This window comes from Streptomyces sp. NPDC058674, assembly GCF_042716505.1.
GTDB lineage: Bacteria > Actinomycetota > Actinomycetes > Streptomycetales > Streptomycetaceae > Streptomyces.
Window position 1 is genome coordinate 111,743 of the sequence record NZ_JBHXSC010000006.1, and the last position, 56,343, is coordinate 168,085.

At 73.3% G+C, this 56,343-nt stretch carries 49 protein-coding genes (2 of these 49 only partly in view); 21 read left to right on the forward strand and 28 right to left on the reverse strand.

Annotated elements, in window-relative coordinates:
• From ACFWU6_RS05400 to pssA, 8 genes are all read left to right on the forward strand, one after another.
• Positions 1–796 carry the 3' portion of a TetR family transcriptional regulator gene (locus tag ACFWU6_RS05400; RefSeq protein WP_383811921.1) on the forward strand. Its footprint begins 14 nt before the window's first position, so the window shows 796 of its 810 coding nt (coding positions 15–810); its start codon lies off the left edge, out of view; its stop codon occupies positions 794–796.
• A gap of 459 nt (positions 797–1,255) precedes the next feature.
• On the forward strand, positions 1,256–2,593 hold the full coding sequence (gene ccrA / locus ACFWU6_RS05405; protein ID WP_383812920.1) for a crotonyl-CoA carboxylase/reductase: 1,338 nt from the start codon (positions 1,256–1,258) through the stop codon (positions 2,591–2,593).
• 28 nt (positions 2,594–2,621) lie between these two features.
• A complete protein-coding gene (locus tag ACFWU6_RS05410; protein WP_383978650.1) occupies positions 2,622–4,691 on the forward strand; it encodes a protein meaA in 2,070 nt (689 codons plus the stop codon).
• A complete protein-coding gene (locus ACFWU6_RS05415; protein ID WP_383812917.1) occupies positions 4,688–5,662 on the forward strand; it encodes an HpcH/HpaI aldolase/citrate lyase family protein in 975 nt (324 codons plus the stop codon). Before ACFWU6_RS05410 ends, ACFWU6_RS05415 begins: the two co-directional genes overlap by 4 nt.
• 4 nt (positions 5,663–5,666) lie before the next feature.
• A complete protein-coding gene (locus tag ACFWU6_RS05420; protein WP_030010163.1) occupies positions 5,667–6,179 on the forward strand; it encodes a MaoC family dehydratase in 513 nt (170 codons plus the stop codon).
• 2 nt (positions 6,180–6,181) lie between these two features.
• Positions 6,182–7,387 carry an acyl-CoA dehydrogenase family protein gene (locus ACFWU6_RS05425; RefSeq protein WP_383812915.1) on the forward strand — a complete coding sequence of 402 codons (1,206 nt, stop codon included), beginning with the start codon at positions 6,182–6,184 and terminating at the stop codon, positions 7,385–7,387.
• Between the two features lie 186 nt (positions 7,388–7,573).
• On the forward strand, positions 7,574–8,230 hold the full coding sequence (locus ACFWU6_RS05430; protein WP_383812913.1) for a phosphatidylserine decarboxylase: 657 nt from the start codon (positions 7,574–7,576) through the stop codon (positions 8,228–8,230).
• Positions 8,217–9,074, forward strand: a complete 858-nt coding sequence (pssA, locus tag ACFWU6_RS05435) for a CDP-diacylglycerol--serine O-phosphatidyltransferase (protein WP_383812911.1) — start codon at positions 8,217–8,219, stop codon at positions 9,072–9,074. The genes ACFWU6_RS05430 and pssA overlap by 14 nt, the downstream gene beginning before the upstream one ends.
• A gap of 103 nt (positions 9,075–9,177) precedes the next feature.
• Here pssA and ACFWU6_RS05440 read toward each other — a convergent pair whose 3' ends face one another.
• The 5 genes from ACFWU6_RS05440 to ACFWU6_RS05460 all read right to left on the reverse strand — a co-directional run bounded on the left by ACFWU6_RS05440 (position 9,178) and on the right by ACFWU6_RS05460 (position 14,212).
• Complete coding sequence (locus ACFWU6_RS05440; protein WP_383803190.1) at positions 9,178–10,395, reverse strand: ABC transporter substrate-binding protein; 1,218 nt, start codon at positions 10,393–10,395, stop codon at positions 9,178–9,180.
• A gap of 65 nt (positions 10,396–10,460) precedes the next feature.
• A complete protein-coding gene (locus ACFWU6_RS05445) occupies positions 10,461–11,504 on the reverse strand; it encodes a branched-chain amino acid ABC transporter permease (RefSeq protein WP_383978728.1) in 1,044 nt (347 codons plus the stop codon).
• A gap of 229 nt (positions 11,505–11,733) precedes the next feature.
• The gene (locus tag ACFWU6_RS05450) at positions 11,734–12,624 is read right to left on the reverse strand and encodes a branched-chain amino acid ABC transporter permease (RefSeq protein ID WP_383803088.1); all 891 of its coding nucleotides are present in this window, start codon (positions 12,622–12,624) and stop codon (positions 11,734–11,736) included.
• Entirely contained in the window at positions 12,621–13,436 is an 816-nt protein-coding gene (locus ACFWU6_RS05455; RefSeq protein ID WP_383978653.1) for an ABC transporter ATP-binding protein, read from the reverse strand. The genes ACFWU6_RS05450 and ACFWU6_RS05455 overlap by 4 nt, the downstream gene beginning before the upstream one ends.
• Positions 13,424–14,212, reverse strand: coding sequence for an ABC transporter ATP-binding protein (locus ACFWU6_RS05460; RefSeq protein ID WP_383803092.1), 789 nt, complete (start codon positions 14,210–14,212; stop codon positions 13,424–13,426). The genes ACFWU6_RS05455 and ACFWU6_RS05460 overlap by 13 nt, the downstream gene beginning before the upstream one ends.
• Before the next feature lie 184 nt (positions 14,213–14,396).
• On the opposite strand from ACFWU6_RS05460, the gene ACFWU6_RS05465 reads away from it, so the two are divergent.
• Genes ACFWU6_RS05465 through ACFWU6_RS05475 form a run of 3 tightly spaced genes read left to right on the forward strand, consistent with a single transcriptional unit; the run spans position 14,397 to position 17,686 of the window.
• Positions 14,397–15,611, forward strand: a complete 1,215-nt coding sequence (locus tag ACFWU6_RS05465) for a PucR family transcriptional regulator (protein ID WP_383978656.1) — start codon at positions 14,397–14,399, stop codon at positions 15,609–15,611.
• Positions 15,612–15,660: 49 nt separating this feature from the next.
• Positions 15,661–17,145, forward strand: coding sequence for an AlkA N-terminal domain-containing protein (locus ACFWU6_RS05470; RefSeq protein ID WP_383978659.1), 1,485 nt, complete (start codon positions 15,661–15,663; stop codon positions 17,143–17,145).
• A 16-nt stretch (positions 17,146–17,161) separates the two neighbouring features.
• A complete protein-coding gene (locus tag ACFWU6_RS05475) occupies positions 17,162–17,686 on the forward strand; it encodes a methylated-DNA--[protein]-cysteine S-methyltransferase (protein WP_383803098.1) in 525 nt (174 codons plus the stop codon).
• A gap of 23 nt (positions 17,687–17,709) precedes the next feature.
• On the opposite strand, the gene ACFWU6_RS05480 is transcribed toward ACFWU6_RS05475, so the two are convergent.
• Entirely contained in the window at positions 17,710–18,138 is a 429-nt protein-coding gene (locus tag ACFWU6_RS05480) for a hypothetical protein (RefSeq protein WP_383803100.1), read from the reverse strand.
• Between the two features lie 55 nt (positions 18,139–18,193).
• Entirely contained in the window at positions 18,194–18,694 is a 501-nt protein-coding gene (locus tag ACFWU6_RS05485) for an NUDIX domain-containing protein (protein WP_383978661.1), read from the reverse strand.
• Positions 18,695–19,040: 346 nt separating this feature from the next.
• On the opposite strand from ACFWU6_RS05485, the gene ACFWU6_RS05490 reads away from it, so the two are divergent.
• On the forward strand, positions 19,041–20,189 hold the full coding sequence (locus tag ACFWU6_RS05490; RefSeq protein WP_383978664.1) for a glycerate kinase: 1,149 nt from the start codon (positions 19,041–19,043) through the stop codon (positions 20,187–20,189).
• A gap of 148 nt (positions 20,190–20,337) precedes the next feature.
• On the opposite strand, the gene ACFWU6_RS05495 is transcribed toward ACFWU6_RS05490, so the two are convergent.
• Positions 20,338–20,943 carry a cysteine hydrolase family protein gene (locus ACFWU6_RS05495; RefSeq protein ID WP_383978667.1) on the reverse strand — a complete coding sequence of 202 codons (606 nt, stop codon included), beginning with the start codon at positions 20,941–20,943 and terminating at the stop codon, positions 20,338–20,340.
• A 98-nt stretch (positions 20,944–21,041) separates the two neighbouring features.
• Here ACFWU6_RS05495 and ACFWU6_RS05500 point away from each other — a divergent pair, with 98 nt between their 5' ends.
• Together ACFWU6_RS05500 and ACFWU6_RS05505 are read left to right on the forward strand one after the other, a co-directional pair.
• Entirely contained in the window at positions 21,042–22,025 is a 984-nt protein-coding gene (locus tag ACFWU6_RS05500) for a GlxA family transcriptional regulator (protein WP_383978670.1), read from the forward strand.
• Positions 22,026–22,034: 9 nt separating this feature from the next.
• On the forward strand, positions 22,035–24,884 hold the full coding sequence (locus ACFWU6_RS05505) for a SpoIIE family protein phosphatase (RefSeq protein ID WP_383803109.1): 2,850 nt from the start codon (positions 22,035–22,037) through the stop codon (positions 24,882–24,884).
• 115 nt (positions 24,885–24,999) lie between these two features.
• Here the strand turns inward: ACFWU6_RS05505 and ACFWU6_RS05510 are convergent, their stop codons facing one another.
• From ACFWU6_RS05510 to ACFWU6_RS05525, 4 genes are all read right to left on the reverse strand, one after another.
• The gene (locus ACFWU6_RS05510; RefSeq protein WP_383978673.1) at positions 25,000–27,066 is read right to left on the reverse strand and encodes a SpoIIE family protein phosphatase; all 2,067 of its coding nucleotides are present in this window, start codon (positions 27,064–27,066) and stop codon (positions 25,000–25,002) included.
• Positions 27,067–27,202: 136 nt separating this feature from the next.
• Positions 27,203–28,621 (reverse strand): phytoene desaturase family protein, encoded by a 1,419-nt coding sequence (locus tag ACFWU6_RS05515; protein ID WP_383803112.1) that lies wholly within the window; start codon positions 28,619–28,621, stop codon positions 27,203–27,205.
• A gap of 68 nt (positions 28,622–28,689) precedes the next feature.
• The gene (locus ACFWU6_RS05520; RefSeq protein ID WP_383978677.1) at positions 28,690–29,514 is read right to left on the reverse strand and encodes an inositol monophosphatase family protein; all 825 of its coding nucleotides are present in this window, start codon (positions 29,512–29,514) and stop codon (positions 28,690–28,692) included.
• Between the two features lie 186 nt (positions 29,515–29,700).
• Complete coding sequence (locus ACFWU6_RS05525) at positions 29,701–30,381, reverse strand: helix-turn-helix domain-containing protein (RefSeq protein WP_383978680.1); 681 nt, start codon at positions 30,379–30,381, stop codon at positions 29,701–29,703.
• A gap of 272 nt (positions 30,382–30,653) precedes the next feature.
• Here ACFWU6_RS05525 and ACFWU6_RS05530 point away from each other — a divergent pair, with 272 nt between their 5' ends.
• The 3 genes from ACFWU6_RS05530 (at position 30,654) to ACFWU6_RS05540 (ending at position 34,349) form a co-directional block, all read left to right on the forward strand.
• The gene (locus tag ACFWU6_RS05530; RefSeq protein WP_383978683.1) at positions 30,654–33,017 is read left to right on the forward strand and encodes a phosphoketolase; all 2,364 of its coding nucleotides are present in this window, start codon (positions 30,654–30,656) and stop codon (positions 33,015–33,017) included.
• A 114-nt stretch (positions 33,018–33,131) separates the two neighbouring features.
• Entirely contained in the window at positions 33,132–33,617 is a 486-nt protein-coding gene (locus ACFWU6_RS05535; protein ID WP_383803118.1) for a Crp/Fnr family transcriptional regulator, read from the forward strand.
• Positions 33,618–33,659: 42 nt separating this feature from the next.
• Entirely contained in the window at positions 33,660–34,349 is a 690-nt protein-coding gene (locus tag ACFWU6_RS05540) for a response regulator (RefSeq protein WP_383803120.1), read from the forward strand.
• Positions 34,350–34,357: 8 nt separating this feature from the next.
• Here ACFWU6_RS05540 and ACFWU6_RS05545 read toward each other — a convergent pair whose 3' ends face one another.
• Positions 34,358–36,073, reverse strand: a complete 1,716-nt coding sequence (locus ACFWU6_RS05545) for a GAF domain-containing sensor histidine kinase (RefSeq protein ID WP_383978686.1) — start codon at positions 36,071–36,073, stop codon at positions 34,358–34,360.
• Positions 36,074–36,296: 223 nt separating this feature from the next.
• On the opposite strand from ACFWU6_RS05545, the gene ACFWU6_RS05550 reads away from it, so the two are divergent.
• Positions 36,297–36,920: a CBS domain-containing protein gene (locus tag ACFWU6_RS05550; protein ID WP_383803124.1), complete on the forward strand. Its 624-nt coding sequence runs from the start codon at positions 36,297–36,299 to the stop codon at positions 36,918–36,920.
• A 249-nt stretch (positions 36,921–37,169) separates the two neighbouring features.
• Here ACFWU6_RS05550 and ACFWU6_RS05555 read toward each other — a convergent pair whose 3' ends face one another.
• Both ACFWU6_RS05555 and ACFWU6_RS05560 read right to left on the reverse strand, forming a co-directional pair.
• The gene (locus ACFWU6_RS05555; RefSeq protein ID WP_383803127.1) at positions 37,170–38,375 is read right to left on the reverse strand and encodes an esterase/lipase family protein; all 1,206 of its coding nucleotides are present in this window, start codon (positions 38,373–38,375) and stop codon (positions 37,170–37,172) included.
• Positions 38,376–38,597: 222 nt separating this feature from the next.
• Positions 38,598–39,479, reverse strand: coding sequence for a DUF4394 domain-containing protein (locus tag ACFWU6_RS05560; protein ID WP_383978688.1), 882 nt, complete (start codon positions 39,477–39,479; stop codon positions 38,598–38,600).
• A 262-nt stretch (positions 39,480–39,741) separates the two neighbouring features.
• Here ACFWU6_RS05560 and ACFWU6_RS05565 point away from each other — a divergent pair, with 262 nt between their 5' ends.
• A complete protein-coding gene (locus ACFWU6_RS05565) occupies positions 39,742–39,873 on the forward strand; it encodes a hypothetical protein (protein ID WP_383803131.1) in 132 nt (43 codons plus the stop codon).
• Positions 39,874–40,023: 150 nt separating this feature from the next.
• Here ACFWU6_RS05565 and ACFWU6_RS05570 read toward each other — a convergent pair whose 3' ends face one another.
• From ACFWU6_RS05570 to ACFWU6_RS05600, 7 genes are all read right to left on the reverse strand, one after another.
• Complete coding sequence (locus ACFWU6_RS05570; protein WP_383803133.1) at positions 40,024–41,025, reverse strand: TIGR03842 family LLM class F420-dependent oxidoreductase; 1,002 nt, start codon at positions 41,023–41,025, stop codon at positions 40,024–40,026.
• Positions 41,026–41,038: 13 nt separating this feature from the next.
• Entirely contained in the window at positions 41,039–42,439 is a 1,401-nt protein-coding gene (hydA, locus tag ACFWU6_RS05575; RefSeq protein ID WP_383803135.1) for a dihydropyrimidinase, read from the reverse strand.
• Between the two features lie 10 nt (positions 42,440–42,449).
• Positions 42,450–43,745, reverse strand: a complete 1,296-nt coding sequence (locus ACFWU6_RS05580; RefSeq protein ID WP_383803137.1) for an aspartate aminotransferase family protein — start codon at positions 43,743–43,745, stop codon at positions 42,450–42,452.
• Complete coding sequence (locus ACFWU6_RS05585; protein WP_383803139.1) at positions 43,742–44,584, reverse strand: nitrilase-related carbon-nitrogen hydrolase; 843 nt, start codon at positions 44,582–44,584, stop codon at positions 43,742–43,744. Before ACFWU6_RS05585 ends, ACFWU6_RS05580 begins: the two co-directional genes overlap by 4 nt.
• A gap of 203 nt (positions 44,585–44,787) precedes the next feature.
• Positions 44,788–46,830 carry a hypothetical protein gene (locus ACFWU6_RS05590; RefSeq protein ID WP_383978691.1) on the reverse strand — a complete coding sequence of 681 codons (2,043 nt, stop codon included), beginning with the start codon at positions 46,828–46,830 and terminating at the stop codon, positions 44,788–44,790.
• Between the two features lie 99 nt (positions 46,831–46,929).
• Entirely contained in the window at positions 46,930–47,310 is a 381-nt protein-coding gene (locus tag ACFWU6_RS05595; protein ID WP_383803143.1) for a PPOX class F420-dependent oxidoreductase, read from the reverse strand.
• 65 nt (positions 47,311–47,375) lie between these two features.
• On the reverse strand, positions 47,376–47,636 hold the full coding sequence (locus tag ACFWU6_RS05600) for a helix-turn-helix domain-containing protein (protein ID WP_383803144.1): 261 nt from the start codon (positions 47,634–47,636) through the stop codon (positions 47,376–47,378).
• 64 nt (positions 47,637–47,700) lie between these two features.
• Between ACFWU6_RS05600 and map the strand changes: the two genes are divergently transcribed.
• Entirely contained in the window at positions 47,701–48,468 is a 768-nt protein-coding gene (map, locus tag ACFWU6_RS05605; protein ID WP_383978694.1) for a type I methionyl aminopeptidase, read from the forward strand.
• 145 nt (positions 48,469–48,613) lie between these two features.
• On the opposite strand, the gene ggt is transcribed toward map, so the two are convergent.
• On the reverse strand, positions 48,614–50,419 hold the full coding sequence (gene ggt, locus ACFWU6_RS05610; RefSeq protein WP_383978697.1) for a gamma-glutamyltransferase: 1,806 nt from the start codon (positions 50,417–50,419) through the stop codon (positions 48,614–48,616).
• A gap of 111 nt (positions 50,420–50,530) precedes the next feature.
• Between ggt and ACFWU6_RS05615 the strand changes: the two genes are divergently transcribed.
• The gene (locus ACFWU6_RS05615) at positions 50,531–51,256 is read left to right on the forward strand and encodes a hypothetical protein (RefSeq protein WP_383978700.1); all 726 of its coding nucleotides are present in this window, start codon (positions 50,531–50,533) and stop codon (positions 51,254–51,256) included.
• Here ACFWU6_RS05615 and ACFWU6_RS05620 read toward each other — a convergent pair.
• The 5 genes in view from ACFWU6_RS05620 to murJ are tightly spaced (at most 53 nt apart) and all read right to left on the reverse strand, a layout consistent with a single transcriptional unit that may run on beyond the window.
• A complete protein-coding gene (locus ACFWU6_RS05620) occupies positions 51,216–52,559 on the reverse strand; it encodes a cytochrome P450 (protein WP_383978703.1) in 1,344 nt (447 codons plus the stop codon). The two genes, ACFWU6_RS05615 and ACFWU6_RS05620, sit on opposite strands and share 41 nt — an antisense overlap.
• 53 nt (positions 52,560–52,612) lie before the next feature.
• Entirely contained in the window at positions 52,613–53,128 is a 516-nt protein-coding gene (locus ACFWU6_RS05625) for a hypothetical protein (RefSeq protein ID WP_383803152.1), read from the reverse strand.
• The gene (locus tag ACFWU6_RS05630; protein WP_383803196.1) at positions 53,125–54,531 is read right to left on the reverse strand and encodes an ATP-binding protein; all 1,407 of its coding nucleotides are present in this window, start codon (positions 54,529–54,531) and stop codon (positions 53,125–53,127) included. The genes ACFWU6_RS05625 and ACFWU6_RS05630 overlap by 4 nt, the downstream gene beginning before the upstream one ends.
• Before the next feature lie 35 nt (positions 54,532–54,566).
• The gene (locus ACFWU6_RS05635) at positions 54,567–55,265 is read right to left on the reverse strand and encodes a response regulator (protein WP_383803154.1); all 699 of its coding nucleotides are present in this window, start codon (positions 55,263–55,265) and stop codon (positions 54,567–54,569) included.
• Positions 55,266–55,287: 22 nt separating this feature from the next.
• Positions 55,288–56,343, reverse strand: partial view of a murein biosynthesis integral membrane protein MurJ gene (murJ, locus tag ACFWU6_RS05640; RefSeq protein WP_383803157.1) — the 3' portion only. Its footprint extends 594 nt past the window's final position; 1,056 of the gene's 1,650 nt are visible here — the last part of the coding sequence; its start codon lies beyond the right edge, outside the window; its stop codon occupies positions 55,288–55,290.

Here is a 56,343-nt window from a genome sequence, read left to right on the forward strand (position 1 = left end):
CAAGACCTCGCCCCGCGCCTCCGCCTCCGACGCCCCGGAGAGCCCGGCCGGCACCAAGGCGGCCGCCCAGCGGCTCAAGATGCGGCGCGAGCTGGCGGCGGCGGCCATGGAGCTGTTCGCGACCAAGGGGTACGAGGCGACCACGGTCGACGAGATCGCCGCGACCGCGGGCGTGGCACGGCGGACCTTCTTCCGGCACTTCCGGTCCAAGGAAGAGGCGATCTTCCCGGACCACGACGACACCCTGACCCGCGCCGAGGCCGTCCTCGACGTGGCCCCGGCGCACGAGCACCCGCTCGACACGGTGTGCCGCGGGATCAAGGAGGTCATGAAGATGTACGCCGCCTCGCCCGCGGTGTCGGTGGAGCGCTACCGGCTGACCCGGGAGGTGCCGGCGCTGCGCGAGCGGGAGATCGCGTCGGTGGCCCGGTACGAGCGGCTGTTCACGCGCTACCTGCTCGCCCACTTCGACGAGCACGAGCAGCACGACGGCAATGACGACCCGCTGCTCGCCGAGGTGGCCGCCTCGGCGGTCGTGACCGCCCACAACCACGTGCTGCGCCGCTGGCTGCGGGCGGGCGGCCAGGGGGACGTGGAGGCGCAGCTGGACCACGCCTTCTCGATCGTGCGCAGGACCTTCGGGTCGGGCATCGGCGCGGGCCGGACGCTGACGACGGCCCCGGCGGCGCCGGCGGCGGTCCGTACGCAGGGCGAGGTGCTGGTGGCGGTGGCCCGGACGGACGCCCCGCTGGACGAGGTCATGCGGACCATCGAAGAGGCACTGCGCGGCACGTAGCCGCGCACCGCGCGGCAGGCAGCCGGGCGGAGCAGGACACGGAACGACACACGAAGCGACACGCGTCACAGAGGGCCGCCCCCGCACCGGGGGCGGCCCTCTGCGTTTGTCCGGCTTGCCCCTACTCGCCGGTAACTCTGATCGATCATCGCTCATGTGCGCAGGTCAATCGGCAAATGAGAGAAAGTTTTGGCACGCGGTGCCTTGCTGAGTGACACCGGGTGCCATACGTTGAATCTCGTCCGGATGTCCCCGCGGCCCACGCCCACTCGGCACGGAACGCGCCCCGGATGCCTGCGTCACCAGGCACCGCACGCCTCACCACGGGCGTCGCCCGCACGACCGCTCAGCCGGAACCGACGGCACACAGCACCACGCACCACCCACCCACACGCTCTCACGCACGCGACGCGTATCCCCCAGCGCACCCTCAACAGCGCTCATGCCGGAGGCTCTACCGTGAAGGACATCCTGGACGCGATCCAGTCGCAGGCCGCTACGGCCGCCGACTTCGCGGCCCTGCCGCTCCCCGACTCCTACCGCGCGGTCACCGTGCACAAGGACGAGCAGGAGATGTTCGCAGGGCTCACCACCCGCGAGAAGGACCCGCGCAAGTCCCTGCACCTCGATCAGGTGCCGGTGCCGGAACTCGGCCCCGGCGAGGCCCTGGTGGCCGTCATGGCCTCCTCGGTCAACTACAACTCCGTCTGGACCTCGATCTTCGAGCCGGTGTCCACCTTCGGCTTCCTGGAGCGCTACGGCCGCCTGTCGGAGCTCAGCAAGCGCCACGACCTGCCCTACCACGTCATCGGCTCCGACCTCGCGGGCGTCGTCCTGCGCACCGGGCCCGGCGTGAACGCCTGGCAGCCGGGCGACGAGGTCGTCGCGCACTGCCTCTCGGTCGAGCTGGAGTCCTCCGACGGCCACAACGACACGATGCTCGACCCCGAGCAGCGCATCTGGGGCTTCGAGACCAACTTCGGCGGACTGGCGGAGATCGCCCTCGTCAAGTCCAACCAGCTGATGCCCAAGCCCGGCCACCTCAGCTGGGAGGAGGCCGCCTCCCCCGGCCTGGTGAACTCCACCGCCTACCGCCAGCTGGTCTCCCGCAACGGCGCCGGCATGAAGCAGGGCGACAACGTCCTGATCTGGGGCGCGAGCGGCGGCCTCGGCTCCTACGCCACCCAGTTCGCACTGGCCGGCGGCGCCAACCCGATCTGTGTCGTCTCCAGCGACCAGAAGGCCGACATCTGCCGGGCGATGGGCGCGACCGCGATCATCGACCGCAACGCCGAGGGCTACAAGTTCTGGAAGGACGAGCACACCCAGGACCCCAAGGAGTGGAAGCGCTTCGGCAAGCGCATCCGCGAACTGACCGGCGGCGAGGACATCGACATCGTCTTCGAGCACCCCGGCCGCGAGACCTTCGGCGCGAGCGTCTACGTCACCCGCAAGGGCGGCACGATCACCACGTGCGCCTCGACCTCGGGCTACATGCACGAGTACGACAACCGCTACCTGTGGATGTCCCTCAAGCGGATCATCGGCTCGCACTTCGCGAACTACCGCGAGGCGTGGGAGGCCAACCGCCTGATCGCCAAGGGCAAGATCCACCCCACCCTCTCGAAGGTCTACTCCCTGGAGGAGACCGGCCAGGCCGCCTACGACGTCCACCGCAACCTCCACCAGGGCAAGGTCGGCGTCCTCGCGCTGGCCCCCGAGGAGGGCCTGGGCGTGCGCGACCACGAGATGCGGGCGACGCACCTCGACGCCATCAACCGCTTCCGCAACGTCTGAGACGTCCGAGGCCAAGGGACAGCCTGAGATGACAGAGCGCCAGAAGGACCGTCCGTGGCTCATGCGGACGTACGCCGGCCACTCCACGGCCGAGGCGTCCAACGAGCTGTACCGCCGCAACCTCGCCAAGGGCCAGACCGGCCTGTCGGTCGCGTTCGACCTGCCGACCCAGACCGGCTACGACCCCGACCACGTCCTCGCCCGCGGCGAGGTGGGCCGGGTCGGGGTCCCGGTCTCCCATCTGGGCGACATGCGGCGGCTGTTCCAGGACATCCCCCTGGAGCAGATGAACACCTCGATGACGATCAACGCCACCGCCATGTGGCTGCTGGCGCTCTACCAGGTGGCCGCCGAGGAGCAGGGGGCGGACATCTCCCAGCTCCAGGGCACCACCCAGAACGACATCGTCAAGGAGTACCTCTCGCGCGGGACTCACGTCTTCCCGCCCGGGCCGTCCCTCCGCCTGACGACCGACATGATCGCGTACACGGTCAACCACATCCCGAAGTGGAACCCGATCAACATCTGCAGCTACCACCTGCAGGAGGCGGGGGCCACCCCGGTCCAGGAGATCTCGTACGCGATGTCCACGGCCATCGCCGTGCTGGACTCGGTCCGCGACTCGGGGCAGGTGCCCAAGGAGCGGTTCGGCGAGGTCGTCGCGCGGATCTCCTTCTTCGTGAACGCGGGCGTCCGCTTCGTCGAGGAGATGTGCAAGATGCGCGCCTTCGGCCGCATCTGGGACAAGGTCACCCGTGAGCGATACGGCATCGAGAACGACAAGCAGCGGCGCTTCCGGTACGGCGTCCAGGTCAACTCCCTCGGACTGACCGAGGCCCAGCCGGAGAACAACGTCCAGCGCATCGTGCTGGAGATGCTGGCGGTCACCCTCTCCAAGGACGCCCGCGCCCGCGCCGTGCAGCTGCCCGCCTGGAACGAGGCGCTGGGCCTGCCCCGGCCCTGGGACCAGCAGTGGTCGCTGCGCATCCAGCAGGTCCTGGCGCACGAGAGCGACCTGCTGGAGTACGAGGACATCTTCGCCGGATCCCACGTCATCGAGGCCAAAGTCGACTCCCTGGTCGCCGACTGCCTGGCCGAGATCGACCGGATCCAGGAGATGGGCGGCGCGATGGCGGCCGTCGAGTCCGGCTACCTGAAGTCGCAGCTGGTCTCCTCGCACGCCGAGCGGCGGGCCCGGATCGAGTCCGGCGAGGACAAGATCGTCGGTGTCAACTGCTACGAGCAGACGGAGGAGAACCCGCTCACCTCCGACCTGGACGGCGCCATCATGACCGTGGACCCGGCGGTGGAGGCGCTCACCGTCGAGCGCATCCGCCGCTGGCGGGCCGAGCGGCACGAGTCCTCGGACCGGCAGGGGAACGGCGACCCGTTCGTCTTCCCCACCACCCGGCAGGCCCTGGAGCGCCTCAAGGAGGCCGCGGCGGGGACCGAGAACCTCATGGAGGCCACCCTGGAGTGCGCCCGGGCCGGTGTCACCACCGGCGAGTGGTCGAGCGCGCTCCGCGAGGTGTTCGGCGAGTTCCGCGCCCCGACCGGGGTCTCCTCGGCCCCGGTGGCGGTCACCGCCGAGAAGGGCACGCCGATGGCCCTCGTCCGCGAGAAGGTCTCCCGCACGGCCGACGACCTCGGCGCGGGCCGACTGCGGCTGCTGGTCGGCAAGCCCGGCCTGGACGGGCACTCCAACGGCGCCGAGCAGATCGCCGTCCGGGCCCGCGACGCGGGCTTCGAGGTGGTCTACCAGGGAATCCGGCTGACGCCCGAGGAGATCTCCTCGGCGGCCCTGGCCGAGGACGTGCACTGCGTCGGGCTGTCCATCCTGTCCGGCTCGCACTGCGCGCTCGTCCCCGACGTCCTCGAACGGCTCCGCGCGGCGGGGGCGGGTGACATCCCCGTCATCGTCGGCGGCATCATTCCGAATGCGGATGCCATCACACTCAAGGCAGCCGGTGTCGCCGCCGTCTTCACGCCGAAGGACTTCGGCATCACGGAGATCATCGGCCGTATCGTCGACGAGATCCGCAAGGCCAACAAGCTCGCCCCTCTCGAAATCGTTGCAAGCACGGAGGTCCCCGCATGACCACGCCAGTCCACCCGGTGAACCGCCTTCGCCCGCGTCGCTCCTGCCTCGCGGTCCCGGGGTCGAACCCGCGCTTCCTGGAGAAGGCCCAGGGCCTGCCGGCCGACCAGGTCTTCCTTGACCTGGAGGACGCCTGCGCGCCGCTCGCCAAGGAGGGCGCCCGCCACACGATCGTGGACGCGCTGAACAACGGCGACTGGACCGGCAAGACCCGCGTCGTGCGCGTCAACGACTGGACCACCCACTGGACGTACCGCGACGTGATCACCGTCGTGGAGGGCGCGGGCCAGAACCTCGACTGCATCATGCTGCCGAAGGTCCAGGACGCCCAGCAGATCGTCGCCCTCGACCTGCTCCTGACCCAGATCGAGAAGACGATGGGCTTCGAGGTCGGCAAGATCGGCATCGAGGCGCAGATCGAGAATGCCAAGGGCCTGGTGAACGTCGACGAGATCGCCGCCGCCTCCCCCCGGCTGGAGACGATCATCTTCGGCCCGGCCGACTTCATGGCCTCGATCAACATGAAGACGCTCGTCGTGGGCATGCAGCCGCCCGGCTACGGCGCGGACGCCTACCACTACATCCTCATGCGCATCCTCATGGCGGCGCGCACGCACAACCTCCAGGCGATCGACGGCCCCTTCCTCCAGATCCGCGACGTGGACGCCTACCGCGAGGTGGCGGGCCGGGCGGCGGCGCTGGGCTTCGACGGCAAGTGGGTGCTGCACCCGGGCCAGGTCGACGCGGCGAACGAGGTCTTCTCCCCCTCCCAGGAGGACTACGACCACGCCGAGCTGATCCTCGACGCGTACGACTGGTGCACCTCGGAGGCCGGCGGCAAGAAGGGCTCGGCGATGCTCGGCGACGAGATGATCGACGAGGCCAGCCGCAAGATGGCCCTGGTCGTCGCGGGCAAGGGCCGGGCCGCGGGCATGCAGCGCACCAGCAAGTTCGAGATCCCGGAGGCGTAGCGCGATGCAGTTCGGACGCACGTACGAAGAGTTCGAGGTCGGGGCGGTCTACAAGCACTGGCCCGGGAAGACGGTCACCGAGTACGACGACCACCTCTTCTGTCTGCTGACCATGAACCACCACCCGCTCCACATGGACAGCAACTACGCCGAGAACACGACCGACTTCGGCAAGAACGTGGTCGTGGGCAACTACATCTACTCGCTGCTGCTCGGCATGTCCGTGCCGGACGTCTCCGGGAAGGCCATCGCCAACCTGGAGATCGAGTCGCTGCGGCACGTGGCGCCGACCTTCCACGGCGACACGATCTACGGCGAGACCACGGTCCTCGACAAGACCCCGTCGAAGTCGAAGAACGACCGCGGCATCGTCTACGTGGAGACCAAGGGCTACAAGCAGGACGGCACCCTCGTCTGCGTCTTCCGGCGCAAGGTGATGGTCCCGACCGAGACGTACATCAAGGAGCGCGGCGGCGAGCAGCCCGGCCGCCCCACGCTGAAGGAACAGGGGAAGTAGCCATGGCCCGACTCGCCCAGACCGCCGGGCTCAACGACGTCCAGCGGGAGATCCTCAAGACCGTCCGGGAGTTCGTCGACAAGGAGATCATCCCGGTCGCCACCCAGCTGGAGCACCGCGACGAGTACCCCCAGGACATCGTCGACGGCCTCAAGGAGCTCGGCCTCTTCGGCCTGATGATCCCGGAGGAGTACGGCGGCCTGGGCGAGTCGCTCCTGACGTACGCCCTGTGCGTCGAGGAGATCGCCCGGGGCTGGATGTCCGTCTCGGGGATCATCAACACGCACTTCATCGTGGCCTACATGCTCAAGCAGCACGGCACGCAGGAGCAGAAGGACCACTTCCTGCCGCGGATGGCGCTGGGCGAGGTGCGCGGGGCGTTCTCGATGTCCGAGCCCGGACTGGGCTCGGACGTGTCGGCCATCACCTCGAAGGCGGTGAAGGACGGCGACGAGTACGTCCTGAACGGCCAGAAGATGTGGCTGACGAACGGCGGCACCTCCACCCTGGTGGCCGTCCTGGTCCGAAGTGACGAAGGACACCCGGAGGGCACGGCCCCCCACAAGTCGATGACGACCTTCCTCGTCGAGAAGGAGCCCGGCTTCGGTGAGGTCCGTCCGGGCCTGACGATCCCGGGCAAGATCGACAAGATGGGCTACAAGGGCGTCGACACGACCGAGCTCATCATGGACGGACTGCGCATTCCGGCCAATCGCGTCCTCGGCGGACAGACGGGCCGAGGGTTTTACCAAATGATGGACGGGGTCGAAGTCGGCCGCGTCAACGTGGCGGCGCGTGGCTGCGGTGTCGCTCAGCGTGCCTTCGAACTGGGTGTCTCCTATGCCCAGCAACGTCACACTTTCGGCAAGGCGATCGCCGAGCACCAGGCCATCCAGTTCAAGCTGGCCGAGATGGCTACCAAGGTCGAAGCCGCCCATGCGATGATGGTGAATGCAGCACGCAAAAAGGACTCCGGGGAACGAAACGACCTCGAAGCAGGGATGGCGAAGTACCTCGCCTCCGAGTACTGCAAAGAGGTGGTGGAGGACGCGTTCCGCATTCACGGCGGGTACGGCTTCTCGAAGGAGTACGAGATCGAGCGCCTCTACCGGGAGGCGCCGATGCTGCTGATCGGTGAAGGTACGGCCGAGATCCAGAAAATGATCATCGGGCGGCGCCTGCTCGAGGAGTACCGACTCCAGGGCTGAAAGTACCCTTTGCGGCGAATCGTCCACGCGTTCGTCGCCAAGGGATCACCCTCAGTCACTGGCCGACGGCCATCGACTCGGCTTCTGGCTTGCCCAGTTGTTGCACGCAACCGATAGCATTCCAGTAAAGCCGCCGTCCCGTCCCCCAGTTTGCGGCGCGGCAACCACCCGCTACGAAGGTCATCCATGCCCCACAGCCAAACCTCTGCACCTCGCGTCGGCATCCTCGGTGGACGTCTCGCACGCGGAGCATCGCCGTGGCTCCTGCCGACCGTCGCCACCGCGGCGCTCAGCCTCGCCCGGGCCCGCACGTCCGGGCGCTGGGCCGCGGCGGCCGTGCCCGCCACCGCGCTCGCCGCGGGCATGCTGTGGTTCTTCCGCGACCCCGAGCGTGAGATCGCCCAGGGCCGCGTCATCTCGCCCGCCGACGGTGTGGTGCAGAGCATCATGCCGTGGAAGGACGGGCGGACCCGGGTCGCGATCTTCATGAGCCCGCTGAACGTCCACGTCAACCGCGCGCCCCTCGCGGGCACGGTGACGTCCGTGGAGCACGTTCCCGGCGGGTTCGTCCCGGCGTTCAACAAGGAGAGCGAGAACAACGAGCGCGTCGTCTGGCACTTCGACACCGAGCTCGGCGACATCGAGATGGTGCAGATCGCCGGCGCCGTCGCGCGACGCATCGTCCCGTACCTGCCGGCCGGCACCAAGGTGGAGCAGGGCGAACGCATCGGTCTGATCCGCTTCGGCTCCCGCGTCGACATCTACCTCCCCGAGGGCGTCGAGGTCGCGGTCGAGGTCGGTCAGGCCACTACCGCGGGGGTGACACGAATTGACCGTGACTGACCCTGAGACTCCTGCCACGGGCTGGGTGCCCGAGCGGGCCGACGAGGACTCCGTCGAAGACGACATGCCGCTCTCGCTGCGGCTGTCGATAGCGGACACCCTCACCCTCGGCAACGCGACCTGCGGATTCATGGCGGTGTACTTCACCACCACCGGAATCCTCATCCCGCACCTCACCGGCAGCGGTGAGACGGGCATGGCGCGCAACAGCGCCGCGACGGCCGTGATACTGATGCTGCTCGCCGCGGTCTTCGACCTCTTCGACGGCATCGTGGCCCGCAAGCTGCGCAGCTCGCCGATGGGCGCCGAGCTCGACAACCTGTCCGACCTGATCAGCTTCGGTCTGGCGCCCGCGTACTTCGTGCTCGTCTACGGCATGGTCGCCGTCGACGCGGACCAGAAGATGTCGGCGCTGGCGGCGATCGTGGTGTTGCTCGCGGTGGTGCTCAGACTCGCGAGATTCAGCTGCGTGACGATGAAGGACGGCATGTTCCAGGGCATGCCGAGCCCCTTCGGCGCCCTGACGGTCGTCTCGATCGTGCTGCTGGAGCTCCCGTTCGTACCGACGCTGCTGGCGATCATCGGTGTGGCCTGGCTGATGGTGAGCCGGGTCGAGTACCCCAAGCCGCGGGGTGTCCTCGCGGTGGCGATGCTCAGCTGGATCGTCGGGGCGATGGGCCTGCTGGCGGCCTGGGCGTTCGACGCCCCGGGCGGCCAGCTCCTGCTGCAGGCCGGCTGTGCGCTCCAGATCGCGCTGGCGGCCACCATCCCGCTGTTCGCGACGACCCGGAGGGCCAACACCATCCGGCACAACCGCCGCGAGGCGCGGGCCGCCCAGCCGTAACGCCGGGCCGGCTCCACGCGTGCGAGAGGGGCCCCGGATGCCAGAAGGCATCCGGGGCCCCTCTCGTCGTCTCCCCTGCGGTACGGGGCGGCGGGGTGCGGGCTCAGCCCGCGGGGGTGAACTTCTCGGCCGCCGGGGCGACCGCCGCCGGCTTGACCAGCTTCAGGCCCCCGGGGGTCTGCGCGTCCGGCTTCATGATCACGCTCTGCCGGGTGGAGGGGGCCTTCGGGTCGGAGAAGTCGTGCACGATGCCGAAGCCGTTGTCGAAGGACTTCAGGCCCAGCAGGGCCTTGCCGACGCCCTCACGGGTGAGGTCCTTGTCGGCGCAGGCCTTCTTCAGGGCCTCGCCGTAGACCGCCGCGGCCGAGTACCCGGCCACCACGCCGTTGTCGAGGCCCGCGTCCGGGTACTGCGCCTTGTAGGCGGCGGCCAAGGCCGCCGGGCCCGGCTCGGCCGAGCCGATCGGGAGGGTGGACGAGGCGACGTAGTAGTCCTTCTGCAGGGCCGCGCCCGCCGGGGTGGCCAGCAGCTGGGGTGCGAAGGCGGAGTTGTTGCCGACCACGGGGACGTTCCAGCCGCCGGCCGCGGCGACCCCGACCAGCGAGGCCGCCTGCCGGGGCCCCGCACTGATCACCACCGCCTTGACCCCGGCCTGCTTGAGGGCGGCCACCTGCGCCGACATGTCGTTGTCGGTGGGCTTGATCTTCTGCTCGACGACGGTGAGACCGGCTTCCTTCGCCGCGTGCTTCGCCCCCGCCAGGGCGTTCTCGCCGTAGTCCCCCTCGAAGTAGACGTGGCCGATCCTGTCCCCGGAGGCGATGCGCTTCTCGTCGAGGAGGTAGCCGATCGCGTTGACCGTCTCGATGTCGTACGTGGCCCCCACCGTGCGGATGTACGGGCTGCCCAGCAGTGAGGCGGACCAGGCCTGGGGGATGACCAGCCCCTTGTCCTGGCCGTCGACGCGGTCCTCGACCGCGGCGACGAACGGCGACCCGATGAACTGGGCGAAGCCCAGCACCTCGGGCTCCAGCTCGGTGTAGGCGGCGAGCGCCTTCTGCGGGTCGTAGCCGTGGTCGCGGACGGTGAGCTCCACCTGCCGGCCGCAGATCCCGCCGGAGGCGTTGGCCTGCTTGATCCAGAGCTGCTGGGCCTGGGTGACGCTCTTGCCGAGGGAGGCGTAGACACCGGTCATGTCGGTGAGGGCGCCGAGCCGGATCGCGGTGGCGGAGACCCCCTTGCCGGTCTTCAGGCCGTCCTCGGCCTGCTTGTCCTCGGTGCCGCCGCCCGCCTTGGAGCTGCATCCGGCGGCGGTGAGGACGATCGCGGCGGCGAGGGCCGCCGTACCGAGTCGGGCGCGCCGGTCGGGGCGGGCCGTACGGGCTCTGGTCACGCTGGCTCCTTCTTCGGGGGGCGTGCGGGCTGGGAGGGGCGGAGGCGGGACAGGCCGCCGGGGAGGAACAGGACCACCGCGACGACGGCCGCCCCGTACAGGTAGCGGGAGGCCTCCCCCGGGGACACGCCCCCGCTGCCCGGGGCCGAGACCAGGGGCAGGGCGTCGCTGTACCGGGTCAGCAGCTGGGGCAGCAGGGAGACGAAGGCCGCGCCGACGACGGCGCCGGCGACCGTGCCGAGGCCGCCGATCACGATCATGGCGAGGTACTCGAGGGACAGCACCATGCCGAAGTAGTCGGGAACGGTCCGCCGGAAGACGAGGGCGAGCAGGACCCCGGCCAGGCCGGCGTACATGGAGGACAGGACGAAGACGGCGGCGCGGTAGCGGGCCACCGGGACGCCCATCACCCCGGCGGCGATGTTGTGGTCGCGGATGGCGTTCAGGGCGCGCCCCGGGCGTCCGCGCAGGACTCCGCGGGCGAACAGGGCGCAGGCCAGGAGCGCGGCCAGGGCGATGTACCAGAGCTTCTCGGCGGACTGGAAGGGGACGGCGGCGATGACGGTCTCGGTGTCGTCGAAGGTGAGGCCGAGGAGGGACAGCGGCTCGACGGCGCGGCCGTTGAAGCCGCCGGTGAGGGCGGTGGCGTTGAACAGCACGTGCTGGCCGATGAAGATCAGCGCGAGGGTGGCGATGCCGAGGTAGGCGCCGCGCAGCCGGCCGGCGATGGGGCTGAAGAGGCCTCCGGCGGCTCCCGCGAGGGCGACGGCGAGGACCGCCGCCAGCCAGCTCGGCAGGCCCAGGCCGACGAGCTGGTGGCCGCCGGAGCGGCCGCCGTCGCCGGCCAGTACGCAGTACCCGTACGCGCCGACGGCCAGGAAGAAGGCGTGCCCCATGGAGAGCTGGCCGGTGGCCCCGGTGAGCAGGTTGAGGCCGATCGCCCCGATCCCGGCGGCGATGGCGAACAGGCCGGCCTGGAGCCAGAACCGGTCCAGGTAGAAGGGCAGGGCGAGCAGCACGGCTCCCCCGGCGGCCCACAGCGCGTACCGGAGGCGTTGCCGCGCCGCCGGGGGCCGGAGCCCGCGGAGGGCGGCCGTACGGCGCCGCCCGGCGCCGGGCTGTGCGGGGACCCGGCCGGCGGCCGAGGTGCGTCCGGCGGGCGCGGCGGGGGCGGGGGCCGGCGGAGCAGCCGCGGTGGGGGCGGCGTGCACGGTGGGTCCGGTGGGTCCGGCGGGGCCGTCCTGCGGGCGGGGTGCCGCGGTCTCGTGGTCAGACACGGGCGGGCTCCTTCGTGCCGAAGAGGCCCGCCGGGCGCAGGAGCAGCACGGCGACCATCACCAGGTACGGGGCGAGGTCGCCGATGCCGCGGCCGAGGAAGGCGAGCTGGCTCTGGTACCCGGTGGCCATGGCCTCGGTGACGCCGACGATCAGGCCGCCCGCCAGGGCTCCGGTGGTGGAGTCGAGGCCGCCGAGGATGGCGGCCGGGAAGGCCTTGAGGGCGGCCAGCGACGTGGCCCGTTCCAGGCCGGGGGTGGGGAAGACGGTGAGGAAGAGCGCCGCCACGGCGGCCAGCGCGCCGGCGACCGCCCAGGCGGCGAGGGAGACCCGGCCCAGCCGTACGCCCATCAGGGCGGCCGTCTCCGGTTTCTCGGCGGCGGCCCGCATGGCCACCCCCCAGGCGGTGTAGCGGAAGGCCAGCAGGAACGCGCCGATCAGGAGGGCGGCCGCGGCGAAGGCGGCGATCCGGGTCTGCGGGAGGGTGACCGCGCCGAGGTGGACCACCGCGTCGCCCCACGGGTCGCCGAGCGCGAGGACGTCCGTGCCGATGCGGCGGGTGAGGTCGGTGACGAGCAGGATGTCCACCCCGATGGTGACGATGGCCAGGACGCTCTGGTCCTGGCCCCGGTAGCGGCGCATCACCAGGAACTCCACCGCCGCGCCGACCGAGGCGGCCGAGGCGACGCCGACGGCGAGGGCCGGCCAGAAGCCGATGTCGTCGTGGAGGACGGCGGTGACGTACCCGCCGGCGAGGAGCAGGGAGGCGTGGGCGAAGTTGACGACCTCGGTGGCCTTGAAGATGATCACGAAGCCGAGGGCGATGAGCGCGTACACGGAGCCCATGGAGAGGCCGCCGAGCAGCAGTTCCAGGAAGGTGGTCACGCGGCAGGTTCCTCCTCGCCGAGATAGGCGCGGACGACCGCCGGGTCGCCCTGCACCTGGGCGGGGGTTCCGCCGCCGATCCGTTTTCCGAAGTCGAGTACGGTCACCGCGTCCGCGAGCCGCATCACCACCCCCATGTCGTGTTCGACCAGCACGATCGAGATGCCGAGGCCGTCGCGGACGCCCGCGACGACGTCGGCGGTGCGCTGCCGTTCGTCCGCGGTCATCCCGGCGACCGGTTCGTCCAGGAGCAGCAGCCGGGGCTCCATGCACAGGGCCCGGCCGAGCTCGACGAGCTTCTGCTTTCCGTACGGGAGGGAGCCCGCCGGGGCGGCCAGGTCGCCCTCCAGGCCGACGAAGGCGGCGATCTCGCGGACCCGTTCGCGGTGGACCCGGTCCTCACGGGCCGCGGACGGCAGCCGCAGCCCGGTGGCGAGGAAGCCGGACCGCATCAGCCGGTGGCGGCCGAGGAGCAGGCTGTCGGCGACCGTGGTGTGCGGGGGCAGCGCCAGGTTCTGGAAGGTGCGGGCGATGCCGAGGGCGGCGACGGCGTGCGGGGCGAGGCCGGTGAGCTCGGTGTCCCCGAAGCGGACACTGCCGGAGGAGGCGCGGTAGACGCCGGAGAGGACGTTGAAGCAGGTGGACTTGCCGGCTCCGTTGGGGCCGATGACCGCGTGGACGCTGCCCGGTTCGACGGTGAAGGAGACCGCGTCGAGGGCGGTCAGCCCGGCGAAGCGGACGGTGACGTCCGTGACGGTGAGCGGCGGCGTCCCGGCCGTCCCGGCTTCCGCGGCGGCGCTCACGCCGACCACCTGGCCAGGGGGCGGGCCGCCCGCGGCGGCGGGGCCGTCTCGTCCGTGATGCCCAGGTAGCGGCGGCGCACCTCGTCGGAGGCCGCCAGATCGGCTGCCGGACCGGAGAGGGTGACCTCGCCGACCTCCAGGACGTAGGCCTGGGAGGCAAGTCGCAGGGCGAGCGCGGCGTTCTGCTCCACCAGGAGCACGGAGGTGCCCGAGGCGTTGATCTCGGTGATCGTCTCGGCGATGGTCGCGGCCATCTTCGGCGCCAGGCCCAGCGAGGGCTCGTCCAGGAGCAGCAGCCGGGGCCGGGCCATCAGCGCGCGGCCCAGGGCCAGCATCTGCTGCTCGCCGCCGGAGAGCAGCCCGGCGCGCTGCCGGGACCGCCCGGCGAGGACCGGGAACAGCTCGTGGACGCGGGCCAGCGAGCGGGCCACGTCGGCGCGGGAGCCGGCCCGTGAACCGAGCGCGCCGGCCCGGAGGTTGTCCGCGACGGTCATCCGGGCGAACACCTGGCGTCCTTCTGGGACCTGCACCACCCCGGCGGCGACCGCCCGGGCCGGGGCGAGCCCGTCGATCGGCCGGCCGTCGAAGCGGATGCTTCCGCCGGTGGCGGCCCCCCGGTGGAAGGACAGGGTCCGGGACACCGCGCGGAGCAGCGTCGTCTTCCCCGCGCCGTTGCCGCCGAGCACGACGACCACGGCGCCCTCCGGTACGTCGAGCGACACGTCGCGCAGTGCCCGTACCGGCCCGTAGCCGACGGACAGCGCGCGCACCTGGAGCGAAGCCACATTCCCTCCGATCATTTGGCGTTGGGCTGGCGCACAGACCAGCACCGGCCGGAGCCCGCGTCCACGGCCGGAAGCGGAATCGCTGCTGATGACCAGCCGTGGGCGGGGTCCGGTTGTGCAGCGGCACAGACCTGCGGACGGGGTCTCTTACGGCAGCGGTCCGGGGATGACATCCTCGGCGGCCATGGGCGGACGCAGGGCACGTACGGAAGCGGAATGGTCGGTACTGGCGACGGCGACCGAGGTGTTGCTCGAGCGCGTTCCCGCGCTGACGGAGCAGCTGATCGGCGATCTGGCGAAGCACTCGCCGCTGTTCGACCTGGCCGTGCCGAGGGACGAGCACTGGCAGCAGGTCAGCGAGGCGATGCGGTACGGCATCGAGGCGTTCGCCGCGCGCCGCTCCGACCCGCGCAAGGATCTGGAGTACGCGCAGGAGCTGGGGCGCCGGCGGGCCGAGCAGGGTCTTCCGCTGGACCTGTTGCTGTACGCGTACCGGCGCGCCGGGCGCCTGACGTGGGACGCCCTGCTGGACATCGTCACGGAGGAGGAGCCGGACGCCCTGCCCGTGCTGGCGCGGACGGCCGGCGCGATGTGGGCCGGGATCGAGCAGCAGGCGGCCGCGACCGCCGAGGCCTTCCGGGAGGGCGAGCTGGAGATGCGGCGGCGCAGCGACGAGCGGGTGCAGGCGCTGCTGGACGCGCTGCTGGAGGGGAACGCGGCGCCGGGTCTGGCGGCGCAGGCGGCGGCGGGCCTGGACCTGCCCGAGCAGGGGCGGTACGCGGTGGTCGTGCTCCCCGTGGACCGGCGGGACTCGGTGCACCGGGTGGGGTCGGCGGGCGGGATGCGGCTGTTCTGGCGGATGCGGGCGGAGCAGGAGCTCGCGGTGGTCTCCCTCGGCACCTCCTCGCTGGACGAGCTGGCCGCGGAGCTCGCCGACCGCTGTCCGGGCCCCGGCGGGATCAGCCCGGTGGTGGACGGCCTGGCCGAACTGGGCCGGGCGCGGCGGCTGGCGGAGACCGCGCTGCGCACCTGCGCTCCGGACGAGCGGTCCCTCGTGCGCCTCGCGGACCGGCTGCCGGCGGCGCTGGTGGTGCGCCAGCCCGAGCTCGCGGGGGAGCTGGTGCAGGCGGTGCTGGGGCCCCTCCTGGAGCTGGACCCGGCGGACCGGGCGGTGCTGCTGGAGACCCTGGACGCCTGGCTCGCCGCAGAGGGCTCGGCGGGCCGGGCCGCGACCCGGCTGTACTGCCACCGCAACACGGTCTTCAACCGGCTGCGCCGGCTGGAGCACCTCACCTCGCGCTCCTTGTCGCGCCCGCACGACCTGATCGCGCTGACCCTGGCGCGTGACGCCCACCGGCTGGGGGCGGCCCCGGGGCCCGGGGGCGCCGCGTATCCTTGATGTCGGAAAACCGCCAGCCCGCCTCTCCCCCAGCGGGGAGTCTGGACCCATGCACACCGACACCGAGCGCTGCGTCAGAGCCGTGCGGTCGAAGGACGCCCGCTTCGACGGCTGGTTCTTCACCGCCGTCCTGACCACCCGGATCTACTGTCGCCCGAGCTGCCCCGCGGTCCCGCCCAAGGTCGAGAACATGACCTTCCTGCCCAGCGCCGCCGCCTGCCAGCAGGCCGGGTTCCGGGCCTGCAAGCGGTGCCGGCCCGACTCCAGCCCCGGGTCGCCCGAGTGGAACGCCCGTGCCGACGCCGTGGCCCGGGCGATGCGGCTCATCCAGGACGGGGTCGTCGACCGCGAGGGCGTTCCCGGCCTCGCGACCCGCCTCGGCTACTCGACCCGCCAGGTGGAGCGCCAGCTGAACGCCGAGCTCGGCGCCGGGCCGCTGGCTCTGGCGCGGGCCCAGCGGGCGCAGACCGCCCGACTGCTCGTCGAGACCTCCGAACTGCCCATGGCCGACGTGGCCTTCGCCGCCGGGTTCTCCTCGATCCGCACCTTCAACGACACCGTCCGCGAGGTCTTCGCCCTCTCCCCCAGCGAGCTGCGGGAGCGCGCCGCGAAGGCGGGCCGGCGCCCTCACGCCCAGCCGCGCGTCCCGGGGACGATCAGCCTGCGGCTGCCGTTCCGGGCGCCGCTCAACCCGGACAACCTCTTCGGACACCTGGCGGCGACCGCCGTCCCGGGTGTCGAGGAGTGGCGCGACGGCGCCTACCGCCGCACGCTGCGCCTGCCCTACGGCACCGGCGTGGCGGCCCTGACCCCGCAGCCCGACCACATCGGCTGCCGGCTGGCCCTGACCGACCTGCGCGACCTCACGATCGCCATCAGCCGCTGCCGCTGGATGCTCGACCTGGACGCCGACCCGGAGGCGGTCGACGGGCAGCTGCGGTCCGACCCGCTGCTGGCCCCGCTGGTGGACAAGGCCCCGGGGCGCCGGGTTCCCCGTACGGTCGACGCGGCGGAGTTGGCCGTGCGGGCCGTGCTCGGCCAGCAGGTGTCCACCGCGGCGGCGCGCACGCACGCGGCCCGGCTGGTGAGCGCGTACGGCGAGCCCGTCGAGGACCCGCAGGGCGGCCTCACGCGCCTCTTCCCCTCCCCGCAGGCCCTGGCCGGGCTGGACCCGGAGTCGCTGGCCCTGCCGCGCAGCCGGCGCGCCACGCTGACCACGCTGGTGGCGGCGCTGGCCGACGGTTCGCTGCCGCTCGGCATCGACAGCGACTGGGACGCGGCCCGTGCGCGGCTGTCCGCGCTGCCCGGCTTCGGGCCGTGGACCACCGAGGTGATCGCGATGCGGGCGCTCGGCGACCCGGACGCCTTCCTTCCGTCCGACCTCGGCGTCCGGCGGGCGGCGCGGAGGCTCGGGCTGCCGTCCACCCCTTCGGCGCTGACCGCGCGCGCGGCCGACTGGCGGCCCTGGCGCGCGTACGCCGTGCAGTACCTGTGGGCCACCGACGACCACCCCGTCAACCACCTGCCCGTCTGAAAGGCACGCAACGACCATGAACCCCAGCAGCAAGCAGCACGCCGTCGTCGACAGCCCCTACGGACCGCTCACCCTCGTCGCGACGGGCGGGGTCCTCAGCGGCCTGTACATGACCGGGCAGCGCCACCGGCCGGCCGAGGAGTCCTTCGGCGCGCGGGTCGCCGCCACTGAGGAGCCCTTCCCGGAGGTGGTGCGACAGCTGGCCGCGTACTTCGCCGGGGAGCGCAGGGAGTTCGACCTGCCGCTCCGGCTGGAGGGCACCGACTTCCAGCGCAGCGTGTGGGACCAGCTGGTCCGCATCCCCTACGGCGAGACCTGGTCGTACGGGCAGCTCGCGGACCGGCTCGGCAAGCCGAACGCGTCGCGGGCGGTGGGCCTGGCCAACGGGCGGAACCCGATCGGGATCATCGTGCCCTGCCACCGGGTGATCGGCGCCTCGGGCGGCATGACCGGCTACGGCGGCGGGCTGGACCGCAAGGTGCGGCTGCTGGCCTTCGAGTCGGGAGCCGAGCAGCTCTCCGGGGCGGTCGCCGGGCCGTAGCGCGCCGGGGGCCGTAGCGCCGGTCAGACGAGGAGGAGCGGGACGAGCAGGGCGAAGGCGGCGCCCGCCTCGACGGCGTAGGCGTACAGGGAGGGGTGCTGGACGGGCGCGGCGAGCAGCACCACGCTCTGCTGGGCGGCGGCCGCCTCCACCCAGTCGGGCTCGGCGCCGAGGTTGCCCTGGTACCAGCCCTCGCAGGCGCCGGGGCCGGTGACGGCCAGGAGGTCGTCCTCGCGGCGGTAGAAGGCCTGCCAGCCGGCGGCGGGGACGGACCAGCCCTCGAAGTCGGTGAACTGGGCCCACCCGCCCTCGCGTATCGCGGTGTCGAACATCCAGACCGGCGTCCCCTCGGGGGTGACCTCGTCGCCGGCCTGCTGGTCGGTGGTGAAGTGGACCATGGGGAGCGCGTCGGGCCCGTCTGCCGTGCTGGGCCAGGCATACATGCTGATCATCTGATGAATCGTGTCCTGGTCGAAGGGGGCGCGGCGGTGCCGGGCGACGGGGCGGTCAGGTCCTGCCGGGGCGGCGGCCGTTCTCCAACTCGGCGGCGCCCTCTCCCGACTGGAGGACCCGGTAGGCCTCCTCGGTGCGCAGGCCGAGGGAGCCGGGGAGGTAGGCGGTGAGCTCGGCGGGCTCCACCAGCCGCCAGGAGATCAGCTCCTCCTCCTGGAGCGTGATGGAGGCGAGCTGTCCGGCGTCCAGCACCCCGCCGTCGTAGAGGTACGCGACGAGCGGCGGGCGGCCCGCGCCGAGGGTCCAGTCGACGGCGAGCAGCCGGCCGAGCGGCAGGTCGATGCCGATCTCCTCGGCGCTCTCGCGCCGGGCCGCCGTCCGCGGTGACTCACCCTCGTCGGACTCGATGGTGCCGCCCGGAAGGGCCCAGCCCTCGCGGTAGTTGGGCTCGACGAGCAGCACCCTGCCCTCGGTGTCGCGGTAGAGGGCGGCCGCGCCGGCCAGCACCCGGGGCAGGCTCGCGATGTAGGTGGCGTAGTCATCCGTGGTGGTCACACCGTCACCCTACCCAGGCGCCCCGCCCCGGCGGCCGGGCGGGCGCTGGGGCGGGTGCTCGGGCGGGTGCTCGGGCGGGTGCTCGGGCGGGTGCTCGGGCGGGTGCTCGGGCGGGCGGGAGAAGGCGTCGGGGGGCTGGTCCGGGGGCCGCAGGTCCCCCGCCCGGCCCGCCCCGAGGGGGCGTGCCGGTGGATCCGCTCTCCCCGCGGCCCCGCGATGGGGCGATTGGTCACGGTTTGCGCGTGCGGGCCACCGCGTGTGACCCAGGCCACCCATGGGCATAGGAGGATCCTCCGGATAGGCTCAGGGCGGCGCGACTGCACGTTCGAAAGCAAGGGAATGGCAAGTGACGGACGGAGCAGTAACTGAGGCCGCGCGCGTGCTCATCGCCGCGGACAAATTCAAGGGCTCACTCACGGCCGTACAGGTCGCGGAGCGGGTGACGGCCGGCCTTCGCAAGGCCGCACCGGGCGTGGAGATCGAGACCCTCCCCGTCGCGGACGGCGGCGACGGTACGGTCGCGGCCGCCGTGGCGGCCGGTTTCGAACGCCGGGAGGTACGGGTCACCGGACCCCTCGGTGACCAGGTCACGGCCGCTTTCGCCCTGCGCGGCGGCACCGCGGTGGTCGAGATGGCGGAGGCCTCCGGGCTCCAGCTGCTGCCCGCGGGGACCTTCGCCGCGCTGACGGCGACCACGTACGGCTCGGGCGAGCTGTTGAAGGCCGCGCTCGACGCGGGGGCGCGCTCGATCGTCTTCGGTGTGGGCGGCAGCGCCACCACCGACGGCGGGGCCGGCATGCTGGCCGCGCTGGGCGCGGTGTTCCTGGATGCGAACGGCGAACCGGTCGGTCCGGGCGGCGGCGGCCTGGCCGCGCTGGCCTCCGCGGACCTGTCCGGGATCGACCCCCGCTTCGCGGACGTGGAGTTCGTGCTCGCCAGTGACGTGGACAACCCGCTGGCGGGCCCCAAGGGAGCGCCGGCGGTCTACGGCCCGCAGAAGGGCGCCTCCGAGGAGGACGTGGCGACCCTCGACGCGGCGCTGGCCCACTTCGCGGCCGTGCTGGAGAAGTCGATCGGCGCCAGGGCCGCCGAGTGCGCGGCGCTCCCGGGCGCGGGCGGCGCGGGCGGCATCGGCTACGGGGCGCTGCTGCTCGGCGCGACGTTCCGTCCCGGCATCGAGCTGATGCTGGAGGTGCTGGGCTTCGCCCCGGCGCTGGAGCGCGCGACGGTGGTCATCACGGGCGAGGGCTCGCTGGACGAGCAGACCCTGCACGGCAAGGCCCCGGCGGGCGTGGCGGCAGCCGCGCGCGCGGCGGGCAAGCCGGTGGTGGCGGTCTGCGGCCGGCTGCTGCTCTCCCAGGAGGCCCTGGAGGCGGCCGGCATCCGCCGGGCGTATCCGCTGACGGACCTGGAGCCCGACCCGGCCAAGTCCATCCCGAACGCGGGTCCCCTGCTGGAGCGGGTGGCGGCCCGCATCGCCGCCGACATCCTCTGACGGACACCGCTCCACCCGTACCGGACCGGACGGGACCGCACGCACCGTCCGCCGGCTCCGCGCGCCCGGATTCCCGAGGGGGTCCGGGCCGCGCCGTGCCCGGACCGGGCGGCCGGGAGGCCGGGCACGCGCCCGGGCCGCCCGTGGGCTACGCCGCCCGGCCCCCGGCGCCGGAGGCCGCGGAGAGCAGTTCGGGGGTGGTCACCACGCGGGCGAAGCCGCCGCCCTGGAGGTTGACGGCGGTGGCGGTGGCCAGCTGGTCGGCGGTCAGTGCGAGGCCGGCCGGGCCCGCGAGGTCGAAGGTGTGGGTGGCGTCGAGCGGGACGAGCACGTCGAAGCCGAGGTTCCCGGCCATCCGGGCGGTGGTCTCCACGCACATGTTGGTCTGGATGCCGGCCACCACCACCTGGGCGATGCCCTCGGCGGCGAGCCAGCCGGCCAGGTCCGGAGTGCCGTAGAAGGCCGAGTTCACGGTCTTGGTGACCACGAGCGACTCGTGCCGGCGCTTCTCGACGAGGTCCTTGAACGCGTGGCCGGGGTGGTCCGGGGCCAGCACGGAGCCGGGCTGCGAGGCGTGCCGCACCAGCACCACGGGGCGGCCGGACTCCCGCCAGGCGTCCATCAGGGCGGCGATGTTGTCCTCGGCCGCCGGGTTGTTGCGCGGTCCCCAGAAGGAGGGGTCGTCGAAGCCCTTCTGCACGTCGACGACCAGCAGGGCGGCCCGGGGGGCGAGGGTGATCGGAGTCTGTGTCATGGCTCCATCGTCGTCGCCCGGCCCCCGGCCCGACAGCGGCTGCGCGGTCCGCGACCGATGGCATCCTGCCAGGCGTGGCACGATGCCACACTGGGGGTGTGCACCGCGTAGCGATCGTCGTCCAGCCGGGCATCCGCAGTTTCGACCTGGCCGTCATCACCGAGGTGTGGGGGCCCGACCGCAGCCGGATGGGCGTCCCCTCCTTCGAGCTGGGCCGGTGCGCCGCGGACCCCGGACCGATCCCCCTGCCCGGCGGGCTGACCCTGGCCCCGGACCGGGGGCTGGACTGGCTGGCCCGGGCCGACCTGGTGGTCGTACCGGCGCTGGCCGAGCCCGCCGACCCGACGCCCGAACCGGTCCTGGCCGCCCTGCGGGAGGCGCACGCCCGGGGCGTGCCGATCGCCGCGCTGTGCGCCGGTGCGTTCGTCCTCGCGGAGGCCGGGCTGCTGGAGGGCCGCCGGGCGGTGACCCACTGGTGGCTGGCGCCGCAGCTGGCCGCCCGCCATCCGGGGGTGATCGTCGAGGACGCCCCGCTCTACGTGGAGGACGGCGGGCTGTGGACCTCGGCCGGGGTGGCGTCCGGGATCGACCTCTGCCTGCACCTCGTACGACGGGCACACGGCGCGGAGGCCGCCGCCGCCATCGCCCGCTCGATGGTGACCGGCCCCTTCCGCACCGGGGACCACGCCCAGTACCTGGACCGGCCGACCCCGGCCGCGGACCGCACCGCCGAGGTGCTGGCCGCGGTGCGCGAGCGGGCCCTGCGGTCGCTGCACGAGCCGCTGTCCGTGGCCGTAATGGCCCGCTGGGCCGGCATGTCCCCGCGCTCGTTCGCCCGGCACTTCGCCGCCTCGACCGGCACCACCCCGCACCGCTGGTTGCTGGGCCACCGGATCGACGAGGCCCGCAAACTGCTGGAGCGCACCGACCACCCGGTCCCCGAAGTGGCCCGCCGCGCCGGATTCGCGAGCGAGGTCACCTTCCGTCAGCACTTCACGGCGCACGCCGGCGTCAGCCCCCGGGCGTACCGGGCGTCGGCCACCGTCACCGCAGCCGCCCCCAAACCGGCGGGACAGTGTTAGAAAGGGCTCATGACCGGACGTAAGGGTCGCCAGCAGACCGGGTGGGGCGAGCGCCTGCTCGCGCGGCTCTCCCTGGGGGCGCGCAGTGTCGCCGGTCAGGTCTTCGCCCTCCAGGCGGCGATCGTGCTGCTGCTGATCGCCGCGGCCTCGGTGGCCCTGCTGGTCCAGGCGCGGTACGACGGCCAGCGGGACGCCGGCCACCGCTCGCTCGCCGCCGCGGAGGCCTTCGCCCACGCACCGGGCCTCCCCGAGGCCCTGCGCGCGCCGGACCCCAGCGCAGAGCTCCAGCCGCTGGCCGAGTCCGCCCGCCGGGCCTCCGGGGTCGACTTCATCGCCGTGATGAGCACCGACGGGGTCCGCTACACCGACTCGCGGCCCGAGCTGATCGGAGAGCGCGCGACCGGCGACCTCTCCCGGGCCGTCGCCGGACTGTCCTTCACCGAGACCTTCGAGGGGGCCCCGAGCGACGCGGTCCGCGCCGTGGTGCCCGTGCGGGACGCGCGCGGCGCCGTCGTGGGCCTCGTCAGCACCGGCATCGAGGTGGAGAACGTCTCCGACACCGTCGAGGACCAGCTGCCGCTCCTGCTGGGCGCCGCGGCCGGCGCCCTGCTGCTCGGCACCGGCGGCGCCTTCCTGGTGAGCCGGCGGCTGCGGCGCCAGACGCACGGACTGGGCGCCGACGAGATGAACCGCATGAACGAGCACCACGAGGCCGTCCTGCACGCCGTGCGCGAGGGCGTGCTCATCATCGGCACCGACGGCCGCCTGGTCCTGGCCAACGACGAGGCGCGCCGCCTGCTGGGCCTGCCCCCCGACTCCGAGCAGCGCCACGTCCGCGACCTCGGGCTCGACCCGCGCACCACGGAGCTGCTCGTCTCCGGGCGGGTCGCCACCGACGAGGTCCACCTGGCGGGCGACCGGCTGCTGGCCGTCAACGTCCGTCCCACCGAGCCGTACCCGGGCCACCCCTCCGGCACCGTCATGACCCTGCGGGACTCCACCGAGCTGGCCGCGCTGTCCGGCCGGGCCGAGGTGGCGCGCGAGCGGCTCCAGCTGCTGTACGACGCCGGGGTGCGGATCGGTACGACGCTGGACGTGGTGCGGACCGCCGAGGAGCTGTCGGAGGTCGCGGTCCCCCGGTTCGCGGACTTCGTCACCGTGGAGCTGCTGGAGCCGGTGCTGCGCGGCGACGAGCCCTCGCGGGCCGGCGGCGCCTACACGGAGATGCGCCGGTCGGCCATGTCCGGCGTCCGCTCCGACCAGCCGCTCCAGCCCGTGGGGGACGTCATCCGGTTCGTCGTGCCGACGGCGCCGATGTCGGTGGCCCTGGCCGGCGGGCGCGCGGTGCTGGCGGCCGACCTGAACGCCGCCATGGGCTGGCGGGCCCAGGACCCGGCCGGCACCCGGATCGCCCTCGACTACGGCCTGCACTCGCTGATCTCCGTACCGCTGCAGGCGCGCGGGGTGGTGCTGGGCATGGCCAACTTCTGGCGGGCCGCCGACACCCCGGAGGCCTTCGAGGGGGAGGACCTGTCCTTCGCCGAGGAGCTGGCGGCGCGCGCGGCCGTCTCCATCGACAACGCCCGCCGCTACACGCGGGAGCACGCGACGGCGGTGACCCTCCAGCGCAGCCTGCTGCCGCGGGTGCTGCCCGACCAGACCGCCGTGGACGTCGCCTTCCGCTACCTGCCCGCGAAGGCGGGGGTGGGCGGGGACTGGTTCGACGTGATCCCCCTGCCGGGCGCCCGGGTCGCCCTGGTCGTCGGGGACGTGGTGGGGCACGGGGTGCACGCGGCGGCCACGATGGGCCGGCTGCGGACCGCCGTGCACAACTTCTCCACCCTGGACCTGCCGCCGGACGAGCTGCTCGGGCACCTGGACGAACTGATCAACCGGATCGACCAGAACGAGACCGGTGGCGCGGCCGCGGCGGCGCCCGGATTCCCCGCCGGAGCGGCCGGAACCGGCGGGCCCGGCGGTGCCCACCGGGGTGACGGGCCCGCGGAGCCGCTCGACGAACCGGCCGGGGTCACCGGCGCCACCTGCCTGTACGCGGTCTACGACCCGGTGTCCGGCAGGTGCGTCATGGCCAGCGCCGGACACCCCGGCCCCGCCCTCGTGCACGCCGACGGGCGCGTGGAGTTCCCCGAACTGCCCGCGGGCCTGCCGCTCGGCGTGGGCGGCATGCCCTTCGAGGCCACCGAGCTCCGGCTGCCGGAGGGGAGCCGGCTCGCCCTGTTCACCGACGGTCTGGTCGAGGACCGCCACCGGGACTTCGACACGGGGCTGGGGCTGCTCGCCGAGACCCTGTCCCGGCCCGGGCGCAGCCCCGACCAGGCCTGCGCCGACGTGCTCGCCGCGATGCTGTTCCCGGTCCCCGACGACGACATCGCCCTGCTGATCGCCGACACCCGGCGGCTGGAGGCGGACCGGATCGCCGAGTGGGAGGTGCCGGGGGAACCATCGGCCGTCTCCAAGGTCCGCAACGCCGGCTCGGAGCAGCTCACCGCCTGGGGACTGGAGGACATCGCCTTCACCACCGAGCTGATCCTCAGCGAGCTGGTCACCAACGCCATCCGGTACGGCAGCGCGCCGGTCCGGGTGCGGCTGCTGCGGGACCGGACGCTGATCTGCGAGGTCTCCGACGGCAGCAGCACCTCTCCGCACCTGCGGTACGCGGCCACCACCGACGAGGGCGGGCGCGGGCTCTTCCTCGTCGCGCAGTACGCCGAGCGGTGGGGCACCCGCTACACGGAGCGCGGCAAGGTGATCTGGGCCGAGCTGCCGCTGACCGGGGGCGCGGAGCCGCCGGCGCCGGCTCCCCTGGACCTGGACGCGCTGGAGGACCTGGCCTGGTGAGGGCGGGCCCGGCGGCCCCCTCCGGGCGCCCCGGGCACACCCGTCACACGGACCACACGGGTCACGCGGGCAGGACGGGGCAGCCGGGCGGGGCGGGTCACGCGGGGCACGTGGATCACGCGGGTGGGACGGCCACGGTGCGGGCCATCAGCACGGCCACGTCGTCCTGCGGGGCGCACGGCAGCAGCGCCTCCAGCACCCCGTCGCAGAGCTCCTCCAGGGGTTTGGGCGCCCCGCGCAGCGCCTGCGCCAGTTGCTCCATGCCCTCGTCGAGGTCCCGGTCGCGGGCCTCGATGAGACCGTCGGTGTAGAGCACGAGGGTGGTGCCCGGGGGCAGCAGGACCTCTTCGGTGCGGAAGTCCTGCCCGCCGGTGCCCAGCGGCGTCCCGGGCGGCCCGTCCAGGTACGTGATCGTCCCGTCCGCGGCGGCCACGGCCGGGGGCGGGTGGCCGGCGCGGGCGATCACGCACACGCCCGTCGCCGGGTCGTGCACGGCGTACACGCAGGTGGCCATCTCGTCCTCCCCCAGGTCGGCCACGACGGCGTCGAGCGAGCGGAGCATCTGCGCCGGGGGGACCTCGTGGCGTGCGAGGGTCCGCACCGCCGTGCGCAGCTGCCCCATGACGGCCGCCGCGTGGACGCCGTGCCCCATGACGTCCCCGATCACCAGTCCGGTCCGCCCGCCGGGGAGCCGGATGGCGTCGAACCAGTCCCCGCCGACGTCGTGGTCGCTGGCGGGCAGGTAGCGCCCGGTGAGTTCGAGGCCGGTCACCCCGGGCAGGGCGCTGTTGGTGAGGCTGCGCTGGAGGGTCAGGGCGGCGTGCCGCTGGCGGGTGTACATCCGGGCGTTGTCGATGTTGAGGGCCGCGCGCGCGACCAGCTCGTCGACGAGCACGCAGTCCTGCTCGTCGAAGGGCTCCCGCTCGCGGACCCGGGTGACGGCGACCGCGCCCAGCACCGTGCCCCGGGCGACCAGCGGGATCAGGCGCGCCGAGCCGAGGGTGGAGAGGTAGGCGCGCAGCGCCTCGGCACGCGGGTCCGTGATCAGCGCGGGGATGTCGGAGAGGTGGAGGTTCATGGCCTGTCCGCCCCCGATGACCCGGTCGTAGACGGTGCCCTCGGGGATCTGGAAGGTCCGGCCCGGCACGAGCTTCGCCGTGGGGGCCGTCGGATCGGGGAAGTGGGCGGCGAGGCGGCGCAGCACCCCCCGGGTGGAGGCGCCGGCGTCGTCCGGTTCCAGCACGGCCTCCAGCAGCTGTACGTCGGCCGAGTCGGCGAGCTGCGGTACCAGCACCTCCACGATCTCCTGGGCGGTCTGCCGGAGGTCGAGGGTGGTACCGATCCGGGTGCCGGCCTCCGCCAGCAGGGCGAACCGGCCCCGGGCCCGGTCCGCCTCGGCCTGGGCCTGCTGGCCCTCGGTGATGTCGATGAGCGAGGCGATCAGGCCCAGGCGCCGCCCGGAGCCGTCCAGCAGGGGGGCGTACGAGCAGGACCAGGTCCGCTCCCGCCCGGGGTCGGCGGGAGTGCGCCCGGTGCGGCGGACGTCGACGACGGCGGTGCCCTCGTCGAGCACCCGGCGCATCGTGGCCTCCAGCGCGGTGGCGTTGACGCCGGGCACCACCTCGGTGAGGCGTCTGCCCAGGTGGGCGGCGGCGGAGACGCCGTTCATCCGGGCCAGTGCGTCGTTGACCCGGAGGAACCGCAGGTCGGGGCCGAGCGTGGCGAGGCCTATGGGCGACTGGGTGAAGAGGCTCTGCAGGGCGGCGAGCGAGTCCCGCATGTGCAGGACCTCGGAGGTCTCCACGGCGATGAGCATCGCCCCGGTGCGCCCCTGGGGGTCGGCGGCGGGGACGATCCACATCTCCATCGTCACCCGGTGGCCGTCGCGGTGGCGCACGGGCAGGGTGCCGACGACTGTCTCCCCGGCCTGGACACGGCGGGTCAGGTCGTCGGCGAGGTCGCGGTTGGCCTCGGGGACGAGCACGGCGGAGCCGGGGCGTCCGAGGATCTCCTCGGGCCGGTGCCCGAGCAGGTCCCGGGCGGCCAGCGACCACTCCACGATGCGCCCGTCGGCGTCCTCCCGCCACAGGGCGATGGGCAGCAGCTCGCGGAGCACGCCGGCGTACCCGACAGCCGCGACCGGCTGATCCGGCACCTCGCTCGTCGACTGGTAAGTGTCCAACGCACCGACCTCACCCCGGGGGGCCTCGTTCCTTCGGCTTCACCCTAACCGAGGCGCCGCCGCAGGGCGCTGTCTCGCGCGCGGCCGGGGCCTCGCCGGGCTGCCCACCTCCCGGGACCGTCAGAGCGTCAGACCGTCAGGAGACCCTCCGCAGGTGTCGCCACACCGCCTTCGCGGCGTTGTGGCCGGACATGCCGTGCACGCCCGGGCCCGGGGGCGTGGCCGAGGAGCAGAGGAACACCGCCGGGTGCGCCGTCGTGTACGGGGAGAGGGTGAGCTTGGGGCGCAGCAGGAGCTGCAGTCCGGAGGCGGCTCCGCAGGCGATGTCCCCGCCGACGTAGTTCGGGTTGCGGGCCGCCAGCTGCGGCGGGCCGGCGGTGGCACGGGCCAGCACCAGGTCGCGGAAGCCGGGTGCGAAGCGCTCCAGCTGGCGTTCGACGGCATCGGTGAGGTCGCCGTCCCAGCCCTTGGGGACGTGCCCGTACGCCCAGAACACGTGCTTGCCCTCGGGCGCCCTGCCGGGGTCGACGAGGCTGGGCTGCGCCGTGATCAGGAAGGGCGTACGCGGAGCCCGGCCGCCCGAGGCCAGCTGCAGCGCGGCGTCGATGTCGCGGCTGCGCGGGCCGATCTGGACGGTGCCGGCCCGGCGGGCCTCCTCGGCGGTCCACGGGACCGGGCCGTCCAGCGCGTAGTCGAGCTTGAAGACCGACGCGCCGTACCGGTAGCCGTCGTAGGCGGCTCCCAGGCGGGCGATGCGGGCGAGCGCGGTCGGCGAGGTGTCGAAGACGTACGCGCGGGCGGGCGGTAGCTCGTCGAGGCGCTTGACCTCGAAGCCGGTGTGGACGGCGCCGCCGAGGTCGCGCAGGTACGCGGCGAGCGCGTCGGAGACGGACTGCGAGCCGCCGCGCGGCAGCGGCCAGCCGTTGGCGTGCGCGGCCAGCGCGAAGACCAGGCCCACGGCGCCGGTGCCGATCCCGCCGAGCGGGGCGATGGCGTGCGCCACGAGCCCGGCGAACAGGCCCCGCGCGCGCTCGTCGCGGAAGCGGCGCATCAGCCAGGTGGACGGCGGCAGCCCGGCGAGCCCGAAGCGGGCGAGCATGACAGGGTCCCGGGGCAGCGCGGTGCCCGGCAGCGACATGAAGTCCCGGGCCAGGGTGTCCCACTTGCCGAGGAACGGCTCGACCAGACGGCGGTAGGCGCCCGCGTCGCGCGGTCCGAAGGAGCCGGCCGTCTCGGCGACGGACCGCGACAGGACGGCGGCGGTGCCGTCGTCGAAGGGGTGCGCCATGGGGAGCGGGGGGTGCAGCCACTCCAGTCCGTACCGCTTCAGCGGCATGGTGGAGAAGACGGGCGAGCCGATGCCGAGCGGGTGCACGGCCGCACAGGGGTCGTGCCGGAAGCCGGGGAGGGTGAGCTCCTCGGTCCTGGCTCCCCCGCCGACCGTGCCGGCGGCCTCGAAGACCGCCACCGAGTAGCCGCGGCGGGCCAGCTCGACGGCGGCCGTCAGCCCGTTGGGCCCCGCCCCCACCACGACCGCATCGAGAATCGGCGGCACTTGCGACTCCTTCGTCCGGCGGCGCCTGCGGCACCAAGGATATGGGGACCTCCCGGGCGACCGGTCCGCTACGCGCCCCGCAACAGCTGGCGGATGCGTACGGCGGTGGCCTCGTCCCGGCCCACGGAGAACGGCAGCGCGTTGTCCCGGTCCACCCGGAAGGGGACCCCGTCCACGGTGCTCTGCGCCCCGCCCGCCTCCGCGACGAGCAGCAGGCCGGCCGCGTGGTCCCAGGCCGAGGGCCAGTTGAAGGCCAGGCCGTCCATCTCGCCGCGGGCCACCCGCAGGTACTCCAGGCCCGCGGAACCGCACGGGCGGGCCGCGACGCCGGGCACGTCCAGCCGGGCCAGGATTCGCTTGTCCTCGTCGGAGGTGTACAGCGGGTGGGCGATGGCGACGCGCAGCTCGGCGCCGGGCTCCGGCGAACCGCTCCGGATGCGGACGCCGTTGACGTACGCGCCCTGCCCGCGCACGGCGGTGGACATCTCCTCCAGGGCCGGGGCGAAGGTCCAGGAGGCCAGGATCTCGCCGCGCCGGGCGAGCGCCACCAGGGTGCAGAAGCCCGGGTCGCCGTTGACGAACTGGCGGGTGCCGTCGACCGGGTCCACGATCCAGACCGGGGCGTCCTCGCGCAGCGCCCCGTACGCGGCCGGGTCCGCGTGCACGGCCTCCTCGCCCACCACGGCCGAGCCGGGGAGCAGCCAGGTCAGGGCGGCCGTGAGGTACTCCTCCGCCCGCCGGTCCGCGACCGTCACCAGGTCGTGCGGGCCGCTCTTCTCGTCCACCTCGTGCTCGGCGAGCTGCCGGAACCTCGGCATGATCTCGACCGCCGCCGCCTTGCGGACGGCCTCTTCCACATCGGACAGGCCTTGGGCCAGGAACTCATCGATCATGCCTCCAGCAAAGCACGCCCGACCGACAAACCCCACTGCCGCTTCCGGACGGGCCGCCGGACACCGGGTGGCCGCACGGTGAACCGGGCCGCGGGCGGCGGGCGGCGGGGGCGGACCGGAGCCGGGGCGCCCGCGCGCGATGTCGCTGCGCGTGGAGCGCGTCGCGTACGACGGCGCGCAGCGTGCTCACCCGGAGTGCACGCGGCGGCCGGTGACCCGGGTGGGGGCCATGGACATCCAGTGCGTGCGGGGTCCGCCGGCCCAGGGAAGGGAGCGGGCGACCGCGTGGAGGTGGCTGATCCGTCTCTCGTCCGTGACGCCGGACACCTCGCCGACGGCCAGGACGCTCCAGCCCTCTCGCATCGCGTCGTCGATGTGGTCCACCTCGAAGGCCACCTCGGTCCCGTGTGCCCCGGCGAGCCTCGAATGGGCCGCCGTCCGGAACGCGATCTCGTTTCCGACGATGACGTAGTTGACAGGGAAGACGGCAGGTCCTTCCGGGCCGGAGAACCCGATCCGGCCGATGCCGTGCGTGGAGAGCAGGCGCCGACACTCGGCCTCGCTCAATCCCGTCAGCTCGGCATCACGCATCGCGGTCCCCCTCCCGGGGGGCGTGTCGGTCATCCCCCCCGTCAGTTCGGCCACGGTCGTGCCCAGCCCGTCCGCGAGCCCCACGAGCATGCCCATGCTGGGCGCCGCCGCCCGCTCCTCCACGTAGGCGACGTACGACGCTGCCGCTCCGCAGCGCTCCGCGAGCTCTGCGCGGGTGATCCCCAGTTCCTCGCGGCGGGCGCTCACACGCCGTCCGAGGTCGCCGCGGCCGGCGGGGACCTCGATCGGGGCCTCACCTGCTGTGGTCTCTTCCATGATCCTCACTCCTCTGCCGTGCGGATCGGTACGGGAACGGAGGCGAGGCCTGCGCGCCGTGGGTCACTGCGCGCCCGACGCCGGCCCTCCTCCCGTCGGCGGTCCAGCGGGCTTCCACCCCAGGCTGCGCTCACGGCCCGGCGGTGCAGAAGGGGCCGACCGGTCCCCGGGCGGGGCCGGTCCTCCCCTTCCCGCCGCCGGGCCGTGAGCGCAGGGTGTCAGGCATCGGCTCGGCCGACGCACGCCCCGGCCCGCGGTTCGAAGGAGCACGGATGACGACCACGTACCGGATCGCGGAGCTGGACGCGCACTGGCGCGCCGCGAACTATCTGGCCGTCGGCCAGATCTACCTCCTGGACAACCCCCTGCTCACGGAACCGCTGCGGCCGGAGCACATCAAACCGAGGCTGCTCGGCCACTGGGGCACCTCACCCGGCCTGAACTTCGTCCACACCCACCTGAACCGGGTGATCAAGGAGCGTTCGCTGGACGCCCTGTGCGTATGGGGACCGGGCCACGGCGGCCCGGCGGTGCTCGCCAACTCCTGGCTGGAGGGGACGTACACCGAGGCCTACCCGGACATCGGCCGTGACACGGACGGGATGGGCAAGCTGTTCCGCCAGTTCTCCTTCCCCGGCGGGGTGCCGAGCCACGTGGCGCCACAGACTCCGGGCTCCATCCACGAGGGCGGCGAGCTCGGCTACTCGCTGGCCCACGCGTACGGGGCCGCCTTCGACCATCCCGGTCTGCTCGTCGCCTGCGTCATCGGCGACGGCGAGGCGGAGACGGGGCCGCTGGCCGCCTCCTGGCACTCCAACAAGTTCCTCGATCCGGTCCACGACGGCGCCGTCCTGCCGGTCCTGCACCTCAACGGATACAAGATCGCCAATCCGACCCTGCTGTCGCGGATCCCGGAGCAAGAGCTCGACGCCCTGCTGCGGGGCTACGGCTACGAGCCCCTCCACGTCGGCGGCAGCGACCCCGCCCTCGTCCACCCCGCCATGGCCAGAGCCGTGGACGAGGCCCTCGACCGCATCCACGCCGTCCAGCAGCAGGCGCGGGCAGCGGGCACGGATCCGGGCGGTGGGCGGGCACGCTGGCCGATGATCGTCCTGCGGACCCCCAAGGGCTGGACGGGTCCCGCGACCGTCGACGGCCTACCCGTCGAGGGCACCTGGCGCGCGCACCAGGTGCCGCTCGCAGGGGTCCGCGAGAACCCCGAACACCTGCGGCAGTTGGAGAGCTGGATGCGCTCCTACCGGCCCGAGGAGCTCTTCGGCGCCGAAGGCCGCCCGGTGTCCTCCGTCATGGCCTGCGTACCGGAGGGTGAGCGCCGCCTGGGCGCGAGCCCGTACGCCAACGGCGGCCGGCTGCGGCGCTCCCTGCCGTTGCCCGGGCTCGACGCGTGGGCCGTGCCCGTGGAGAAGCCCGGAAGCACCCGGCACGAGCCGACCCGCGTCCTGGGCCGCTACCTCGCGCAGGTCATGAGGGCCACGGCCGGACGGCGGGACTTCCGGGTCGTCGGGCCGGACGAGACGGCGAGCAACCACCTCGACGACCTGTACGACGTGACGGGCAAGGCCTGGCAGGGCATGACGGAGCCCACCGACCAAAACCTGTCCCGGGACGGCCGGGTGATGGAGATCCTTTCCGAGCACGTGTGCCAGGGCTGGCTGGAGGGGTACCTCCTCACCGGCCGGCACGGCCTGTTCTCCACGTACGAGGCCTTCGCCCCCATCCTCGCCTCCATGGTCAGCCAGCACATCAAATGGCTGAAGAGCGCAGGCGAGCTGAGCTGGCGCGCGCCCGTCGCCTCCCTCAACTACCTGCTCACCTCGCATGTCTGGCGCCAGGACAGCAACGGCTTCTCCCACCAGGACCCCGGCTTCGTCGACCACGTCCTGAACAAGAGCCCCGGCGTCGTACGCGTCTACCTGCCGCCGGATGCCAACACCCTCCTCGCGGTGGCCGATCACGCGCTGCGCAGCCGGGACCGGGTGAACGTGATCGTCGCCGGCAAGCAGCCCTGCCACGACTGGCTGGCGATGGACGAGGCGCGGACGCACGTCGCACGGGGAGCCGGGATCTGGGCGTGGGCCGGCACGGACCACGGAACGCGCACGCCCGACGTCGTGCTGGCCTGCGCCGGTGACGTACCGACCCTGGAGGTGCTCGCCGCCGCGGCGCTGCTGCGCCGGCACCTGCCGGAGCTGGCCGTGCGCGTCGTCAACGTCGTCGACATCGCCCGTCTGATGCCGCAGGAAGAGCATCCCCACGGGATGACCGACACGGAGTACGACGCGCTCTTCACCACCGACAGGCCGGTCGTCTTCGCCTACCACGGCTACCCGTGGCTGATCCACCGCCTCGCGTACCGCAGGACCGGTCATCCGAACCTGCACGTTCGCGGCTACAAGGAGTCCGGGACGACCACCACCCCCTTCGACATGGTCGTGCGCAACGACCTCGACCGGTACCGGCTCGTCATGGACGTCGTCGACCGCGTCCCCGGTCTCGCCGACCGGGCGGCGGCCCTGCGCCAGAGCGTGTCCGACCAGCGCATCCGCCACCACGACTGGATCCGCCTCCACGGAACCGACCTGCCCGAGGTCGCCGACTGGACCTGGACCTGCTGAACGCCGCCCGGGGCGGGACGGCGGGCCGTCCGGGTCGGGGAGGGGACCGAACGGCCCTTCCCGGGCCGGGCGGCGCAGGCGCACGGTGGGGGTGGACCCGAACGGAGAACCGCCATGAGCACCTCCTCCCCCCACCGGCTCACCTCCTCCCCCGACCGCTTCGACCACGCTTTCTCCCCGGAGCACCGCGGCAGCCTGCTGGCCCTGGCCCACGAGGCGAACTTCCCCGCCGGCGCACGGCTGTTCAACCAGGGCGGGCACACCGGCCACTTCTGGGTCATCAGGTCGGGCAGCGTCGGCATGGACGTGCACGTACCCGGCAGGCAGGCCGCGCTGGTGGAGACGGTCGGCCCCGGCGAGCTCGTCGGCTGGTCCTGGCTGTTCCGCCCCTACACCTGGCACTTCGGCGCCGAGGCGAGGACTCCGCTTCGCACCGACGAGTTCGACGCCGACGCCGTGCGCATGCTGATGGACGCCGACCCCGAGCTCGCCTCCGAGATGTGGCAGTGGGTGGGTCAGGTGCTCGCCCACCGGCTCGTCTCCGCCCAGGTCCGGCTCCTCGACCTCTACGCGCCCCACGGCAGCGGAAGCCACATCTGAGACAATCGGCCCAGACGTATCCGACCCGAGGGTGTGGCGTGGATGTCCGATGCACCGGCTGCCGTCCCGGTCCGCACCCGGGTGTTCCTCCTCGACGACCACGAGGTCGTCCGGCGCGGGCTGCGCGACCTCCTGGACGCCGAACCCGACATCGAGGTGGTGGGCGAGGCGGCGACGGCCGCGCAGGCCATGGCCCGGGGGCCCGCCCTGCGGCCGGACGTCGCGGTGCTCGACGTGCGGCTGCCCGACGGCGACGGCATCACCGTCTGCCGCGAGCTGCGCTCGCACATGCCGGATCTCGCCTGTCTCATGCTGACGTCCTTCGACGACGAGGACGCGCTGCTCGACGCGATCATGGCCGGCGCCGCCGGGTACGTCCTGAAACAGATCAAGGGCTCGGACCTGGTCGCCGCCATCCGGACGGTGGCGACGGGTCAGTCCATGCTCGACCCGGCGACGACGGCGCGCCTGATGCGCTCGCTCCGGGACCCCGGCGCCGGGAAGCCGCCCGAGGACCAGCGGCTGACGGTGCTCTCCGAACGGGAGCGCTCCGTGCTGGAGCTCGTCGGCGAGGGCCTCACCAACCGGCAGATCGGCAAGCGGCTCTTCCTCTCCGAGAAGACGGTCAAGAACCACATCTCCCGGCTGCTCGCCAAGCTGGGGGTCGAGCGCCGCGTCCAGGCAGCGGTCATCGCCGCCGAGGTGCGCGAGCACGACGGGTCGGGCCGCTGAACCGTCGCTCACCCGGGAGGGCCGAGCGGGACCCGCCAGTCCAGGCGCGTCCCGCCGCCGTCCGGGCGCGGCGAGAGGGACAGTCCGCCCCCGCGAGCCTCGGCGCGCTCCGAGAGGTTGCGCAGACCGCTCCGACGACCGCCCTCCCTCACACCCATCCCGTCGTCACTCACCGTCACACGGAGCGCCCCGTCCGCCACGACGATGGCGACCTCCGCCCGATCCGCTCGCGCGTGCCGAGCGACATTGGTGAGGGCCTCGACGAGGACGGCGACCACGTCCTCGGCGACCGGGGCCGGCACGTCGGTGTCGATCAGCCCCTCCATGCGCAGCGCGGGGGCGAATCCGAGCACCCCTGCCGCCTCGCCCACGGCCCGCACGGCGCGGACCCGCAGTCGCGGGGGCCGACCCGCCGCCTCGTGGTCGCGGAGTCCGAAGATGGTCGAACGGATGATCTTGATCGTCTCGTCCAGGTCGTCGATCGACCGGCTCAACCGCTCGGACGCCTCGGGATGCTCCACGAAGCGCTGGGCGCTCTGCAGGGTCATCCCCGTCGCGAACAGCCGCTGGATCGCGAGGTCGTGCAGGTCCCGGGCGATCCTGTCGCGGTCCGCAATCAGTCTGACCTGCTCGGTGTCCCGGCGCCGGTCGGCCAGTTCCAGCGCCAGGGCGGCCTGCCCGGCGAAGCCGGGCAGGGGCGCCACCTCGGCCGCGGCGAACGACGGCCGCCCGGTCCGCCGCGCCAGCATCAGTACCCCCCGCAGCTTCGCCCTGGTGCCCACCGTCACCGCCACGGCGGGCCCGAAACCCGTCCAGACGTCCGACTGCGCCGCGACCCGGACGTCGCCTGACACGTCCGCGAAGGTGATCAGCCCGTCCCGCGCCGCGGCCGGCCCGGCCAGGATGCCCTCACCGCCCGGCAGGACGACCCCCCGGTGCACTTCGGCGCCCTCCCCTAGGGCCAGCGAACCGTACAGGTCTCCGCTGGGCCGCACCTGGTAGAAGACGCACATCTCGGCCGAGATGATGTCCCGGGCCCGCTCCAGCATGCCCTCCAGCACCTTGATCTCGGAGGAGCCCGACAGAAGGGCGCTCGTGAAGTCGGAGCCGGCGGCCAGCCAGCGCTCGCGGAGCCGGACCTCCTCGTACAGGCGGGCGTTGTCGACGGCGACTCCCGCCGCAACCGCGAGGGTCGACAGGACCCCTTCGTCCTCCGCGTCGAAGTCCGAGCCGCCCCTCTTCTGCGTGAGGTAGAGGGTGCCGAACACCTCGTCCCGGACCCGGATCGGCACGCCGAGGAAGGAACCCATCGGCGGGTGGTGCTCCGGAAAGCCGGAGGAGGCCCCGTGCTCCGAGAGGTCTCCCAGGCGCAGGGGCCGCGGGTGCCTGATCAGCTCGCCCAGCAGGCCGTGGCCGGTGGGGAGGGCGCCGATCCGCGCCCGCAGCCGGTCGCTGATGCCCACCGGGATGAACTCGGCGAGTCGCTCGTCGTCCCCCACCACCCCCAGCGCACCGTACTCCGCGTCCACGAGGACGACCGCGGCCTCCACGATCGCGCGCAACACCTGGGAGAGGTCCAGCTCCTGCCCCACCGACATGACCGCCTCGAGCAGCCCGTTCAGCCGGTCGCGGGTACTGCGCGCGTCCGTGACCTGGGCCTGGAGCGCGTCCAGCCTCCGCTGCGGAGTGCCGCTCGCCGCCGCATCGCGATCGTCCCCGACCATGGACACCTCCGGCGCCGTCGAGGGGCTCTTCGCACCCGCCCGGCCTTCAGCGTAGTCCTCGCCCCGATCGGCCGGTCACCGGCAGGACCGTGCCGCCGAGGACCGGTCGGTCCCGGCACAGGACCGTTCGGCCCTCGCGCCGCGGGCGGCCGCGGCGGAGGGTGGCGGGTGAGGGCGCTGCGCCCGGTACGCCCGCCGGCCGACGCCGACAGGAGGGCCACCCATGAAGCACGCCAAAGTCGGCTTCCTGATGACCGACGAGGTCGTCGCGGTCGTCGGGCGGACTCCTTCCGCGGACGTGGCCGCGCTGCTCGTCGAACACGACATCAACGGGGTGCCGGTCGTGGACGAGGACGACCGCGTCATCGGGGTCGTCTCGCACACCGATCTACGCGCCCGCGGCGACCTGACCGCCCGGGACCTCATGTCATCTCCCGCCGTGACCGTCCGTGCCGAGCAGACCGTCACGGAGGCCGCCCGCCTCATGACCCGGCGCGGCGTGGAGAGGCTCCCCGTGGTCGACGAGGAGGACCGCCTGGTCGGCATCGCGACCAGACGGGACCTGCTCCGCGTGTTCCTGCGCCCGGACCACGAGATACGCCGCTGTCTGGTCGAGGACGTGCTCGAGGAGACCCTGGGGATCGGATCCGACACGGTGGACGTGCACGTCGTGGACGGGCTCGTCACCCTGAACGGCCAACTGGCAAGGAGCAGCCAGGTCCACGTCGTTCTGCGGCTGGCCGGGCAGGTGGACGGAGTCGTCGCGGTGACCGACCGGCTCACCGCCCGGTTCGACGACTCCCGCCCCGTCCCGCCGGTTCGCAGGACCGACGGCGTCCCCCGGTGACACGGCGCCCCACCGGGGAGCCGCGCGCCGTTCAGCGCTTCCCCTCGTCAGGGACGCGCTCCCGGCGGGCAGCGGGTCGGCCCGCTGTCCGCCGGCGCCTGGTGGTGAGCCGGGCCGGGGCCGGAAGACGGTGCGGCAGTCCCCACCGCCTGAAAGGTCGACGCAGACGCCTCCCACGACCGGGAAGCCCAACAGCAGCCCCGCGCCGGCCCCGCGCGCCGACCGCATCTGGCAGCGCGTGACCCTGGGTCAGTCGGTGAGGCGGTCCATGATCCAGGTGCACAGCTCTTCGGTGATGGCGGTGTGCGCGGTGGTGGTGGACGAGCAGCGGAACTCGCGCAGCATGCTGTCCTCCGGGTCGAGCCGGTCGATGCGCGCGTACAGGTCGTCCTGATTGTCGATGTCGCGGATGGCGACGGCGCTGACCGCGGGGACGAAGCACACGTCCTCGTGGCGCAGGTCGGCCTGGCCGCCGAGCTTCTTGATCGTGTCGGCGAGGATCTTGTAGGTGTGCAGGGTTCCGCCCGGTGCGCCGTCCAGTTCGGGGAAGCCGTTGGTGGTGATGGTCTTCTCGGCCTTGGGGAACCTGCGGTTGAGGTAGGCGGCGGTCACGTCGTCGCCCTGAGCCTGAGTGTAGAAGGTGGTGCCCGGGTAGATCCGGTCGATGCGCAGCGCGACCTCGCCGGGCTTCACGTCCGGCAGGCCGATCCCGTCGGCGCGACCGTTCGCCACGCCGATCGTCATCGGGATCTGCGGCCAGTTGCCGACCCGGTCCAAGGCGGCGAGGAACTCCGTGCGCTCCGGGGCGATGCCGACCTTGCCGGTTTCCTTGTCGTAGTGCTGCCACAGCATCTGCCGGGCGGCCGGGCTGTTCATCTGCTTCGCGAAGTCGTTCGGGAAGGGGATGAAGTGTGAGAACGCCTGCACGCCGATCGGGATGGAGGCGCCGCGGTGCGGGCTGTCGTAGGAGAAGTACAGCCCGGTCCGGTGGTCCGTCCGCTGGGACTCGAGGTGGGCGAGTGCGTAGCGGGTGACGATGCCGCCCATGCTGAAGCCGCCGACGACCAGACGGGCGTCGCCGGTCGTCTCGGCGATGGCCCGCATGATGGCGGCTTCGGCCGCCTGCGCGTTGTCCAGGATCGACGCGCTGCGCTCCTCGAAGCCGAGCAGGATCACGTCCCTGCCGCGCCGGCGGAGCTCGGAGATGAACGGGTAGCCGCTCTCCAGTCCTTGGTAGAGGGCGTCGAGCCTGCTCCGACCGAGGTTGAAGCCGTCGGCCATGATCACGGGCCGGACGAGGCCGCTGTGGTTGCCCTCGCCGGGGAAGACCCAGGCGAAGCCGTTCGGGAGGGTCCACTCGTCGTGCTCCGGTACCTGGATCGGCCCGATCGGTTCGGCGGTCAGTGAACCGCCGAGGGTGAACGAACCGACGTTGGGCTCGGTCGTCGAGGACATGGCCGTACTCCTTGGGGAGGGGGGTGGGAGACCACGCCATCATGGGGGGTGATCCGGGCGTCTCACAGGTTTGACCTGCGAGGTTCACCACATCTGATGGACCATGCACGGAACATGTTTATTGCCCCTGGCATGTGCCGCCCAGGCCCCGCGGCACCGTTCTGGTGCTGCGGACCCCCGGCGCGGGCGCCCCCTGGCGGCCGCGCCGGATGCCCGCTGCGGCTACCGCCCCTGGTTCAGGGGCAGGGCGATGTCGGTGACCTGCTGCCGGCTCGGGAACGTACCCAGGCCGGTGGCCCTTCCGTTGAGGATGTTGATCTCGTACAGGCGGTAGGAACCGCCCGTGCTGAGGGTGGCGAAGCCCTTGTTCGTGCCGGACCTGGCGTTGTAGTAGATGTCGAACCCGGCGTTTACTGCGGCGTTCACGCCGAGGTTTCCGGTGGGCGCGAGGGTGCCGGCGTTGGCCGGGGACTGCAGGGAGATCCGGTCGGCCAGCGTGTCGAGGTCGAACAGAGTCGTCGCGGTCGCGGCGTTCAGGTCGTTGTTGGTGTAGGCGGCGCCGGTGACGCCCCGGGCGGTCGACGGCGGGGTGGTGGGGTTGGTCAGCGTCCCGTCGACGGTGGTGCCCAGGGGGGCTGCGGCGTCGTCGATGTTGTGGCGCAGGTTCTGGCCGGTGTCGGAGATGACGCGCAGCCGGTTGGCGGCGGGATTGAAGTCGACGCCGAACTGCGTGCCCGAGAGGGCGACGGTGAGCTGGGAGACCTTCGTGGCGCGGGCGTTGATCGTGTTGAGGGTGTAGATGCCGCCGCGGTCGCCGACCCCGTAGAGCCTTTCGTTCTGCACGCGGAAGTCGATGCCGACGAGCCTGGTGTCGCCCCGCAGGCCCGACACCCTGCCGATCCCCCAGGTCTTGGACGGCTGGTCGACGTCGAACTCCACCAGACGCTGGTCGGAGGTCAGCCCGATCGCGGTCAGGCCCCTGTGGTCCACGGCCGGCAGGGTCTGCCCCGGGGTGTCGATGTCGGAGGCCGAGGCGAGCGCGGGGGTCGCGCAGACCGCGGCGAGGACGGCCGAGAGGGCGAGGACAGTGCTGCGAGTACGCATGTTCACCTTTCGCATGGCTGATGGCCCGACCAGGGTGGTGCAGGGCCGGGGGCTACTCGGGAGTCGGCGCGCTCCCGGACGGTCCCGGACCGGGGAGACCACCCCAACGGCGCAGTGGCAGACGCCCGTGGGGCATGGCCGCCGCCCTCACCCCCGCCGGACTTCCCCTCCGCGACGCGATCCTGCGGCACCCGTACGAGCACCAGGTCATCGGGGGACGCACGGCTTCGCGCTGACCTTCGTGGTGGCCGTCTGGATCGGCATGCCGATCGATTCCCTGGGTCACGTCGACTTCCGGGTCGCATCGGGCAGCATCACCCGTCTCCGCGAGGACGACTTCTTCCACAATCGCCGGCTCGTGCGCCTCGGAGACACCCGCCACCTCGAAGGCTGACGACGTACGGGGGCGGGACGTACGCGCCGGGCCGGCGCCCCGCGCGGGCGGACGTGTCGCCGGGGTACCGCCCGAGAAGCCGCCTCCCGCCCTGAGGTGCCCGAACTGGGAGGCGGCTACCTGTGCTGCGTGCGGGAGCAGGCCCGAGGGTCAGTCGCGCAGCGCCGGAATCACGTGCCCGCCGTACGCGTCGATGGTCGCTTCCCGGGCGTCGTGCATGTCGTAGACGGCGAACTGGTCGACGCCGAGGTCGCGCAGGGCCCGGAGCTTCTCGATGTGGGCCTCGGCCGGGCCGAGCAGGCAGAAGCGGTCGATGATCTCGTCCGGGACGAAGTCGGCCGACGGGTTCCCGGCGCGGCCGTGGTGGCTGTAGTCGTAGCCCTGGCGGGACTTGACGTACTCGGTCAGCTCGTCCGGGACCATCGAGGAGTGCTCGCCGTAGCGGGAGACCAGGTCGGCGACGTGGTTGCCGACCATCCCGCCGAACCAGCGGCACTGGTCGCGGGCGTGCGCGAGGTCCGCGCCCACGTACGCCGGGGCCGCCACGCAGATGGTGATCGAGGCGGGATCGCGGCCGGCCTCCACAGCGGCCTGGCGGACGGCCTTGATCATCCACTCGGTGAGGTAGGGGTCCGCGAGCTGGAGGATGAAACCGTCCGCCTTCTGTCCGGCCAGGGCCAGAGCCTTCGGCCCGTACGCCGCCATCCAGACCGGCAGCTTTCCGTCCTTGATCCAGGGAATCCGGATGGCCTTGCCGTCGACCTCGGTCTCGCGGCCCTCGGCGAGGTCGCGGATGACGTCGATGGCCTCGCCGAGCCGGGCCAGGGTGTTGGGCGCCCGGCCGGCGACCCGCATCGCGGAGTCGCCGCGGCCGATCCCGCAGACGGTGCGGTTGCCGTACATGTCGTTGAGGGTGGCGAAGGTGGAGGCGGTGACCTCCCAGGTGCGGGTGCCCGGGTTGGTGACCATCGGGCCGATGTGCAGTTTCTGCGTGTTGGCCAGGATCTGGCTGTAGATGACGAACGGTTCCTGCCAGAGCACCGCCGAGTCGAAGGTCCAGCCGTAGCGGAAGCCGTTGCGCTCGGCCCGCTTCATGAGGCTGATGACCTGGGAGGCCGGTGGGTCCGTCTGGAGGACGAGGCCGAAGTCCATGCGGGGACTCTCCTTACAGGTACTGGCAGGTGGAGCGGTGGACGAAGGCCCCGTGGCCGGCCCGGCCCGTGTACTCGCGCTGGTCGATGACGAGTTCGCCGCGCGAGAGCACGGTGTCGACGCGCCCGGTGATCCGCTTGCCCTCGTACGCCGAGTAGTCCACGTTCATGTGGTGGGTCTCGGCGGAGATGACCTGCTCGGCGTGCGGATCGTAGAGGACGATGTCGGCGTCGGCCCCCGGCGCGATGGTGCCCTTCTTCGGGTAGAGGCCGAACATCCGGGCCGGGGTCGCGCACGCGATCTCGATCCAGCGTCGGCGGCTGATGTGTCCGTCGAGGACGGCCTGGTGGAGGAGGTCCATGCGGTTCTCCACGCCCGGCAGCCCGTTGGGGATCTTCGAGAAGTCGCCCCGGCCCAGCTCCTTCTGGCCCCGGAAGCAGAAGGGGCAGTGGTCGGTGGAGACCACCTGGAGGTCGTTGGTCCGCAGGCCCCGCCACAGCGCCGCCTGGTGCTCGCGGGGACGCAGCGGCGTGGAGCAGACGTACTTGGCGCCCTGGAAGTCGGGCTCCTCGAGGTTGTCGGTGGACAGGAACAGGTACTGCGGACAGGTCTCCCCGAAGACCGGCAGCCCCTTGTCCCGGGCGGCGGCGAGCTCGGCGACGGCCTCCTCCGCCGAGACGTGGACGACGTACAGGGGTGAGCCCGCGACCCGGGCGAGCTGGATGGCGCGGTGGGTGGCCTCGGCCTCCAGGAGCACCCTGCGGACCTCGCCGTGGTGGCGCGGGTCGGTCTCGCCGCGGGCCAGGGCCTGTTCGACGAGGACGTCGATGGCGATGCCGTTCTCGGCGTGCATCATGATCAGCCCGCCGTTGGACGCGCCGCGCTGCATGGCCCGCAGGATCTGCCCGTCGTCGCTGTAGAAGACCCCGGGGTAGGCCATGAACAGCTTGAAGGAGGTGATGCCCTCGCCGACGAGGTGGTCCATCTCCTTCAGGGTGCCCTCGTTGACGTCCGAGAGGATCATGTGGAAGGCGTAGTCGACGGCGCAGTTGCCGTCGGCCTTCGCGTACCAGGTGTCGAGGCCCTCGCGCAGCGCGCGGCCCGGGGTCTGGACGGCGAAGTCGACGATGGTGGTGGTGCCTCCCCAGGCGGCCGCCCTGGTCCCGGTCTCGAAGGTGTCCGAGGCCGCGGTCCCGCCGAAGGGCAGCTCCATGTGGGTGTGCGCGTCGACCCCGCCGGGGATGACGTACTTCCCGGACGCGTCGATCGTGCGGTCGGCGGTCCAGGCCCCGGCTGCGGCCGAGCCGTTGGCCGCCAGGGCCGCCACCCGGCCGTCCTCGATGAGGACGTCTGCGTGCAGCTCGTCGGCGGCGGTGATCACCAGGCCGCCGCGGATCAGGGTGCGGATGCTCATGGAGGTCCCCCTACTGGACGCTGCGCAAGGCCTGTTCGAGGATGTCTGCGCCCTCTTCCGCCTCGGCGACGGTGAGGGAGAGCGGCGGCGCGACGCGCAGCACACTGGTGTTGTGCCCGCCGCCCTTGCCGAGCAGCAGGCCGCCTTCGCGGGCGGCTTCCAGGACGGCCGCGGCCGCTTCCGGATCGGCCCGGTCGGTACCGGGCTTCGTCAGCTCCAGGCCGGCCATCAGGCCCCGGCCGCGGACCTCGCGCACCGCGGGCGAGGCGGCGGCGATGGCGCGCAGCCGCTCCAGGAGCAGGCCGCCGACGCGGCGGGCGTTGCCCTGGAGGTCGTGCTCCTGGAGGTAGGCGAGGTTGGCGAGGCCGGCGGCCATGGTGACCGGGGAGCCGCCGAAGGTGGAGATGGAGTTCGAGTCCAGGCAGTTCATGATCTCGGCACGGGCCACGACCCCGCCGATGGACATGCCGTTGCCGATGCCCTTGGCGAAGGTGACGATGTCCGGCGGGCCGTTCTGTGCGTGGGCCTGCCAGCCCCAGAAGTGGTCTCCGGTGCGTCCCCAGCCGGTCTGCACCTCGTCGCTGATCCACAGGATGCCGTGCCGGTCGAGGACCTCGCGGAAGGCCCCGTACAGGCCGTCGGGCGGGGAGGTGAAGCCGCCGACCCCCTGGATCGGCTCGGCGATGAGCGCGGCCGCTCCCCCGCGCGTCTGGCCGAGCACGTCCTCCAGATCGGCCACGGCGGCGGCGGTGAACGCGGCGTCGGAGAGCTCCGCGAAGGGGCCGCGGGTGCGGACCGCGCCGTGGACGTAGTACGTCTGGAGGGGCGAGAGGCTGGTCGGGGACCAGCCCCGGTTGCCGGTGACCGAGACGGTGGAGAAGGAGCGGCCGTGGTAGCTGTTGCGCATGGCCAGGATCTGGTTGGAGCGGCGGTACGTCGTGGCGAGCAGCAGGGCGGTGTCGTTGGCCTCGGTGCCCGAGGTGGTGAAGAAGACCCGGGCGTCGGGGATGCCGGACAGCGCGGTGACGCGCTCGGCGAGCTCCACCATCGGGCGGTTGAGGTAGAGGGTGGAGGAGTGGATGATCCGGCCGGCCTGCTCGGCGACGGCCTTGGTGACCTCGGGCAGGGCGTGGGCGGTCATCGTGGTGAGGATGCCGCCGAAGAAGTCGAGGTAGCGGTTGCCGTCCGCGTCCCAGACGTGGCGGCCCTCGCCGTGCGTGAGCTCGATGGGGCGGTCGTAGTAGAGCGCGAGCCAGTCGGGCAGGACGGTGCGGTGGCGGCTGTGCAGGGGGATCGGGTTGGTCACGGCTGTACGAGCCCTCCGTAGGCGTCGGGGCGGCGGTCGCGGTAGAACGCCCACTGGTTGCGGACTTCGTCGATGACCCCGAAGTCCAGGTCGCGGACGAGGAGTTCCTCCTCCTTGTCGCTGGCGGGCTCTCCGACGAACTGGCCGCGCGGGTCGACGAAGTAGCTGGTGCCGTAGAAGTCGTTGTCGCCGTACTCCTCCCGGCCGACCCGGTTGATGGCGGCGACGAAGTACTCGTTGGCGACCGCGGAGGCGGGCTGTTCCAGTTGCCACAGGTACGCGGACAGGCCGCGCGAGGTGGCGGACGGGTTGAAGACGAGCTGGGCGCCGGCCAGGCCCAGGGCGCGCCATCCCTCGGGGAAGTGGCGGTCGTAGCAGATGTAGACGCCGACGCGGCCGACAGCGGTGTCGAAGACGGGCCAGCCGAGGTTTCCCGGCCTGAAGTAGTACTTCTCCCAGAACCCCTTGACCTGGGGGATGTGGTGCTTGCGGTACTTGCCGAGGTAGCTGCCGTCGGCGTCGATGACGGCGGCGGTGTTGTAGTAGAAGCCCTCGGACTCCCGTTCGAAGACCGGGACCACGATCACCATGCCGGTCTCACGGGCGAGCGCCTGCATGCGCTGGACGGTGGGGCCGTCGGGGACGGCCTCGGCCCAGCGGTAGTGCTCCGGTTCCTGGACCTGGCAGAAGTAGGGGGCGTTGAAGACCTCTTGGAAGCCGATGATCTTCGCACCCTCGGCGGCGGCCCTGCGGGCGTGCGCCTCGTGTTTGGCGATCATCGACTCGGTGTCTCCGGTCCAGGTGGCCTGGACCAGCGCGGCGCGGACGACTTGGGCCATGAGCTGCTCCTCGCGACGGGGAACCGCGACTTCCACGGCTCTACGCACGTAGACGGAGTACGTAGGGAGTAGAACGTAGGCCGCGTCACAGCGCGGGGCAAGACCGCCGTGCGCGGTTGGAGTAGTCGATCAAGATACGTCGGACAGCGGTCGTTTCCAGTCATCGGGCGGCCGATATGCGCCCCTTGCGCCGCGTGCGGCGGCTACGCCGGGGCGATGCCGGCCACGCGCAGCGCGTGCGCCAGGTCCCGTCGGCGGGTCCCGGGCAGTGACTCGGCGGCCCGGAGCAGCCGCGGGGCGAACCACTGCGGGGCGCGCCGCGCGAGGGCGGCGGCCTCCTCGGCGGTGCGGACCCGCACGAAGGCGTCGAGCAGGGCCTCGGCCTCCCGGCCCCGGCCGGCCGCGTCGAGCGCGAGGGCCGCGTCGGCGATCTCGGCGGCGGGCCGGGCCACGCCCTGGCGCAGCAGGCGGTCGCGGTCGGCGTCGCGCCCGGCGTCGCCGAGGGCGGCCGCGGCCGCGGCGAGCCCCTCGGGCGGGAGCGAGGCGGCCGCCTCCCACAGCAGGGTGGCCCAGTCGGCCGCGAGTCCGGCGCGGCCCAGTTCGGCGGCCAGCCCGGGCAGCCGCCCGGCGGGCCAGGCGGCGGCCTCGCACAACAGCGCGTGCGCCTCCCCGCTCCGCCCCTGGCCGCGCAGCGCGAGCAACTCCCCGACAACGGCCGCCGTGGACCGCACCCCGCCGGGGCCGGGGCCGGCACCTTGGCCGATGTGGTGACCGAAGCCGGGGCCGGGGCCGGCACCTTGGCCGGTGTGGTGGCCGGGGCCTTGGCCCTGGCCGGAGCCGGGTTCGTAGCCGAGGTCGTGGCCGGGGCCTTGGCCGGTGCGGTGATCGTGGCCGGGGCCGGGGTAGAGGCCGTGGCCGGGGCCGGGTTCGCGGCCGGGGCCTTGGCCGTGGCCTGGGCCGTGGCCTGGGCCGGAGGCGGAGTCGGGACCTGAGCCGGAGCCGAGGTCGTGGCCGGAGCCGGGTTCGCAGCCGAGGTCGTGGCGGGGGCCTTGGCCTAGGCTCGGGGTGGGGGCTTTCGGGGGCCCGTACTCCGGTACGGCCGGGTCGGGGGCCCGTGGGATTCGGGCCGCGGTCGCGGGGCGGCCGAAGCGGGCTCCGCGGGGTAGGGGCAGACCCGGCTCCGGGCCGGCGTACGGGCCGGGGCCGACCGGAGCCGCCTCGTCCGGGGGGTGGCCCGGCGGAGGGGTGAACGCCGGGGCCGTGGGAGCCGCCGAGCCCGCGTACCGGGCCCCTCCGGACCGCCGCGCCCCGCGCAGCCACCGCCCCTCGGCCCGCCCGGCCGACCCGGCCCCCGCAGGGGCGTCGTCGGCCGCACCGGCCCCGTCCGCCGTACCGGCCGCACCCGCCGGACCGGTCGCGTCCGCGGCGCCGGCCGCACCAGCCGGACCGGCTGTACCAGCCACACCCGCCGTGCCAGCCACATACGCGCTACCGGCCACTCCCCCGGCACCAGCCGCACCCGCCGGACCAGTTGCATCCGCCGTATCGGCCGCATACGCCGTACCAGCCACTCCCGCCGCGCCCGCCGCGCCCGGCGCGCCCGGCGCGCCCGCCGATGGTTCGGCTAACCATCCGGCGGCGCCCGCCCCGCCCGCGCCCGGCACCGGCTCCGGGCCGGGACCCGCCACTCCGCTACCGCTACCGGCACCGGCACCGGCACCGGCAGCCCACCCCGGCACCGCGGCCCGCCGCGGCCCCGGCACCCCGGCCGACCGCCCCGCGTACGGCGCGGGGGTCGCCGGGGGCAGGGCCGCGAGACGGGACCGCAGGTCCTCGTACCGGGAGGCCGCACGGGCGGCGTCGTCCCGGGCCCATGCGAACTCCCCCGCCAGCGCAGAGACCCGCGCCGGGTCGGCGGCGCCGCCGAGCCGGGCGGTCAGGTCCCGCAGCGCGGCCTCGGCGTCGGCCCGCTGCTCCGCCGACGCCGCGAGCTGGGTCCGCAGCTCCTCGGCCCCTCCCGGCAGCCGGTCCCGGGCCGCGACGGCCGCCGCGCGCAGCCGGCCCGCGTATACGGTCTCCCGCGCCGCCACCTCCGCACCCCTGACCTCCGCCAGGTCGCGCAGCAGCGACTCCACCACGTCCCACGGCGGGATCGCGGCTCCGTCCACGCAGGCCCGCAGACCTTCCGGATCGCGACGCAGGAACTCCCCGTACCAGCCCACCCCCGAATCCAGCCTCTGCGTCAAGTGGCGTACATAATCGGCGAGTTGTCCGATCGCCAATGCGGTCGCGGTCTCCATGACCGCATTGGACCGCACCCGTGTTACGGGCGGGCTACGGGCACCTCAAAGCCTGACGGCGATCCCGGTGTGCGGCCGCTTCCCCCGCCGCCAGATCGTGGCGGGCACGTCAACGGCCCAGAACTGCCACGTGTACTTGCGCGACATCAGCTTCCGCACGCGCCGCATCCCCGCGTCGTCCAGCAGCCGGGCCTCGCCCTCCCGCACGACCGCTCCCTCCACAAGGCGTCCGCGCACGTCGCAAGGGGCCACGGTGACGCGCCCGTTGTTGCGAATCCGCTTGACCTTCCACGTGTCGGTGCGCGTCCACACGCACAGCTCGCCGCCGTCGGCCACCGCCCACACCGGGGTGGACACGGGCGTGCCGTCCTTGCGGAAGGTGGTGAGGCTGATGTATCTGGCCCGGCCGAGCTCATCGAGATTCATACGGCGACCTTAGGGCCCCGGCCCGCCGCACGGCGGCCGGCCGGACAAGATCCGACGGAGACCGGCTAGGGCGCGGCCGCGGGGACGAGGGCGCAGCGGCGCAGTACGTCGTCGAGGGAGAGGCCGAGCACCTCGGCGAGGGCGGCCACGGTGAAGAAGGCGGGGGTCGGGGCCCGGCCCGTCTCGATCTTGCGCAGGGTCTCGGCCGAGAGGCCGGCGCCCGCCGCGATCTCGACCATGCTGCGCGGGCCGCGCGCCTCGCGCAGCAGGGCGCCCAGGCGCTCGCCGCGCTCGCGCTCTTCGGGGGTGAGGGGGGTACGGACCATGTCCGCATCCTACCCCAGCCTCCAATAATCATCCCGTTACAGTTATACCGGTATAGTTATTGGCATGGTGGAACTGAAGACGGAACAGTCGATCGACGAGATGCGCGCCGCCGGCCGCGTCGTGGCCCACGCCCTGGCAGCCGTACGGGACGCCGCGCGCGTCGGGGTCTCCCTGCTGGAACTGGACCGGGTGGCCCGCGGGGTGCTGCGCGAGGCGGGGGCCGACTCGCCCTTCCTGGGCTACCGGCCGCACTTCGCACCGGTGCCCTTCCCGGGGGTGATCTGCACCTCGGTCAACGACGCGATCGTGCACGGCATCCCCGACGGCCACCGGCTCCGCGACGGAGACCTGGTCAGCATCGACTGCGGGGCGGAGCTGGGCGGCTGGGTCGGGGACGCGGCGGTCAGCTTCACCGTCGGCCGGGCCCGCCCAGCCGACCTGCGGCTGATCGCGACGGCCGAGGAGGCCCTCGCCGCGGGCATCGCCGCCGCCGTCCCCGGCAACCGGATCGGGGACATCGCCCACGCCGTCGGCAGCGTCTGCCGCGCCGCCGGCTACGGCATCCCCGACGGCTTCGGCGGCCACGGGGTGGGCCGCGGCATGCACGAGGACCCGGGCGTGCCCAACGAGGGCCCGCCCGGACGCGGCATGCGGCTGCGCGCCGGGATGGTGATCGCCATCGAGCCGATGCTGATCGCGGGCGGTACGGACGACTACACCTGCGACGGCGACGGCTGGACCCTGCGGACCGTCGACGGCAGCCGCGCCGCGCACGCGGAGCACACGGTCGCGATCACCGCCGGCGGTCCGAGAATCCTCACGGCCCTGTAGCGGCGGGCCGCCGGGCCCGGCCTCCAGGGGCCCGGCGGACGAGGGATCGGAGGAGGTCAGGACCCGGTCCCGAGGGACCCGGAGGGCGGGGGCCCGGAGGGCGAGGGCCCGGAGGGCGAGGGCCCGGAGGGCGAGGGCGCCCGCGTCACGGCGTCCCGTGCGGTCGCACCACCATGGCGGAGCCCCCGCCCCGCCGGCTCTTCTCCGCCGCCGCCAGCCAGCGGCCGTCCGGCAGCCGCTGGACCGCGGTGGCGGCCCCGATCTCCGGGTTCTGCCGGAAACCGTGGCCGATCGCCTCCAGCTCCGCGCGGACCGGGCTGTTCCACAGCCCCGGCTCCAGCTCGGTCGTGGTCTGGTTGCGCTGGCTGGCCCGCGGCGCGGCGATCGCCTCGACCAGGGGCAGCCCCCGGTCGAGGTGGCCGACCAGGGTCTGGAGCACGGTCGTGATGATGGTGGCGCCGCCCGGGGAGCCCACCGCGAGCACCGGGCGCCCGTCCTCCAGCACGATGGTCGGGGACATCGACGAACGCGGCCGCTTGCCGGGGCCGGGCAGGTTCGGATCCGGGACCCCCGGCGCGGCCGGGGCGAAGGAGAAGTCGGTCAGTTCGTTGTTCAGCAGGAAGCCGCGGCCCGGCACGGTGATGGCGCTGCCGCCGGTGGACTCGATGGTGAGGGTGTAGGAGACCACGTTGCCCCAGCGGTCGGCGACCGTCAGGTGGGTGGTGTTCTCCCCCTCGTAGGTGGTCGGGGCGGGCTGTCCGGTGCCTCCGCAGCCCACCGGACGGCGCGGGTCGCCGGGGGCCAGCGGGCTGGTCAGCGTCCGGTCGGGGGCGATCAGGCAGCCCCGCGAGTCCGCGAACCGCTGCGAGAGCAGCTCCTTCGTGGGCACGTCCTCGGCGGCCGGATCGCCGACCCAGCGGCCCCGGTCGGCGAAGGAGATCCGCGAGGCCTCGATGAAGCGGTGCAGGTACTGGGACTCGGAGAGCTTCGAGAGGTCGGTGCGCTCCAGGATGTTCAGCGCCTCGCCGACGGTGGTGCCGCCCGAGGAGGAGGGCGCCATGCTGTAGACGTCCAGGCCGCGGTAGCCCACCCGGGTGGGAGCCTGCCGCTTGGTCTCGTACGTCCGCAGGTCCCTGGCCGTCAGGTCGCCGGGGCGGACGTTGCGCGTGGCGGCCGGGTCCACCGGGGGCTTGCGCACGGTCCGGACGATGTCCTCGGCGATCGGTCCCCGGTAGAGCGCGCCCGTGCCCTTGCGGGCGAGTTCGGCGTACGTGGCGGCCAGGTCGGGGTTCTTGAAGGTGGAGCCGACCACCGGGAGCGCGCCGCCCGGCAGGAACAGCTTCGCGGTGGCCGGGAAGTCCTTGAACCGGTCCTGGTTGAGCTCGGTCTGGGCGCGGAACGTGGGGTCCACGGTGAACCCCTCGCGGGCCAGCTTCTCCGCGGGGCGCAGGAGTTGGTTGAGCGGGCGGCTGCCCCAGCTGTCCAGGGCGCTCTTCCAGGTGGCGGGGGTGCCGGGGACGCCGACCCCGAGGCCGCTGGTCTGGCCCTCGGCGAAGGGGATCGGGGTGCCGTTCTCCAGGAACAGCGCGGCGGTGGCGCTGGCCGGCGCCGTCTCGCGGCCGTCGATGGTGTGGACCCGGCGGGACCCCGCGTCGTAGTAGACGAAGTAGCCCCCGCCGCCGATGCCCGCCGAGTAGGGCTCGGTGACGCCGAGGGCGGCCGCGGTGGCGACCGCCGCGTCCACGGCGTTCCCGCCGGAGCGCAGCACGGCGATGCCGACGGCCGAGGCGTCGGCGTCGACGCTCGCGACGGCCCCGCCGTGGCCGGCGGCGACCGGGACCTTGGCCGGGAATCCGCCCCGGGCGGCCGACGGCGGGGCGGCCGCCCCGGTGGACACCAGCGCTGCGGCGAGCGCGACGAGGGCCAGCTGACGAGCGGCGGAGCGGGGCATCCGTACCTCCAGTCGACGGCCTGTCAGGACGTGTCCAGGCCTGGGGTCGGCACTCTAACTTCACCGCACCCCCCACGTCAGGAAGGCGTGCTCCGGGCTACCATCCGCCGCATGGACGACGACGTGCGCAACATCGTGCTCGGGGTGATAGCCACCGCGGTCAGCGGGGGGTTCGGCTGGTTCTCCCGGACCTACCTGTGGCGCCGCGCCCTGCGCCGCAAGCAGGCGTTCTTCGGACTGCCGACCGGTTCGGACTGCCTGTTCGTGGCCAACCGCCAGATGGGCGGCACCGATTCGTCGCTGCACCGCCACGACGCCTTCGCGCTGCTGGAGATCTCCGCGCTGATCAAGGACTGCGGGGCGAACGTCCAGATCGTCACCCACGACACCGCCCGCCAGGGGTTCGGGGAGCGGGCCGAGTTCTGTGTCGGCGGCCCCGTCTCCAACACCCGGACGACGGCGCACCTGGCGTCCATGCTCCCGGGCGTGCAGGTCGACGTGTCCACCCAGGCCGGCCCCGACCGGGGCGCCATCCACGTCGCCGGGGAGACGTACCGCTGGGAGAAGGGCGTGGTCGAGCACGTCGTGCTGGCCCGGCTGACGGCCGGGCGGGGGTCCCGCCCGGTGTTCCTGCTGTCGGGGCAGACCGCCACCAGCAACCAGGCGGCCGCCCGCTACCTGGCGAAGCACCACGAGCGCCTCGCACGCGTCTACGGCGGCGGGGCGTTCTGCCTGGTGCTGAAGGTCGTCAACTCCCAGGCCTACGGGCCCGACGTGACCGAGCTGGTGGCGGACGTCACCGGGCCGGCCCGGACACCCGCAGCGGCAGCCGTGTGATCCCGTTGATGAAGTTGGAGACCAGCCGGCGGGGTGTCCCGGCGAGTTCGGGAGCGGGCATCTCGGCGCGCCACTCCTCGTGGAGGATCCGCAGCTGGAGCCGGGCGAAGTGGGCGCCCAGGCAGACGTGCGGGCCGTCCCCGAAGGAGACGTGCGGGTTGGGCGAGCGGGCCGGGTCCAGGCGGTAGGGGTCCGCGAAGACCCGCTCGTCGTGGTTGGCGGAGGCGTGGAAGACCACCACCTTGTCGCCGGCCCGGATCGGGCGGCCGGCCAGTTCCGTGTCCACCGCCGCGGTCCGGCGGAAGCTGAGCACCGGCGGGTGGACGCGCAGGAGTTCGTCCACGGCCCGGTCCACGGGGGCCCGGCCGTCGGCGACCTGCCGGTAGGCGTCGCGGTCGCCGGCCAGGGCGAGCAGGCCGCCGGGGGCCGCGCTGCGCACGGTGTCGTTGCCCGCGACGGTCAGCAGGAAGAAGAACATCTCCAGTTCGGCCGGGTCGAGTCCGGCCAGGGCCAGGCTCGTCATCACGTCGTCGCCGGGGTGGCGGCGCTTGTGACGGGCCAGTTCGCGGGCGTACGTGAACATCTCGCCGAGCAGCGCCGGGGAGCGCGGGTCGAGCGGCTTGCCGTCCGGGCCGAGCCGGGGCGCGGGCGCGTCCTGGGGGTCCTGGTAGCCGATGATCCGTACGGTCCAGTCGAGCAGCAGGCCGCGGTCGGCGGCCGGGACGCCCAGCAGGTCGGTGAGGTTCAGCAGCGCGTACTCGTCGGTGACGGTGGCGACCAGGTCCGCGCTGCCGTCCTCCGCGCCGTCGCGTGCCGCGCGCAGCAGCGTACGGGCCCGCTCGCGGACCCGGCAGGCGAAGGCGTCCACGCGCGCCGGGGTGAAGGCGCGCGAGACGAGGCGGCGCAGCCGGCCGTGGCCGCCCGCCTGCTCGCCGGGGTCCTGGTTCAGCATGGTGCGGCGCAGGAACGGCAGGTCGGCGGAATCGGGGTCGCGGATCTGGGTGGCGCCCAGCCAGGAGGAGTACGTCCGGTGGTCGCGCAGGACCCGGACCACGTCGGCGTGGCGGGTGACGGCCAGGAAGCCGGGACCGGCGGGCCAGCCCAGGACCTCCGGCTCCGGCTGCCAGGCCACCGGGTGGTGGTCGCGCAGGATGCGGTAGCGGTCGTGCGGGACCCCCTCGGCGTGGATCCGGGGATCGAAGACGTCGGGGACGTCGGGGACGTCGGGTTTTATGGTGCCGGCGTCGGGGACGTCGGGCTTCTTGGGGCCGGCGTCGGGGGCGTCGGGAACGTCGGGGTCCATGCGGTTCACGGTGGCGGCGGCGGCCGCGGCCCGCAAGGGGGCGTCCGCCGTGCTCAGCGACCGATCTCGCAGCTCGCTCCGGCGACGACGGCGTCCTCACCGCGCAGCGTCACCCGGACAGCGGGGGTACCGCTCCCGGTGACGGACGCCACCGTGCACGCCAGTTGCCGCATGGCGAGCTCCGGGAGGTCGCCGACCGGGAACGGGAGAGTCACCTCCACGGTGCCGCGGGGCTCGATCGAGACCGCGACCGTCCGGTCGGGCCTGCCCTCCAGTCCCGGCAGCCGGGTGCCCAGCCCGGCGGCGCGCTCCTGCGGGCCGGGACCGTCGAGCAGCCGCAGCACGGTGCCGACGGCCGACGACGGCGGGGAGTCGACCTGCGGCGACGGGACGAGCCTGTCGTCGGGCGTGACGAAGTAGACGACGCCCGCACGGTCGGGCGAGTTGATCACGACGGTGGCCGGGGCGCCGCTCTCGATCACCCCCGTGGGCTTGATGCCGCAGCCGGTCGGCAGGAGCAGCGTCGCTCCGAGCAGGGCGGTGGCCGTGGCGTTCCGGAGCCGGTTCACGCGTGGGCCTCCAGGGGCAGGTCGAGGGTGAACACGGCGCCCCGACCCGGTCCGTTGGCGGCGTGGACGGTGCCTCCGTGCAGGCGGACGTTCTCCTGGGCGATGGCGAGCCCGAGCCCGCTGCCGGCGGAGCGGGCACGGGCCGCGTCGGCCTTGAAGAACCGGTCGAAGATCTGCGGCAGCACCTCGGGGGCGATGCCGGGCCCGCTGTCGGCGACCTCGATCAGCAGCCGCGCGCCCTCGGGCCCGGGCCGGGTGGCGACGGTGACGCGGACGGGGGCGCCGCCGTGCGTGAGGGCGTTGCCCACGAGGTTGGCCAGCACCACGTCGATGCGGCGCGGGTCGAGCCGGGCCCGGACCCCCTCCGGCAGCTCGGTGGTGACCCGCCCGTCGTCCCAGCGGCGGCGTTCGAGGGTCTTGGTGACGGCGACGGCGATGTCCACGTCGTCGAGGTTCAGCTCGGCGGCGCGGGCGTCGAAGCGGGAGATCTCCATCAGGTCCTCGACGAGGACGGCGAGCTTGCCGGTCTCCGCGCTGATCAGCCGCAGCGCCTTGGCGGTGTCGGCGTCGAGGTGCTCGGCGTCCTCGTCGAGCACCTCGGTGACGGCGAGCATCCCGGCGAGCGGCGTGCGCAGTTCGTGCGAGACGTCGGCGGCGAAGCGGCGCGCCCGGACCTCGGCGTCCCGGAGCTCGCTCACCGACTGCTCCAGGGCGCGGGCGGTCTCGTTGAAGGTGCGGGCCAGCCCGGCGAGCTCGTCGGCGCCCCGGACCTCGATCCGGGTGTCGAGGCGGCCCCGGCCGAGTCGTTCGGCGGCGCGGCGCATGTCGCGCACCGGTCGGAGCACGCCGCGCGCGGCGAGCAGCGCGGGGATGACGGCGATGGCGAGGCCGGGCACGGCGCCCTGTTTCGCGGCGTCGACCATGGCGTCGACCGTCTCCCGCTCGCTGCTGAGCGGCATCACGGCGTAGAAGACGAGGCCGGTGGGCTCGCGCAGCCCCTTGTGGGTGAAGACGGCGGGCATGGCGACGGTGAGGTACGGCGCGCCGCTCGCGTCCTCCACGCGCTGGAAGGCGCCGTGCGGGTTGACGGAGACCTGCCGGCGGAGCTCCTCGGTCACCAGGGCGGAGAGCGTGGGGGTGGCGTTGGAGGAGGCGCGCAGGTCGCCGTACTCGCCGGAGACCAGCCACGGGTGGGGTTTGCCGCGTTTGGCCAGCTCGGCGACGACGGCCTGGAGGGTCTCCTGGTCCATGGGGATGCGGAGGTTCCGGGAGTCGATCTGGTCGCGCAGGGTGCTGACCGCCGTGTCCTGGCTCTGCGTCAGGACCGCGGTGCGCGCCCTCTGGTAGGTGAGGGCGGCCGTGCCCACCGCGCTGATCGCCGCGACCAGCAGGAAGGCCGCCATCAGCCGGGTGCGCAGGCCGAGCGGGGCCGCCCTCCTCACCGCCGCACGCCCTGGACCGGACCGAAGCGGTAGCCGAAGCCCCGCACGGTCTGTATGTACCGGGGGGCGGCGTCGGGGTCCTCGATCTTGTGGCGCAGGCGGCGCACGCAGGCGTCCACGAGCCGGGCGTCGGCATGGTAGCTGTGCTCCCAGACGTACTCCAGGAGCTGCTGGCGGGAGAAGACCTGTTCGGGCGAGGCCGACAGGTGCAGGAGGAGCTTGATCTCGCTGGGCGCCAGCGCGACCCGGTGGCCGTTCTTGGCGACGGTCAGTCCGGAGCGGTCGACGGCCAGTTCGCCGTGGTGCTCGACCTCGGGGCGCATGCCGGCCGGATCGGCCAGCCGGCGCAGCACGGCCCTGACGCGGGCCTCGATGACCTCGGTGCGGGCGGGTTTGACGATGTAGTCGTCGGCGCCGGCCTCCAGGCCGACGACGATGTCGAAGTCGTCGCCGCGCGCGGTGAGCATGATGATCGGGACCTCACTCGTCCTGCGGATGCGGTGGCAGACCTGCACGCCGTTCATCCCGGGCAGCATCAGGTCGAGCAGGACGAGCTCGGGGCGGAAGGCCGCCATCAGGGCGAGCCCTTCCTCCCCCGTCTCGGCGGCGCGCACCTCGTGCCCGCGGCGGCGCAGGCCGAGACCCACTCCTTCGCGGATGGAGGGGTCGTCCTCGATCAGCAGTACGCGTGGCATCCGCTCGGTATCCCCAGGTGGTTCATGGACTTTCCTTCCGCTTGCGGCCGGTCCCGCGCCGCAGGGGGCCCGTCAGGCCGGTGATCTCCGTCAGGCGCAGCGGCCCGGCGAGGAGGACGACGACGAGGGCCAGTGCGGCGGTTCCCGCCCCGACCGCGGCGAAGTCCCCGAACCGGTCGGCGGCGCGGGCGGCCGCGTACCCGGCGGCGGCCGCCGGGGCGCAGGCCGCCAGCAGCCGCAGGTGGGTCCGCACGGCGGTGGTGCGGCCTCCGGTACGGGTGCCCGCGCGCGGGCCGAGCCGGCGGGAGAGGGCGTACGCGGTCACGGTGGCGCCCACGAGGAAGGCGACGGAGGAGGCCGCGGCCATGCCCGTGACCGCCCAGCGCGGCGACAGCAGGGCGTACGCGGCGGCCGACAGGCCGGCGTTCAGGCCGGCGATGACCAGGTTGAGGAAGAAAGGGGTCCGGGTGTCGGAGAGGGCGTAGAACCCGCGGGAGAGGACGTACTGCGCGGAGAAGGCGACCAGGCCGGGTGCGAACGCGGCGAGCACGCCCGCCATGACCTCGATGTCGGCGGCGCCGGTGCGGCCGTACCCGAAGACGCTGCCGATGACCCAGGGGGCGAGGACGGCGAAGAGGGCGGCGGCGGGCACGACGAGGGCGGCACTGGAGCGCAGTGCGTACGAGACGTCCTCGCGGACGGCGGTGAGGTCGCCGTCGGCGGCGGCCGAGCTCAGCCGGGGCATCAGGGCGGTGACGAGGGAGACGGTGATGATGCCCTGCGGGACGATCCACAGCTGGTAGGCGTTGCTGTAGGCGGTGTAGCCGGCGCCCCCGGCCAGACCGGCCTCGACGGCGTGCCGCCCGGTGGTGGTGGAGAGCCGGGTGACGACCCAGTAGGCGATCTGGTTGGTCAGCACGAGCATGACCAGCCATCCGGCGTTGCGCAGCGGCCGGCCGAGGCCGCTGCCCCGCCAGTCGAAGCGGGGGCGCCAGCGGAAGCGGGCCGCGCGCAGCGAGGGGATCAGGGCGAGCGCCTGGACGACGATGCCGGCGGTGGTGCCGAGGCCGAGCAGCCG

Excerpts from the sequence above, each read along its gene's own strand:
- ACFWU6_RS05410 (WP_383978650.1), top strand. The coding sequence starts at position 2,622 with ATGACAGAGCGCCAGAAGGACCGTCCGTGGCTCATGCGGACGTACGCC.
- ACFWU6_RS05415 (WP_383812917.1), top strand. The coding sequence starts at position 4,688 with ATGACCACGCCAGTCCACCCGGTGAACCGCCTTCGCCCGCGTCGCTCC.
- ACFWU6_RS05420 (WP_030010163.1), top strand. The coding sequence starts at position 5,667 with ATGCAGTTCGGACGCACGTACGAAGAGTTCGAGGTCGGGGCGGTCTAC.
- ACFWU6_RS05425 (WP_383812915.1), top strand. The coding sequence starts at position 6,182 with ATGGCCCGACTCGCCCAGACCGCCGGGCTCAACGACGTCCAGCGGGAG.
- ACFWU6_RS05430 (WP_383812913.1), top strand. The coding sequence starts at position 7,574 with ATGCCCCACAGCCAAACCTCTGCACCTCGCGTCGGCATCCTCGGTGGA.
- ACFWU6_RS05465 (WP_383978656.1), top strand. The coding sequence starts at position 14,397 with ATGGGCGGACGCAGGGCACGTACGGAAGCGGAATGGTCGGTACTGGCG.
- ACFWU6_RS05470 (WP_383978659.1), top strand. The coding sequence starts at position 15,661 with ATGCACACCGACACCGAGCGCTGCGTCAGAGCCGTGCGGTCGAAGGAC.
- ACFWU6_RS05475 (WP_383803098.1), top strand. The coding sequence starts at position 17,162 with ATGAACCCCAGCAGCAAGCAGCACGCCGTCGTCGACAGCCCCTACGGA.
- ACFWU6_RS05480 (WP_383803100.1), bottom strand. The coding sequence starts at position 18,138 with ATGATCAGCATGTATGCCTGGCCCAGCACGGCAGACGGGCCCGACGCG.
- ACFWU6_RS05495 (WP_383978667.1), bottom strand. The coding sequence starts at position 20,943 with ATGACACAGACTCCGATCACCCTCGCCCCCCGGGCCGCCCTGCTGGTC.
- ACFWU6_RS05505 (WP_383803109.1), top strand. The coding sequence starts at position 22,035 with ATGACCGGACGTAAGGGTCGCCAGCAGACCGGGTGGGGCGAGCGCCTG.
- ACFWU6_RS05520 (WP_383978677.1), bottom strand. The coding sequence starts at position 29,514 with ATGATCGATGAGTTCCTGGCCCAAGGCCTGTCCGATGTGGAAGAGGCC.
- ACFWU6_RS05525 (WP_383978680.1), bottom strand. The coding sequence starts at position 30,381 with ATGGAAGAGACCACAGCAGGTGAGGCCCCGATCGAGGTCCCCGCCGGC.
- ACFWU6_RS05530 (WP_383978683.1), top strand. The coding sequence starts at position 30,654 with ATGACGACCACGTACCGGATCGCGGAGCTGGACGCGCACTGGCGCGCC.
- ACFWU6_RS05535 (WP_383803118.1), top strand. The coding sequence starts at position 33,132 with ATGAGCACCTCCTCCCCCCACCGGCTCACCTCCTCCCCCGACCGCTTC.
- ACFWU6_RS05540 (WP_383803120.1), top strand. The coding sequence starts at position 33,660 with ATGTCCGATGCACCGGCTGCCGTCCCGGTCCGCACCCGGGTGTTCCTC.
- ACFWU6_RS05545 (WP_383978686.1), bottom strand. The coding sequence starts at position 36,073 with ATGGTCGGGGACGATCGCGATGCGGCGGCGAGCGGCACTCCGCAGCGG.
- ACFWU6_RS05550 (WP_383803124.1), top strand. The coding sequence starts at position 36,297 with ATGAAGCACGCCAAAGTCGGCTTCCTGATGACCGACGAGGTCGTCGCG.
- ACFWU6_RS05555 (WP_383803127.1), bottom strand. The coding sequence starts at position 38,375 with ATGTCCTCGACGACCGAGCCCAACGTCGGTTCGTTCACCCTCGGCGGT.
- ACFWU6_RS05560 (WP_383978688.1), bottom strand. The coding sequence starts at position 39,479 with ATGCGTACTCGCAGCACTGTCCTCGCCCTCTCGGCCGTCCTCGCCGCG.
- ACFWU6_RS05565 (WP_383803131.1), top strand. The coding sequence starts at position 39,742 with ATGCCGATCGATTCCCTGGGTCACGTCGACTTCCGGGTCGCATCGGGC.
- ACFWU6_RS05570 (WP_383803133.1), bottom strand. The coding sequence starts at position 41,025 with ATGGACTTCGGCCTCGTCCTCCAGACGGACCCACCGGCCTCCCAGGTC.
- hydA (WP_383803135.1), bottom strand. The coding sequence starts at position 42,439 with ATGAGCATCCGCACCCTGATCCGCGGCGGCCTGGTGATCACCGCCGCC.
- ACFWU6_RS05585 (WP_383803139.1), bottom strand. The coding sequence starts at position 44,584 with ATGGCCCAAGTCGTCCGCGCCGCGCTGGTCCAGGCCACCTGGACCGGA.
- ACFWU6_RS05595 (WP_383803143.1), bottom strand. The coding sequence starts at position 47,310 with ATGAATCTCGATGAGCTCGGCCGGGCCAGATACATCAGCCTCACCACC.
- ACFWU6_RS05600 (WP_383803144.1), bottom strand. The coding sequence starts at position 47,636 with ATGGTCCGTACCCCCCTCACCCCCGAAGAGCGCGAGCGCGGCGAGCGC.
- map (WP_383978694.1), top strand. The coding sequence starts at position 47,701 with ATGGTGGAACTGAAGACGGAACAGTCGATCGACGAGATGCGCGCCGCC.
- ggt (WP_383978697.1), bottom strand. The coding sequence starts at position 50,419 with ATGCCCCGCTCCGCCGCTCGTCAGCTGGCCCTCGTCGCGCTCGCCGCA.
- ACFWU6_RS05615 (WP_383978700.1), top strand. The coding sequence starts at position 50,531 with ATGGACGACGACGTGCGCAACATCGTGCTCGGGGTGATAGCCACCGCG.
- ACFWU6_RS05620 (WP_383978703.1), bottom strand. The coding sequence starts at position 52,559 with ATGGACCCCGACGTTCCCGACGCCCCCGACGCCGGCCCCAAGAAGCCC.
- ACFWU6_RS05630 (WP_383803196.1), bottom strand. The coding sequence starts at position 54,531 with ATGGCGGCCTTCCTGCTGGTCGCGGCGATCAGCGCGGTGGGCACGGCC.
- ACFWU6_RS05635 (WP_383803154.1), bottom strand. The coding sequence starts at position 55,265 with ATGCCACGCGTACTGCTGATCGAGGACGACCCCTCCATCCGCGAAGGA.